The sequence below is a fragment of the Bifidobacterium callitrichos DSM 23973 genome, from assembly GCF_000741175.1.
Taxonomy (GTDB): Bacteria; Actinomycetota; Actinomycetes; order Actinomycetales; family Bifidobacteriaceae; genus Bifidobacterium; species Bifidobacterium callitrichos.
This window is the reverse complement of sequence record NZ_JGYS01000005.1, coordinates 57,672-115,342: the sequence shown is the minus strand read 5'-3', so window position 1 is coordinate 115,342 and position 57,671 is coordinate 57,672. Positions and strand designations below refer to the sequence as shown.

General features: G+C 65.2%; 41 protein-coding genes, 1 other RNA gene and 1 pseudogene (2 of these 43 cut by a window edge). 29 read left to right on the top strand and 14 right to left on the bottom strand.

Going from position 1 to position 57,671, the window contains the following annotated elements; genetic code table 11:
- The 5 genes from murC to BCAL_RS03685 all read left to right on the top strand — a co-directional run.
- On the top strand, positions 1–191 hold the final stretch of the coding sequence (murC, locus tag BCAL_RS03700; protein WP_043165286.1) for a UDP-N-acetylmuramate--L-alanine ligase. Its footprint begins 1,348 nt before the window's first position; 191 of the gene's 1,539 nt are visible here — the last part of the coding sequence; its start codon lies beyond the left edge, outside the window; the stop codon is at positions 189–191.
- Entirely contained in the window at positions 191–1,165 is a 975-nt protein-coding gene (locus tag BCAL_RS03695) for a cell division protein FtsQ/DivIB (RefSeq protein ID WP_043165284.1), read from the top strand. Before murC ends, BCAL_RS03695 begins: the two co-directional genes overlap by 1 nt.
- Before the next feature lie 122 nt (positions 1,166–1,287).
- Positions 1,288–1,684: a transfer-messenger RNA gene (gene ssrA / locus BCAL_RS12620) on the top strand.
- A 143-nt stretch (positions 1,685–1,827) separates the two neighbouring features.
- Positions 1,828–2,181: an ImmA/IrrE family metallo-endopeptidase gene (locus BCAL_RS12150; protein WP_052119080.1), complete on the top strand. Its 354-nt coding sequence runs from the start codon at positions 1,828–1,830 to the stop codon at positions 2,179–2,181.
- A gap of 6 nt (positions 2,182–2,187) precedes the next feature.
- Positions 2,188–2,424 (top strand): hypothetical protein, encoded by a 237-nt coding sequence (locus BCAL_RS03685; RefSeq protein ID WP_043165283.1) that lies wholly within the window; start codon positions 2,188–2,190, stop codon positions 2,422–2,424.
- Positions 2,425–2,656: 232 nt separating this feature from the next.
- On the opposite strand, the gene BCAL_RS03680 is transcribed toward BCAL_RS03685, so the two are convergent.
- A complete protein-coding gene (locus BCAL_RS03680; protein ID WP_193786785.1) occupies positions 2,657–3,064 on the bottom strand; it encodes an ImmA/IrrE family metallo-endopeptidase in 408 nt (135 codons plus the stop codon).
- 140 nt (positions 3,065–3,204) lie between these two features.
- Positions 3,205–4,056 carry an Abi family protein gene (locus tag BCAL_RS03675; protein ID WP_152600453.1) on the bottom strand — a complete coding sequence of 284 codons (852 nt, stop codon included), beginning with the start codon at positions 4,054–4,056 and terminating at the stop codon, positions 3,205–3,207.
- Between the two features lie 305 nt (positions 4,057–4,361).
- Here BCAL_RS03675 and BCAL_RS13695 point away from each other — a divergent pair, with 305 nt between their 5' ends.
- The 14 genes from BCAL_RS13695 to BCAL_RS03605 all read left to right on the top strand — a co-directional run bounded on the left by BCAL_RS13695 (position 4,362) and on the right by BCAL_RS03605 (position 28,163).
- Positions 4,362–4,787, top strand: a complete 426-nt coding sequence (locus BCAL_RS13695; protein WP_420796803.1) for a transposase family protein — start codon at positions 4,362–4,364, stop codon at positions 4,785–4,787.
- Between the two features lie 110 nt (positions 4,788–4,897).
- Positions 4,898–5,071 carry a hypothetical protein gene (locus BCAL_RS13080; protein ID WP_156101955.1) on the top strand — a complete coding sequence of 58 codons (174 nt, stop codon included), beginning with the start codon at positions 4,898–4,900 and terminating at the stop codon, positions 5,069–5,071.
- A gap of 117 nt (positions 5,072–5,188) precedes the next feature.
- Complete coding sequence (locus BCAL_RS12145; protein ID WP_338010553.1) at positions 5,189–5,716, top strand: GNAT family N-acetyltransferase; 528 nt, start codon at positions 5,189–5,191, stop codon at positions 5,714–5,716.
- A gap of 125 nt (positions 5,717–5,841) precedes the next feature.
- Positions 5,842–6,450 (top strand): GNAT family N-acetyltransferase, encoded by a 609-nt coding sequence (locus BCAL_RS03655; protein WP_043260003.1) that lies wholly within the window; start codon positions 5,842–5,844, stop codon positions 6,448–6,450.
- A 533-nt stretch (positions 6,451–6,983) separates the two neighbouring features.
- Positions 6,984–10,118 (top strand): alpha-mannosidase, encoded by a 3,135-nt coding sequence (locus BCAL_RS03650; RefSeq protein ID WP_043167044.1) that lies wholly within the window; start codon positions 6,984–6,986, stop codon positions 10,116–10,118.
- An 86-nt stretch (positions 10,119–10,204) separates the two neighbouring features.
- Positions 10,205–13,366 (top strand): alpha-mannosidase, encoded by a 3,162-nt coding sequence (locus BCAL_RS03645; RefSeq protein WP_043167043.1) that lies wholly within the window; start codon positions 10,205–10,207, stop codon positions 13,364–13,366.
- 288 nt (positions 13,367–13,654) lie between these two features.
- Complete coding sequence (locus tag BCAL_RS03640; RefSeq protein ID WP_043167042.1) at positions 13,655–16,759, top strand: alpha-mannosidase; 3,105 nt, start codon at positions 13,655–13,657, stop codon at positions 16,757–16,759.
- Positions 16,760–16,925: 166 nt separating this feature from the next.
- Entirely contained in the window at positions 16,926–18,200 is a 1,275-nt protein-coding gene (locus BCAL_RS03635; RefSeq protein WP_043167041.1) for an ABC transporter substrate-binding protein, read from the top strand.
- A gap of 36 nt (positions 18,201–18,236) precedes the next feature.
- Positions 18,237–19,166, top strand: coding sequence for a carbohydrate ABC transporter permease (locus tag BCAL_RS03630; RefSeq protein WP_043167040.1), 930 nt, complete (start codon positions 18,237–18,239; stop codon positions 19,164–19,166).
- 17 nt (positions 19,167–19,183) lie between these two features.
- A complete protein-coding gene (locus tag BCAL_RS03625; protein ID WP_043167039.1) occupies positions 19,184–20,020 on the top strand; it encodes a carbohydrate ABC transporter permease in 837 nt (278 codons plus the stop codon).
- Between the two features lie 4 nt (positions 20,021–20,024).
- Entirely contained in the window at positions 20,025–21,320 is a 1,296-nt protein-coding gene (locus tag BCAL_RS03620; protein ID WP_043167037.1) for a glycoside hydrolase 5 family protein, read from the top strand.
- A 100-nt stretch (positions 21,321–21,420) separates the two neighbouring features.
- The gene (locus BCAL_RS03615; protein WP_043167035.1) at positions 21,421–23,991 is read left to right on the top strand and encodes a glycoside hydrolase family 31 protein; all 2,571 of its coding nucleotides are present in this window, start codon (positions 21,421–21,423) and stop codon (positions 23,989–23,991) included.
- 121 nt (positions 23,992–24,112) lie between these two features.
- Positions 24,113–26,923, top strand: coding sequence for an endo-beta-N-acetylglucosaminidase (locus BCAL_RS03610; RefSeq protein WP_043167033.1), 2,811 nt, complete (start codon positions 24,113–24,115; stop codon positions 26,921–26,923).
- Between the two features lie 124 nt (positions 26,924–27,047).
- The gene (locus tag BCAL_RS03605; protein WP_052119264.1) at positions 27,048–28,163 is read left to right on the top strand and encodes a LacI family DNA-binding transcriptional regulator; all 1,116 of its coding nucleotides are present in this window, start codon (positions 27,048–27,050) and stop codon (positions 28,161–28,163) included.
- 148 nt (positions 28,164–28,311) lie between these two features.
- On the opposite strand, the gene BCAL_RS03600 is transcribed toward BCAL_RS03605, so the two are convergent.
- From BCAL_RS03600 to BCAL_RS03585, 4 genes are all read right to left on the bottom strand, one after another.
- Entirely contained in the window at positions 28,312–29,547 is a 1,236-nt protein-coding gene (locus BCAL_RS03600) for an AGE family epimerase/isomerase (protein ID WP_043167031.1), read from the bottom strand.
- Between the two features lie 44 nt (positions 29,548–29,591).
- Positions 29,592–30,914 (bottom strand): glycoside hydrolase family 125 protein, encoded by a 1,323-nt coding sequence (locus tag BCAL_RS03595; protein WP_043167029.1) that lies wholly within the window; start codon positions 30,912–30,914, stop codon positions 29,592–29,594.
- Between the two features lie 160 nt (positions 30,915–31,074).
- Positions 31,075–31,986 (bottom strand): carbohydrate kinase family protein, encoded by a 912-nt coding sequence (locus BCAL_RS03590; protein ID WP_043167027.1) that lies wholly within the window; start codon positions 31,984–31,986, stop codon positions 31,075–31,077.
- 77 nt (positions 31,987–32,063) lie between these two features.
- On the bottom strand, positions 32,064–33,281 hold the full coding sequence (locus BCAL_RS03585; protein ID WP_043167025.1) for an ROK family transcriptional regulator: 1,218 nt from the start codon (positions 33,279–33,281) through the stop codon (positions 32,064–32,066).
- 266 nt (positions 33,282–33,547) lie between these two features.
- Here BCAL_RS03585 and BCAL_RS03580 point away from each other — a divergent pair, with 266 nt between their 5' ends.
- Positions 33,548–34,294, top strand: a complete 747-nt coding sequence (locus tag BCAL_RS03580) for a copper homeostasis protein CutC (protein WP_043167023.1) — start codon at positions 33,548–33,550, stop codon at positions 34,292–34,294.
- 24 nt (positions 34,295–34,318) lie between these two features.
- Here BCAL_RS03580 and BCAL_RS03575 read toward each other — a convergent pair whose 3' ends face one another.
- Positions 34,319–35,494 (bottom strand): ROK family protein, encoded by a 1,176-nt coding sequence (locus BCAL_RS03575; protein WP_420796802.1) that lies wholly within the window; start codon positions 35,492–35,494, stop codon positions 34,319–34,321.
- Between the two features lie 455 nt (positions 35,495–35,949).
- Here BCAL_RS03575 and BCAL_RS03570 point away from each other — a divergent pair, with 455 nt between their 5' ends.
- The 4 genes from BCAL_RS03570 to BCAL_RS03555 all read left to right on the top strand — a co-directional run bounded on the left by BCAL_RS03570 (position 35,950) and on the right by BCAL_RS03555 (position 41,740).
- Positions 35,950–37,587, top strand: a complete 1,638-nt coding sequence (locus BCAL_RS03570; protein ID WP_043167021.1) for an ABC transporter substrate-binding protein — start codon at positions 35,950–35,952, stop codon at positions 37,585–37,587.
- A 147-nt stretch (positions 37,588–37,734) separates the two neighbouring features.
- On the top strand, positions 37,735–38,823 hold the full coding sequence (locus tag BCAL_RS03565; RefSeq protein ID WP_043167019.1) for an ABC transporter permease: 1,089 nt from the start codon (positions 37,735–37,737) through the stop codon (positions 38,821–38,823).
- A 1-nt stretch (position 38,824) separates the two neighbouring features.
- The gene (locus tag BCAL_RS03560; RefSeq protein WP_043167017.1) at positions 38,825–40,024 is read left to right on the top strand and encodes an ABC transporter permease; all 1,200 of its coding nucleotides are present in this window, start codon (positions 38,825–38,827) and stop codon (positions 40,022–40,024) included.
- A gap of 3 nt (positions 40,025–40,027) precedes the next feature.
- On the top strand, positions 40,028–41,740 hold the full coding sequence (locus BCAL_RS03555) for a dipeptide ABC transporter ATP-binding protein (RefSeq protein WP_043167015.1): 1,713 nt from the start codon (positions 40,028–40,030) through the stop codon (positions 41,738–41,740).
- A 92-nt stretch (positions 41,741–41,832) separates the two neighbouring features.
- Here the strand turns inward: BCAL_RS03555 and BCAL_RS03550 are convergent, their stop codons facing one another.
- Complete coding sequence (locus tag BCAL_RS03550) at positions 41,833–42,354, bottom strand: NUDIX hydrolase (RefSeq protein ID WP_043167013.1); 522 nt, start codon at positions 42,352–42,354, stop codon at positions 41,833–41,835.
- 3 nt (positions 42,355–42,357) lie between these two features.
- Positions 42,358–43,959 carry an aminopeptidase P family protein gene (locus BCAL_RS03545; RefSeq protein ID WP_043167011.1) on the bottom strand — a complete coding sequence of 534 codons (1,602 nt, stop codon included), beginning with the start codon at positions 43,957–43,959 and terminating at the stop codon, positions 42,358–42,360.
- Positions 43,960–44,082: 123 nt separating this feature from the next.
- On the opposite strand from BCAL_RS03545, the gene tenA reads away from it, so the two are divergent.
- Positions 44,083–44,832 (top strand): thiaminase II, encoded by a 750-nt coding sequence (gene tenA, locus BCAL_RS03540; RefSeq protein WP_043167009.1) that lies wholly within the window; start codon positions 44,083–44,085, stop codon positions 44,830–44,832.
- A gap of 7 nt (positions 44,833–44,839) precedes the next feature.
- Here tenA and BCAL_RS03535 read toward each other — a convergent pair whose 3' ends face one another.
- Positions 44,840–45,688 (bottom strand): aldo/keto reductase, encoded by an 849-nt coding sequence (locus tag BCAL_RS03535; protein WP_152600410.1) that lies wholly within the window; start codon positions 45,686–45,688, stop codon positions 44,840–44,842.
- 193 nt (positions 45,689–45,881) lie between these two features.
- Between BCAL_RS03535 and BCAL_RS03530 the strand changes: the two are divergent.
- Positions 45,882–47,387: pseudogene (locus tag BCAL_RS03530) on the top strand (bifunctional folylpolyglutamate synthase/dihydrofolate synthase); the annotation flags it as partial.
- 7 nt (positions 47,388–47,394) lie between these two features.
- A complete protein-coding gene (smc, locus tag BCAL_RS03525) occupies positions 47,395–51,057 on the top strand; it encodes a chromosome segregation protein SMC (RefSeq protein ID WP_043167006.1) in 3,663 nt (1,220 codons plus the stop codon).
- Here the strand turns inward: smc and BCAL_RS03520 are convergent, their stop codons facing one another.
- From BCAL_RS03520 to BCAL_RS03505, 4 genes are all read right to left on the bottom strand, one after another.
- Entirely contained in the window at positions 51,058–51,786 is a 729-nt protein-coding gene (locus BCAL_RS03520) for an aspartate/glutamate racemase family protein (protein ID WP_043167005.1), read from the bottom strand.
- Entirely contained in the window at positions 51,783–53,027 is a 1,245-nt protein-coding gene (locus tag BCAL_RS03515; protein WP_043167004.1) for a carboxylate--amine ligase, read from the bottom strand. The genes BCAL_RS03520 and BCAL_RS03515 overlap by 4 nt, the downstream gene beginning before the upstream one ends.
- Positions 53,028–53,093: 66 nt before the next feature.
- Positions 53,094–54,677 (bottom strand): Mur ligase family protein, encoded by a 1,584-nt coding sequence (locus tag BCAL_RS03510; protein WP_043167003.1) that lies wholly within the window; start codon positions 54,675–54,677, stop codon positions 53,094–53,096.
- Between the two features lie 144 nt (positions 54,678–54,821).
- Positions 54,822–56,402, bottom strand: coding sequence for a UDP-N-acetylmuramoyl-L-alanyl-D-glutamate--2,6-diaminopimelate ligase (locus BCAL_RS03505; protein WP_043167001.1), 1,581 nt, complete (start codon positions 56,400–56,402; stop codon positions 54,822–54,824).
- 245 nt (positions 56,403–56,647) lie between these two features.
- Between BCAL_RS03505 and BCAL_RS03500 the strand changes: the two genes are divergently transcribed.
- Positions 56,648–57,388, top strand: coding sequence for a sigma-70 family RNA polymerase sigma factor (locus BCAL_RS03500; protein ID WP_081887240.1), 741 nt, complete (start codon positions 56,648–56,650; stop codon positions 57,386–57,388).
- Positions 57,385–57,671 carry the 5' portion of a hypothetical protein gene (locus tag BCAL_RS03495; protein ID WP_043167000.1) on the top strand. It continues 16 nt past the right edge of the window, so only the first 287 of its 303 coding nucleotides appear in the window; it begins with the start codon at positions 57,385–57,387; the stop codon falls past the right edge of the window. The genes BCAL_RS03500 and BCAL_RS03495 overlap by 4 nt, the downstream gene beginning before the upstream one ends.

Here is a 57,671-nt window from a genome sequence, read left to right as displayed (position 1 = left end):
TCGTGCGCGAGGCTCAGGGCATGTCCGGCGTGGAGTTCCGGGCCGTCGACGACATGGAGCTCGCCGCCCGGATGATGGCGATGCGCGCCCATCACGGCGACGTCATCTTCACCGTCGGCGCCGGTGACATCACCGATATGAGCGAGGTGATCCTCCACGCGCTCGAGGCGCATCGCGAAAGCTGCGACTGATGGCGGGACGCGTCGTCAGCTCCGGCGCGGATCCCGGCGGTGATCGACGCCGCAAACCGCGCAAGGCGATCTCCGGATCCACCCCCGACCCCTCCCGTTCCAAGCCGGGGGACTTCGTCGACGCCCGGCGTCTGAGCAGCGAGGATCTCGTCGCCAAGACGCTTGAGGAGAACTCCGGCACTCTGGGGCTCGCCATCAGACCCAAGGTCGTCGACTTCACGGCACGCGCCAAGGAGCGCAAGCGCGCCGGCATGAGGGTCACCGTCCTGCGCATCGGCGTCGCGGTGCTGTCCATCGTGCTCGTCGCCGCACTGGGATGGCTGCTGTTCCTCTCCCCGGTGCTGCGGCTCGACCCGGCACAGGTCACGGTCTCCGGCGCCAACGAATGGGTGAGTGAAAGCGACATCCGCAATATCGTCAACGAACAGGCCGGGCGCTCCCTCGTACTGGTCAACACCGGCGACATGACCGAACGTATGTCGGCGATCCCGGGCGTCACCAGTGCGACGGCGTCGAAGCGATGGCCGCACGGTCTCGCCGTGAACGTCGAATCGCAGCGTCCGGCCGCGATGCTCAAGGCCTCGGGCGGCGACTCGATGACCGCCGTCGATTCGAAGGCCCGAGTGCTTAATTCCGTCGCCGGCGCGTCGGCCGACGGCATCCCCGTGATCGAGGTGAAGAGCGTGTCCTCCGGCCTCAACAACCGGGCCGTCAAGGAGGCGCTCAAGGTGCTCGACTCGCTGCCCGAGTCGATGCGCAACGCGATCACCAAGGTGACCGCGAGCACGCAGGACTCCGTCACCGTCGAGCTCGACATGGGCAAGGACAAGGGCAAGTACAAGATCGTGTGGGGTGACTCCTCGCAGATGAAGCTCAAGAAGGCGGTCGTCGACAAGATCCTGTCCGATCCCAAGGTGATCGGCGACAAGACCGAGGTGGACGTCTCCGCCCCGCTGCGGCCGGTGCTGCGCTAGTGGGTTTGTTCGCCGACGGCATGATCCATGCCGTCGCGGCATACGCCGACTTGCGCCGAAGCGCATATCGGTTGTATGCTGAATTGTCCGCCTGAATGGGCGGGGCTTGATAATTCAAGATTGGGGATGATCGGTTTCGACGGTGACCTGTTCGTCGCAGGGAAGCGTGCCGAGAACGCCGGGTCCACTCGTGGATGCCCCCGGCAAAAGAATAAGTGCTAAATCTAACCGCACTGAGTTCGCTCTCGCTGCCTGAGCTTCGCGCCAGGATTAACCAGTGAGCAGCCGCTCCGTTCACTCCTTCTCGTCTTCGGAGGGAAGCTGAGCGTCGTTTAGGAGACTTGCTGATGTAGCCGAGCCACAGGGCTGCATCGGGACTTGTACTGCGGATATGCTCGCCAACAGTCGTCTGCGACATCGTTGGGGGCAGAAAAACCGCCGCACGGCCAGCAGACTACGCACGTAGAAGACTGAGGGTACGGTCACCGGACCGGGGTTCAATTCCCCGCATCTCCACTGACGGAAAGCGCCACTCCAAACGGGGGGCGCTTTTTCGTTGGAATACCAACGATTTCGAACCGTTTCCGATACTTCTGCAGCGCTCGCCGACATGCCGTTTCGAACGGTTTTCGATGGGTTTCGGGGGTAGGATGTGGTAAACGATGTGGCAGAAAAGACCGAACGAACCGGCACGGTCCTATGTCGAGACGTCCGAATCCGAGACCAGACGCAGGTTCACCCTGGCCCATGAGCTGGGTCATTACGTCGAACGGGTGGACGTGTCTGACGACAATGACTTCTCTTTCGTGGAAAGGCGCGAGCCTAGCCGATATGACCTATATGAGTTCTACGCCGACGAATTCGCCGGAGCACTGCTCATGCCTGAGTGGCAGTTTCTCGGCATGCTCGACGAGGGGCGTAGCTTCATAGACATCGCCGCCCGGTTCGGGGTGTCCCTCGATGCGGCGCGCAAGCGTCGCGAGCGGCTCAAAAAGAACCCTCCGACAAGGGAATGACGATCCGTGGCAGATGAAGACGAACCCAATGACCGTTATCTCGACATGGGGATCGACGCCTTGGGCGGCAGGGCCGGTGACGAGACCGCTGCGGGATCGCTCCCGGACGATGAATCGGACCGTTACGAGCAGGACGCACCGGATCGTTCGGAGATAAAGGACGACGCCGAGGACATGCGCCCCGACAGCAGTCTCCCGACCGTCAAAGGCGACGCGAAGATGTTCGCGTTCGTCACCGGGTGACACCCGTTCATGCGGTTCTTCTACCACGTCTCCCAGATGCTGTACAGCCAGTATTCTCCTGAAGACCGGGCCATACGAGCTTGCGAGACGCCACCGTATGATGTTCTGGTTCTGCTGGTGTGCCGACAACACGGTCATAGCGCTCGGCGTCATTACCATTTTCCTCGTGCTGGGAGTCGCGGCATATAAGGCGTTCTTCTGACGTCCCATCGCGTTCGTGTCCCCGGCCCCGTCACCGCCCCCGTTCGTTCAGCCATTCGCGGTAGTCGAGGACGATCTGCACGGTGACGTTGAGCTCGTCGGCCATCAGCCACGGATCCCCCTCGTACATGGTCTCGGCGCTCGCGTACTCCTGTTCGTCGATGAGGAGGCGGGCGGTGACGATGCGGCACCGGTGTTCGCGCTGGTGTCCTCTGTCCCCGTAGGCGTGGTGGACGAGCTCGTGGACGAGGGTGCACCGTTTGCGCGTGTAGGTCATGGTCCGGTCGATGACGATGGTGTCGTGCAGCAGGTCGTACACGCCGTGGAGATCACCGGCAAGGATGGCGCTGCCGACGGTCAGGCCGGGAGCGACCTCATAGAGGAGCATGCGCATCGGCCCGTAGTTCAGATGCGCCGACACCGGCAGAACAGCCACCATGTCGAATCACCCAATTCCCTTCCTAGCAGGAGCTGAATTTGGATTTGACTTCTGGAGTGTCATACGGAGAATACGAAGCAGCTCATCTACAGGTTGTAGAAGGAGTCTCTAAGGTCGTCCTCGCGGGGCGGCCTTAGTTGTCACTCCCAGTGCAAAGGATGTCTCAACCCTGCCGAATAATCCGCATGCCCATTCAGGAAAGAGATCACTCCGGATGAGTATGCGTCGCCGCCGCTGATCTCGTCTACGAGATACATCAACGCGATCAGCGACTGGGCCACCGATTTCCCCTCATACGCGAAGTCCGGGAACCGACGTCGCATATCCTTGGTCACAGGAGACACGATCACCATCTCCCGATGCCAGAGACGACTGTGATGGGAGCAGAGGTTACGCAGGTAAACCATTGCATGGATGATCTCTGACGCGGAACGAAGATTCGTACGCACACCCAACGACCTGTACACCCCCCTGAGCGCCTTCGTGTCCGAATGAAGGCCAAGCATGCGGGACACGGTGTCAAACGGCATGGTCTCCACCGCCGCCCATATCGGCACCGGCTCTCCTGCCGCCCTGTAATGCCTGATGCACACCTCGCTTGACAGATCCAACCATTTGCGGATGTTCGACACCAGCGACGAACGCAACTCCACTCCCTTGCGGTTCGTCGCCGGCTCGTATGATTCGGCATCCATATACGAATAGGCTCCGCCGTCAACCGAGATGAGATAGGCGAAACGGGATCGCACCGTCAGTTCCAACAGTCCCGTGCCCCGCAGGATCAGCGAACGCAATTCGACATCCAACTGATAGGGTTCAAGGAAATCAGCGGCTGTGGTCCCCGACCGGAAATCATTGTCCCCATGAGCCGGATCGTTCTGGAACGCGCGGAAATAACCGGACAGCCGATAATAGTTCGAGTCGAACAGGATCTGACGCATGCGCTCGCGATCGTCTATGACGAGACCACGCGACTCCATGAGTTCGATCATCTCATCCACGGTTTTGGGCGGCTTCACTGTTCGCCTCCGAAATGAAAAGAACCTCCCGGGTTGCGCACTGCTAGTAGGCGTGGGAGGCTTCTGTTGCTCTTCATGCTAACACCTGTAACCTTCCTTGTCATGCCGCGTGTCTTCCGAGTCCTATCGCGACTGTCTTTATGGGGCGCTATTGCTGTTTTCGTGGGTGGTGGTTCGTCGTTGGGCCGTTGAGTGTGTAAGTGTGAGGGGCGTTTCCGGCTATTCTGTTTTCCGACCAAAGAAATGAATACCGAGAAACGCCTACCGAAGAGCTTATTTTGCTGAACGTCAAAGGCATGGTCGTCGAGGACGCGCGGATCATGGATTCGCCCCTGCGTCCCGAGCCCGTGCTCGAGGTGCGCGTGCGCCCGCGCGCGGGCATGCTCAGATGCTCGAGATGCGGGCGGAAGCGCCCGGGCTATGACCGTGGCGGCGGGGTGCGCCGGTGGCGTCATCAGGACTTCGGCTGCTGGCGGGTGGGAGCTGGTCGCCGCCATGCCGCGCGTGGAGTGCCCCCGGGTGCGGGGGTGGTCGTCGCCGCCGTGCCGTGGGCCGAGCCCGGGAGCCGGTTCACGCGTGATTTCGAGGCGGAGTGCGCGTGGCTGATGACGGTCGCCAACCAGAAGACGGTCAGCGGGTTCCTGCACGTCGCGTGGAGGACCGCCGGAGACATCGCCCATAGGTATGAACATACCTCCCGTTGATCATGCGGCGCTCGCCGTCTGATCTGGCAGTGAAAATCAGCTTTTTGACCTGCTATGTATTTCGTATAAACTATCCAGTTTACGCTGAAAACGACTGAGAGGAGGCGGCCATGACCATGACCGATACCGGCGTGAAGCCCATCCTGGTGTACACGCCGCCCGAGGACGGCAAGCCGCGCAACGCTGTGGACGCGAAATGGATGCGTCTGCACCGCGCAATGCTGAACCGTCGTACGCGACTTGCGAAGAAGGCCGGTGAGATTGAGGATAGAGATCGTCACTAGTCGCCCCTGCACTCCGGACGACCAGTTGTCGCTTCGTCTGCTGTCCGCCTGACGGGCCGGAGCGATGGACGTGCAGCGGTATATTCGTGACCTTCGCATCAAGGACGAGCCGGGTCTGTGCCGTCTCGTCCTCCAGTACGGGGACAGGGCCTCCGGAGACGTCGTCGGCTTCTGCGAGTTCGGATACGATCCCGCGTCCCCCGAATCCAACGCTACGCCATATCGTTCATCGCCACGGCATTGTCCGAACGGGGCCGGCATCTGGGCCGGTACCTGCTGGACGGCGCGCTGCGCTGGATGGCCAACGATGCCGCCCGACACAATCGGGAACCGTACGTGCTGACGCAGATCGATCCCGCCAATCACGCCAGTATGCATCTGTTCTCCGATCTCGGATTCATCGATGAGGGCGTGGATGAGGACGATCTGCACGGTGACGTTGAGCTCGTCGGCCATGAGCCACGGATCCCCCTCGTACATGGTCTCGGCGCTCGCGTACACCTGCTCGTCGATGAGGAGGCGGACGGTGACGATGGCGCTGAAGACGGAGAGCACCCCGGACACGCAGGTGACCCGCGCGGCCGAAGTGAACCGAATGGCCGTCCGGAAATCTCGCACCTCAGTCACGCGTCCTGCAGAGCGTGACAACGGCTTTCCGGACCTTCGCGCAACACCTGCGAGTAGTTGGTTGAAAGAGGGAACCTGTCATATCCGGGTGCTGCGTGTTAGCATGCCGAAAGTCATTGATTCCGCCAGCTCGGGAGGTCCATATGAGCGAGATGATTGAAACCGCGCGTTTGCTGCTGCGTCCTTGGAAGACCGACGACAGGGCCGAGGCTGCGTCTCTGTTCAGATACGCCTCCGATCCGGATATCGGCCTGCTGTGTGGATGGCCTCCGCATACCAGTGTCGAGGGCAGTCTGAACGACATCAGGAACATTCTCGCCGTGGAAAACAACTGGGCCATCACCGTCAAGGAGCATGGCGGCGAGCCGGTCGGCAGCATCGCACTCAAGTCGGTCGGCCACCGCACCATCGATCCGGTCAAGGCTGATGGCGCCCTCATGGAACGCTACGGCAAGTATCTCGGCGACGATACGCTGGAATTGGGGTATTGGATCGGGCGCCATTCTGGGGGGAACGGCTACATGCCCGAGGCGTTGAACGCCGTGCTCGCTTATGCGTTCGATACGTTGCATAAAGCCGCCGTGTGGGGCGGGCACTACACGGAAAACGCCCAGTCCGGCCGCGTGATGGCCAAGTGCGGCATGAAACCGGTCTTTGAATCGACACACGATTACTTCAGCCTCATCGATGAATACCATGACACCGTCTTCCACATCGTCACCGCCGGGGAAAATACGCGAGATAGCCTCTAAGGAATACCTGAGATCAGTGGCGATATACCATCCGGCCTGAACGACCGCAATACTAAGCGAATGGCTCCGCGAGAACTACCGGTACCAGATCAACCGCAAGGTGGTCTCGGATTGACTGCGCCGGGGCAGGTCGGCATCAACGAAAGAAGGATCAAATGAAGCTCGTCTACCCGATCATCCTCTACCCGTCCGGAGTGCCCGGCGGATACACCGTGCTCTGCCCGGACATGCCCGGACTCGTCATCGAATATATGGGATGACGCGCGTGTATGCGTCGGATTTCGGCGGCGAGCAACGCCGTCGGACTTGACAGGGTGGTCGTTGTTGACGAGAATACATACTAAAGCGCTTTAGTTCCCGTGTTCGTCGGGATCGACGGGATAGTCGGGATCGAACGGCGCGAACAGACAGGGCATGGTCCGTGAGCGCGGGCGTCAAGGACACACGATGACGTGACCGCGATGCCGACGGCGACATCGACGGACGACGGCCGACAACACGACAAGACACGACAAGGAAGTGGCAGAGCACCGATGTTCCTCAAACCCGAAGCGCAGCTGGAACGCTGCAAACGCATCCTCCGACAGCGCGTCGACCCGCACGTCCACCCGGTCGTGGCGCATCTGGACGTCGAATCCTTCGACATCCCCGGCGAGCCGATGCCTTCGGCCGAGTTCTTCGCCAGAGTCGCCGCGGGGGACATCGAGTTCACGCCGTTCACGCTCGGACGCGAATGGGGCACCACATGGGGCACGGTCTGGTTCCGCCTGACCGGTCAGGTTCCCGCGGGATATCCGAAGGACGGACGTGCGCTGGAGGTCGTCATCGATCTGGGTTGGTATCCCCACTCCTGCGGCGGCCACATCGAAGGACTGGTCTACCGTCCTGACGGCACCGCCATCAAGGCCGTGCACCCGCTCAACCACTGGGTGCCGTTCATGTCCGCCGACGGCGAGACGCAGGTGCCGATCGACGCCGACGGGCGATTCACGCTTTATCTCGAGGCCGCCAGCAACCCGCTGCTGCTCGGCGTGCCGCCGTTCATCGAAACCGAACTGGGGGAGCGCGCCACCGGCAGGCCGGACGAACCGTACGTCTTCAAATCCGCCGACCTGACCGAATTCGACCGTGACTGTGACGCCTACCGTGTCGACCTCGACGTCGTCAGCTCCCTGATGGAGCTTGCGGACAAGCGCTCGCCCCGCTACTGGCAGCTCGCCAAGGCCCTGCAGCGCTCCCTCAACCTCTTCGACGAGCGCGACCATGACTCCGTATCCGCCGCACGCGAAGCCCTTGCCGACGTTCTCGCCAGACCCGCGAACGCCTCGGCGATGAACGTCAGCGCCGTCGGCCACGCGCACATCGACTCCGCGTGGCTGTGGCCGGTGCGTGAGACCCGCCGCAAGGTGGCCCGCACCGTCTCCAACGCCCTGGCGCTGATGGACGCCGACCCCGACTTCAGATACGCGATGAGCTCCGCCCAGCAGTATGCATGGCTCGAGGAGGACCATCCCGATCTGTTCGCGCGCATGAAGCGGCGCATCGAGGAGGGGCGGTTCATCCCCGTGGGCGGCATGTGGGTCGAGGCGGACGGCATGCTGCCCGCCGGCGAGTCCCTGATCCGCCAGATCACGTTCGGTCGCCGCTACTTCAGGGAGCATCTCGGCGTCGAACCGAAGGGCATCTGGCTGCCTGACAGCTTCGGCTACACCGGCGCATGGCCGCAGATCGCCCGCAGGGCCGGCTACGAGTGGTTCCTCACGCAGAAGATCTCGTGGAACGACACCACGAAGTTCCCACACCACTCGTTCCTGTGGGAGGGCATCGACGGCTCGCGCATCTTCACCCACTTCCCGCCGTCGGACACGTACGCCGCATGGTGCAAGGCACAGGAGCTCGACTACGCCGAGAAGAACTTCCAGGACAAGGACCTCGCCGACCGCTCCCTGCTGCTCTTCGGCTTCGGCGATGGCGGCGGCGGTCCCACGCGCGACATGATGGACCACCTGCACCGCTTCGAGAACCTCGAAGGCGTCTCCCGCGTCACGATCGAGGGGCCGGACGACTTCTTCGACAAGGCGCGCACGCAGATCGAGGAGAACGCCGGCGACGAGATGCCGACGTACAAGGGCGAGCTGTACCTGGAGCTGCACCGCGGCACCCTCACCTCCCAGCAGGACATGAAGCGAGGATGCCGCAGGGAGGAATCGCTTCTGCGCACGGTCGAATACCTCGGTGCCGCAGCGGCACTCGCCGACCCGGACTACGTCTACCCGAGCGAGGAGATGGACCGCATCTGGAAGACGCTGCTGCTCAACCAGTTCCACGACATCCTGCCCGGCTCGTCGATCTCCTGGGTGCACCGCGAGGCACGCGAGGACTATGCGCGCGACCTCGCGCGCCTTGGAAAGATCGCCGCGGACATGTGCGCGGTATTGCGCCGGGCGAACCCGGACGCCGACCTGCTGCCCGAGGCTCGCATCGCCCAGTACCGTGCCGACGGCGCGTCATGGCGCGCCCGTCCGACCGTCGCCACGTACGACGGGACGACGACGCCGGTCACGATCGAACGGACCGACGACGGCGCCGTGCGCATCGGCAACGGACTCATCGACGCGACCATCGACCACGATGGCGCCGTCTCATCGCTCATCGACGTCGCCGCCGGACGCGAACTCGTCCCCGAAGGCTCCCGCCTCGGCCGCTACGAGCTGATGAAGGACGAGCCGGCCGTATGGGATGCGTGGGAGATCGAACGCGAATCCCTGCTCATGGGCCGCGGCCTTGTCGGCCGGATCGTCGCCGCCGGCGTCGAGAACGGCAGAGCCGTCGTCCGCACGCGCATCGAACACGGCGACACGACGATCGACACGACGATCACGCTCGCGCCCGAGTCCACCACGCTCGACTTCCACGCCGACGTCGACTGGCATGAGCATGAACGCTTCCTCAAGGTCGATCTGCCGCTCGGCATCATCGCCGACCGCGCCACCTACGACTGCCAGTACGGTCTGGTCGAACGCCCGATCGTCAAGAACAGCGCATCCGACGAGGCGAAGTTCGAAAGCTCCACCGGCAGATTCGCGATCCTCGCCGAACCCGGATACGCGGCCGCCGTCATCAACGGCTCCCTCTACGGGTCGGACGCCGCGCCGATCGCCGGCGACGCCGTCCGCGGGCATGGCGCGGGCACGATGTTCCGCCTGTCACTGCTCTCCGCGCCGACGTTCCCCGACCCGCGCACCGACATCGGACGCCACTCGTTCGACTGGTCCGTGCTCGCCGACGCGACCGTCGAACGCGTCAACGAGGCAGCCTGCGCGCTCAACGCGCCCATACTCGCCGACGTGCCCGACATCGACCCCTGCATCACCTTGGAATCCGAATCCGGTACCGTGGTGATGGACTGGATCAAACCCGCCGACGACGGTTCCGGCGACATCATCGCACGCGTCTACGAGGCGACCGGCGGCCGCGCATCCGTGCGACTGCACGTCGCCGAGGCGCTCGCGGGCGCCACGGTGCGCGAGACGGACGTGCTGGAGGGCGACGCGCTCGCCGACGACCTGCCGCGAGCGCTGCAAGGCGAGGGTCGTCAGGCGGCCGAGGGGGCGCGGCTCGCTTTCGATCCGTTCCAGCTGGCCACCCTGCGTCTGAGCCGCGTCTGAGTCGCGACCGACATCCGACATCATCAACACCCCCCATCAACATCACCAACCACACCAACCACACCACAAAGGAGTCGAAACACATCATGTTCCTCTTGCCCAAGCAGCAGCTGGACCGCTGCGACCGCGTGCTATGGCAGCGCGTCGAGCCGCATATTCACACGACGCTGTCGTCATGCGCCATCCGCTCGTTCGACAACCCCGGTGAGCCCGTGCCCTCCGACGAGTTCCTCGCCAAGGTGCGCGCCGGCGAGATCGGGTTCACGCCGTTCGCCGTACCCGGTCAGTGGGGCGAGACCTGGGGTACCACCTGGTTCGAGGTGACGGGGCGCATCGACCGCGATGCGACGCGGGGGCGCAAGGTCGAACTCGAGGTGGATCTGGGCTGGCTCGGCCACCGCGGCCCCGGATTCCAGTCCGAGGGCCTCGTCTACCGCGCCGACGGCACCGCCGTCAAGTCGGCGAACCCGCGCAACCACTGGATCCCGCTCGTCGCCGCCGACGGCACCCCCAACGTCGACCTCGACGATGAGGGGAACTTCACCGTGTACATCGAAGCCGCCGCCAACCCGTTCGTCGAGGGCCCGACGCCGTTCTCGCCCACCGAGCTGGGGGAGGGGACGACCGGCAGGCGCGACTTCCCCTACACCCTTACGCGCATGGACGTCACCGTGTTCAACGAGGACGTGTTCGCCTATTCGATGGATCTGGAGACCGTCTCGTCGCTGATGCGCGAACTCAATGAGGACGATCCGCGCTACTGGCAGCTCGCCAAGGCGCTGCAGCGCTCCCTCAACGCCTACGATGAGCGTGACATCGACGCGACGCTCGCCACGGCGCGCGGCGAACTGGCCGGCGTGCTCGCCGAACCCGCGGCCTCCAGCGCCATCAATCACATCGCCATCGGCCACGCGCACATCGACTCCGCATGGCTGTGGCCCGTGCGTGAGACCCGCCGCAAGGTGGCGCGCACCGTCTCCAACGTGCTCGCGCTGATGGACGAGGATCCGGACTTCACGTACGCGATGAGCTCCGCCCAGCAGTACGAGTGGCTCGAGGCCGAGCACCCCGATCTGTTCGCGCGCATGAAGCGGCGCATCGAGGAAGGGCGGTTCATCCCCGTGGGCGGCATGTGGGTCGAATCCGACAACATGATCCCCGCCGGCGAATCCCTGATCCGCCAGATCACGTTCGGCCGCCGCTACTTCAAGGAGCATCTCGGCGTCGAACCCCGCGGCGTATGGCTGCCGGACAGCTTCGGCTACACCGGTTCATGGCCGCAGATCGCCCGCCGCGCCGGATTCGACTGGTTCCTCACACAGAAGATCTCGTGGAACGACACCACGAAGTTCCCGCACCACTCGTTCATGTGGGAGGGCGTCGACGGCACGCGCATCCTCACGCACTTCCCGCCGTCCGACACGTACTGCTCGTCCATGAGCATGCACGAGCTCGCATACTCGCAGCGGAACTTCCTCGACAAGGACCTGTCGCGCAACGCGATCCTGCTGTACGGCTTCGGCGATGGCGGCGGCGGCCCCACCCGCGAGATGACCGCGCGCATCCGCCGCGATCGTGACCTCGCCGGCGCCCCGAAGATCGACTTCGGCACGCCCGACGAGCTGTTCGACCGCGTGCGTCGGGACATCGTCGACAATGCGCGCGGCGAGACCCCGGTCTTCAGGGGCGAGCTGTATCTGGAGCTGCACCGCGGCACGCTGACCGCCCAGCAGGACATGAAGCGAGGCTGCCGCAAGGAGGAGGCCATGCTGCGCGTGGCCGAATACCTGTGCGCCGCGGCACGGGTCAAGAACCCCGACTACGTCTACCCGCGCGAGCAAATGGACCGCATCTGGAAGACGCTGCTGCTCAACCAGTTCCACGACATCCTGCCCGGCTCGGCGATCGCGTGGGTGCATCGTCAGGCCCGCGAGGAGTACGCGCGCGACATCGCGCTGCTGCGCGACATCGTCGCCGAAGCCGCCGCCGCCATCAGGGCCGTCGAGCCGGATGACGCCACCGTGTCCGACGCGGTCATCACCCCGTACTCCCGCAAGGCCTGCGAGGCGTGGACGGTCCGCTGTGCGCGCGATGTCGCCGCCGTCAGCCCCGAGAACCGCGACGGCGCCGTACGCGTCGCACGCGACGAAAACGGAGAGACGATCACGCTCGACAACGGCAGACTCGTCGTGACCGTTCAGGCCGACGGCACCGTCTCCTCGATGCTCGACAGGGCGGCCGGCCGCGAACTCGTGCCCGCCGGCACCAGACTCGGCCGCTACGAGCTGCTCAAGGACGAACCGTTCCACTGGGACGCCTGGGACATCCAGCGCGACGCCTTCCTCGCCGCCACCTCGCTGGATGATTCCGCCGTCCGCGACGTGCACGTCGAGGCTGACGGCAGCGCGATCGTCGAGGTCGTCACCACGGCCGAAGGCGTCGACATCGTCACGCGGATCGTCCTGCGCCCGGGCGCCGGAACCCTCGACTTCGAGGCCGATGTGGACTGGCGTGCGGCCGAGAAGTTCCTCAAGGTCGACGTCCCGGTCGCCGTGCAGGCCGTCAACGCCCAGTACGAATGCCAGTACGGCATCGTCGAGCGTCCGATCAACAAGAACACCCGCTCGGACGACGCCAAGTTCGAAAGCTGCACGCACCGCTTCGTGCGCATCGCCGACAGCGGCTATGCTGCGGCGGTCGTGAACGCCTCCACCTACGGCTCCGACGTGAGCCCCATCCACGGATCCGAGGCCGGCGGTCTCGGCCGCGGCACGATGGTGCGCCTGTCGCTGCTCTCCGCGCCGCTCTACCCGGATCCGCGCACCGATCAGGGGCGGCACACCTTCTCTTGGTCCATCGTGGCCGATGCGGACATGACCACAGTGCTCGCCGAGGCATCCAGACTCAACAGCCCGACGGTGGGGGAGCTGCCCGCCGTCAGGCCGCTCGCCGCGCTCGCAAACGTCGAGGGTACGCCAGTGCTTGACTGGGTCAAGCTGGCCGACGACGGTTCGGACGATCTCATCGTGCGCCTCTATGAGGCCGCGGGCGGCAGGGCGCGGGCCACGCTGCATCTCGATGACGCGTTCGCCGGTGCCACCGTGCGTGAGGTGAACCTCATGGAGGAGAGCGGCCTGCCCGCCGAACTGCCGTGCGCACTGGCCTCGGGCGACGAGTCGGCCGCGGCGGAGGGCGCGGCCATCACGCTCGCGCCGTTCCAGCTTGCCACGCTGCGCATCCACAGGTGATGGACGCGTCTGTGAGCTAGCCTCCCAAAGGATATGAGGGCTCCTTCTCCCTGATTGTTCGGGCAGGAGGAGCCCCTTTGTTTTCTCGTGGGTTTTCTTGAGCCCCAGTGCCCCGGCCATGGTCGTGCGACACGCCGAGGAAAGAATGTGTGCCGCGCCGTGTTGCGTTTCGCTGAGGGAGATGCTATCCTCTAACTAAATCGCTTTAGTAACCGGCGACTGACCATGACGGTCAACTAAATCGCTTTAGTCTCAGCGAAGAGCACTACAAACATCAAGAGGAGAATCATGCTGCTGAAAGTCAATCGCGAGATCGACCGCTGCAAGCGTGTGATGCGCGAGCGTGTCTGGCCGCACATCCACCAGACGCTCGGCACCTGCGCCGTAGGTGCGGTGAAGAACCCGGGCGAGCCGGAGGCCTCGGCCTCGTTCATCGCCCGCGCCGTGTCCGGACAGGTCGAGTTCCAGCCGCTCGCCTCCGGCGAGCCGTGGGGCACCTCCTGGGGCACGACCTGGATGCGCGTCGAGGGCCAGCTGCCCGCCGATCTGCCCGAAGGCCGCGCCATCGAACTGGTCTTCAACCTGGGCTGGCTGGAGTGGCCGGTCGGCGGCCACATCGAGGCGCTGGCCTACCGCGCCGACGGCACCGTCATCAAGGCCCTGCACCCGCGCAACCACTGGATGCCGCTGATCAAGGCCGACGGCACGCGCGACCGTGTCGTCAACCCCGACGGCTCCTTCGTCATCTACGTCGAAGGCGCCTACAATCCGAACGTCCCGTCGTTCACCGTCACCGAACTCGGCACCAGGCCCACCGGCAAGGCCGACGAGCGCTACGAGTTCGGCTCCATCGACATCGCCGCCCTTGATCAGGACATGTTCGACTACTGGGCCGATCTCGACGTGATCACCGGATCGCTCGAGAACATGAACGACGCCGATCCTCGCTACTGGAAGCTCGCCAAGGCCATGCAGCGCTCCATCAACCTGTGGGACGAGAGGGACTACGCCACGCTCGCCCCGGCCCGCAAGGCCCTTGACAAGGTCATGGCCAGCCCGGCCAACGCCTCCGCGATGACCCTGACCGCGATGGGCCACTCGCACATCGACTCCGCATGGCTGTGGCCGGTCAGGGAGACCCAGCGCAAGGTCGGCCGCACCGTCTCCAACGTGCTCGCCCTCATGGATCTGGACCCGAACTTCACGTACGTGATGAGCGCCGCCCAGCACTTCGCGTGGCTCGAGGAGCGTCACCCCGATCTGTTCGAGCGCGTCAAGGAGCGCATCGCCGAAGGCCGCTTCATCCCGGTCGGCGGCATGTGGGTCGAATCCGACGGCACCATGCCGTGCGGCGAGTCCCTCATCCGCCAGATCAGCTACGGCAAGCGCTACTTCAAGGAGAAGCTCGGCGTCGTTCCGAACGGCATCTGGCTGCCCGACAGCTTCGGCTACACCGGCGCATGGCCGCAGATCGCCAAACGCTCCGGCTACTCGTGGTTCCTCACCCAGAAGCTGTGCTGGAACGACACCACCCGTCTGCCGCACCACTCCTTCATGTGGGAGGGCGTCGACGGCTCGCAGATCTTCACCCACTTCCCGCCCGCAGACAAGTACGACTCCGACATGTCCGCGCACGACATGGCGTACGTGCAGCGCAACTACAAGGACAAGGACCTCTCCGACCGCGGCATCCTGCTGTTCGGCTTCGGCGATGGCGGCGGCGGCCCGATCCGCGAGATGACGATGCGCGAGCATCGCTTCGAAAGCTTCGAGGGCATGCCGAAGGTCGAATACGGCACTCCGGACGACTTCTTCGCCAAGGCCGAATCCGAGATGAGGGCCGAGGCCGGCGCCGAGATGCCACGTTGGAAGGGCGAGTTCTACTTCGAGCTGCACCGCAAGACCCTCACCTCCCAGCAGGAGATGAAGCGCGGTTGCCGCAAGACCGAATCCGCGCTGCGCGCCGTCGAGTACCTGGGCGCGCTCGCCTCGCTCGAATCGGCGGACTACGTCTTCCCGCAGGCCGAGATCGACCGCATCTGGAAGACGCTGCTGCTCAACCAGTTCCACGACATCCTGCCCGGATCCGCCATCGAATGGGCGCATCGCGTGGCCCGCGAGGACTACGAACGCGACCTGAAGCGTCTGCACGAGATCGCGCAGGAGGCAGTCGCCGCCCTGCGCGAGGCCAACCCGGACGCCGAGCGCATCGCCAGGGCCCGCATCAGCCAGCTTTCCGACGTCGCCTCGTGGACGCCCGTCTCCCTTGAGTCCACGGGCGAGCCCGTTTCGATCGAACGGGGCGACGACGGCTCGGTCACCGTCTCCAACGGTCTGATCCGCGCCCACATCGCGGCCAACGGCACCATCGACTCGATGACCGACCTCGTCGCCGGCCGCGAGATGGTCGCCAAGGACGCGGCGCTCGGCCGCTACGAGATCCTCAAGGACGAGCCCGGCGTCTTCGACGCGTGGGATGTCGAGCGCGACGCCTTCCTGTGCGCCACGCCTCTGGAGGACGGCGTGATCGCCTCGGTCGAGACCGCCGCCGACGGATCGGCGCTCATCCGCACGACCAACCGCTACCGTGACGACGTGATCGACACCGTCATCACGCTGCGTCCCGGCAGGCGCCAGATCGACTTCCACGCGGACGTCGACTGGAAGGTCCCCGAGAAGCTGCTCAAGGTCGACGTGCCGATGGCCCTGAGCGCTACCCGCGCCCAGTACGAATGCCAGTACGGTCTCATCGAGCGTCCGGTGGTCAAGAACACCGAGGGCGAGGAGGCGATGTTCGAAAGCTGCTCGCACCGCTTCGTGCGCATCCACGACTCCTCCTACGGCATCGGCGTGGCCAACGGCTCGACCTACGGCTCCGACGTGAGCTCGCTGCGTGACGACGACGGCGCCATCGCCGGCACCATGGTCCGCCTGTCCCTCGTGGCCGCGCCGACCGCGCCCGATCCGCGCACCGACATCGGCCGCCACGAGTTCGACTGGACCGTGCTGCCGTGCGCCGAGGTCGCGCCGCTGGTCGCCGCCGCGGGCGAGATCAACGCGATGACGCTCGAGGACATGCCCGCCCTTGAGCCTCCGGTCTCGCTCGAGGCCGGAGAGGGCACCCCGGTCATCGACTGGATCAAGCTCGCCGACGACGGTTCGGGAGACGTGATCGTCCGCCTCTACGAGGCCGCCGGCGCCAGAGCCCACGCCACGCTGCACGTGCACGGCCCGCTCGACGGATGGCAGGTGCGCGAGACCAACACGCTCGAACAGGACGAATCCTACGCGGACGAACCCGCCGGACTCGTCGGCGGCAGGCAGGCGGCCGAAGGCGCCGTACTCGCCTTGAAGCCGTTCCAGCTGACCACGCTGCGCCTGTCGCGCGTCTGACATCCCCCGATTTCCATTCTCCCCGTCCCACGTCCATCCCGGCCCCGCATACGGGGCCCGTGCGGCGGGAACTCCACAACAGCGGGCGCGGCCGTCTGCGGTAGGCCGCGCCCCATCACCACACGTTTCGACGAAGAAACATCACAAAAAACAAAGGAGAAAAACCATGAAGGGCACCTTCACCAAGAAGGCCGTGGCACTCGTCGCGTCCGTCGCCATGCTCGCCGGACTCGGCGCCTGCGGGTCGAGCACCTCCAGCGGCTCGACCGAACTGAAGTTCCAGACCTGGAACCTGAAGAACGACAAGTTCACCTCCTACTTCGAGGATCTCATCGCCCAGTTCGAGAAGGAGAACCCGGGCGTTACCATCAAGTGGGTCGACCAGCCCGCCGACAACTACGAGGACAAGCTGTCCACCGACGCGGCGGCCGGCGAGCTGCCCGACGTCGTGGACATGGGCCCCGAGCCGGCGTACACGCTGGCCAAGGCGGGCATCCTGCTCGACGTCTCCCAGGCCGCCCCGGACGCCGAAAAGGACTATCTTCCGGCCGCATGGGACGCCGCCACGTTCAAGGGCAACGACCTGCCCGAGGGCACCTACGGCTTCCCGTGGTACCTGAACTCCGGCCCGACCTTCTACAACAAGGCGGTGCTCTCCGAATGCGGCGTCGAGGTCGACCCGGCCGACCCGCCCACCAAGCAGGACGACATCTTCGACATGGCCGACACCTTCGGCAAGAACTGCGGCGGCAAGTACGCGCTGACCTCGGGCATCCCGTCCATCCAGGACTTCGGCATGTACGGCGTCCAGCTGATGAACGAGGACCGCACCGAGTTCACGTTCAACAACGAGAAGGGCGTCGAGTTCGTCCAGCACTACATCGACATGTACAACGCGGGCGCCTTCACCGACGACATGCTCAACAGCTCCACCTCCGGCGAGTCCAAGAGCTTCAACGGCGGCTCCCAGGCCTTCATGAACGGCAACGCCTACAGTGTCGACGACATCCGCAAGAACGCTCCGAAGGTGTTCGAGAACCTCGCCATCACGAACTTCATCGCCAACACCAAGCCGAACATGTTCATGGAGATGCTCACCGTGAACGCCACCAGCAAGAACCAGGAGCTCGCGATCAAGTTCGCCCGCTTCGTGACCAACTCGAAGAACCAGCTGGCCTTCGACAAGAAGGCGAACGTGTTCCCGTCCTCCGTGGGCACCATCGACGACGACTTCTTCAACCCGTCCGAGGACACGATGGACGCCGAGGCCATGCGCATGTCCGCCGACCAGATCCGCAAGGGCGAGATCTGGGGCCCGCCGCAGTTCACCTCCGCCTGCACCACGATGCTGCGCGAGGAGATCGCCCAGGCGCTGCAGGGCAAGATCACGGCCAAGGAGGCGCTCGACGCCACCGTCAAGTACTGCAACGAGCGTCTCTAATCGGACGATCCACAACAGATAGGCGGTTCAACCATCATGGCCACATCAACCAAACGCAGGAAGGGCGCGACGGCCGCCCGGGGGCGTGACCCCCGCTCCAGCGGCCGCATCGTCCCCTGGCTGTTCGTCCTTCCCCCGATCCTGTGGATCTGCACCTTCTCCCTGGTGCCGTTCTTCAACACGATCCGACTGTCCTTCACCGACTCCACGCTCCTGAGGCCCGGCAAGTTCATCGGCATCGAGAACTACATCGACATGTTCTCGGACCGCCGCTTCCAGACGGCGTTCTTCAACTCGTCCCTGTACGTGGTGTGCATCGTCCCGTTCATGGTGATCCTGCCGCTCATGCTCGCAGCCCTCGTGGCCGAGAAGACGCGCATCATGAACTTCTTCCGCACCGCCTTCTACACCCCGGTCATCATGTCCAGCGTCGTCGTCGGCCTGCTGTGGACCAACATCCTCGACAAGGACGGCCTGCTCAACGGCACGTTCAAGGCGCTCAAGTGGATCAGCACACCGATCCCGTTCCTCACCGACCGCTGGCTGCTGCTCTTCAGCGCCATGGCCGTGACCATCTGGAGCGGCCTCGGCTACTACATGCTCATCTACTTGGCCAACATCGCCAACATCGACGGCACGCTGTACGAGGCGGCCTCGATCGACGGCTGCGGCGGCATCCGCCAGTTCTTCCACGTGACGCTGCCCGGCTGCCGCGTGACGATGATCCTCGTCATGCTCCTGAGCTCCATGTCCGCCTTCCGAGTCTTCGGCGAGATCTACATGCTCTCCGGCGGCTCCGGCGGCGTGGGCGGCGCCGACCTGACGATGACCATGCTCATCAAGCAGGAAGGCACCGGCATCAACGCCCGCACCGGCTACTCCGGCGCCCTCGGCATGGTCATGTTCGTGGTGCTCGGCTGCATCATCGGCATCGAATGGTTCATCCAGCGCAGGAGTGAGGACTGATGGCACGCGCAACGGTAATGGAGAACAAGTACAACCACCTGACCCCGGGCAAGATCATCCGCGTGGTCGTGCTCATCGCCCTTCTGCTCTTCCTGGCGGCCCCGCTGCTGTGGCAGATCTCGCTGGCCTTCAAGGGCCCGAAGGACGACATGTACGCGGCACCGTACCTGATCCCCGTCGACCCGACGATGGACAACTTCGTGCAGGTCTTCAAGCGACTGCCGATCCTGTTCTACGTGGGCAACACGCTGATCGTGGCGGCGCTCAACATCGGCGGCAACATCATCTCCGGCTGCTTCGCCGGCTACTCGCTCGCCCTGCTGCGATTCAAGGGCAAGGGACTGGTCGTCGGCCTGCTGTTCCTGTCGATGCTGGTGCCCGGTGAGACGATCCTCATCTCGCAGTTCCTCATCATCCGCGGGCTCGACCTGCAGAACAACCTGATCGGCGTCGCCCTGCCGGGCCTCGTGAGCTCGATGAACATCCTGCTGTTCATGAACGCGTTCAACGCCATCCCCAAGGAGATGATCGAGGCGGCCGAGGTGGACGGCGCCAACATCTGGCAGCGGTTCTGGCGCATCTGCGTGCCGCAGGTCAAGGGCACCATGGCCCTGGTCGGCATCTTCTCCTTCATGGGATCGTGGAACGACTTCCTGTGGCCGCTGATCGTGCTCACCGACGACTCGCACTACACGCTCACGCTCGGCATGAGCCGTCTGCAGGGCACCTTCGTGTCCGACCCGCGCATCGTCGCCGCAGGCACCATCGTCGCCCTCATCCCGATCATGATCTTCTTCCTGGTCTTCCAGCGCTACATCTTCAACGGCCTGGAGTCCGGATCGGTCAAGGAGTAGTCATATGAGATTCGGAGTCAACTACACCCCCTCGGGCGAATGGTTCTACGCCTGGCTCGACCCCAAGTGGGACGCCGTCGAACGCGACATGCGGCAGATCGCCGGCATCGGCGCCGACCACGTGCGCATCTTCCCGCTGTGGACCCTGCTGCAGCCGAACCGCACATGGATCAACCCCAAGGCGCTCGACGACCTGCATCGCATGGTCGAGATCGGCGGCGACGCCGGACTGGACGTCTACGTGGACGTGGTGCAGGGGCACCTGTCGAGCTTCGACTTCGTGCCCTCCTGGCTGGTCTCCTGGCACGAGACCAGCATGTTCGCCGACGACAAGGCGATCGAGGCGCAGTGCCGACTGGTCGAGGCCATCTACGAGAGGCTGTCCGACGTCAAGGCGTTCGCCGGACTGACCCTCGGCAACGAGTGCAACCAGTTCACCGACGCGACGCACCCGCGCCGCATGCACGCCACCGCCGACGAGACCGGAGCCTGGCTCGACCGTCTCATCGGCTCGGTGGGGGAGCGCGCCCACCGCGACGGACGCGTGATCCTGCACAGCGAGAACGACGCCGTCTGGTACGCCGACGGCCACGCCTTCCGCCCCGCCTACGCCTCGTGCAAGGGCGACATGACCACCGTGCACTCGTGGGTGTTCAACGGCACCGCACAGCACTACGGCCCGATGTCGTTCGCCAGCACCCACCACGCCGCCTACCTGACCGAGCTGTCGAAGGCGTTCGCGACGGATGCGCACAGGCCCGTATGGGTGCAGGAGATCGGCGCCCCCGGCAACGTGGTGGCACCCGAGGACGCACCCGCGTTCGCACGCGAGTCGATCACGGCCATCGAGGAATGCCCCGACGTGTTCGGCATCACCTGGTGGTGCTCGCACCGCATCCCGAAGACCTTCCAGGACTTCCCGTTCTTCGAGCACGAGCTCGGCCTGTTCGACGTGGACGGGTCCCTGACCGACGTCGGCGTCGCATTCCGCGATGCGATCGCCGACAGCCGTGGCAGGATGGCGGCCTCGCCGCGCACGAACGCCATCGCCGTGCCCGTGGACGCCGTCGGCGATCCGCTGGTGCGTGCTGCGTTCGCGCCGGGCGGCTCCGTGTTCGACGCGTGGATGTCCATGGAGGAACAGGGCGAACGCCCCTGCATCATCACCTCCGCGACGGCCGATGACGCCCAAGCGCTCGCGGCGCGCGGCATCACGCACGTCACGCGCGTCGAAGCCGTGGCGGGCGACGCCTACAGCGCCGTCTCCGACCCGGCGTTCGCCGGCAAGGGCGGCGACTGATCCGATCGGATCCGACGCCCGGCTCGCATCCGGTGGTCCGTCCCCTTCTCCTTGATCTCAGGAGACGGGCCACCGGTTTATCCGTGAAAAGGAGCAGCGCATGATCGACACGACGCGATTCACCGCCGAATCGGCCCACGGCAACCCCCTGATGAACCCCAAGGCCGTCGTCCGGGGCGACCATTGGCGCATCGGCATCCTTACCGACTCCCTGATCCGCCTCGAATGGTCGGACGACGGCGACTTCGTCGACGACCGCACGCAGATCGTCGTCAACCGCGACTTCGGCGGCATCCCGGACTTCACCGTCCGCCGCGACGCCGACGGATGGCTCGACATCGAAACCACGCATCTTCGCATCCGCTACGACGGCGGCCCCTTCAGCGCCGAAGGGCTGAACGTCACCGTCAAGGACTGCCCCTCACAGCACAACACCTGGCACTACGGCGCCGCGCAATCGGCGAACCGCGGTGGTACCACGCGCACGCTCGACCAGATCGACGGCGCCGCACCGCTCGACCCCGGACTGATCTCCGGCGACGGGTGGATGATCCTCGACGACTCGCACGACAACGTCATCCGCCCCGCATCCACGGTGCGCGGACGCATCAACCCGTTCGGCGAATGGGTGTTCCCCAAACCCCACGCCTCCACGGACCTGTACCTGTTCGGCCACTCGGGGCGCATCCACGACGCGCTGCGCGACTACCACCGGCTCACCGGGCCGGTGCCGCTGCTGCCGCGTTGGGCGTTCGGCAACTGGTGGAGCCGCTATCACCGTTACACGGCCGACGAATACCGCACGCTCGTCGAACGCTTCGAACGCGAGGGGCTGCCGTTCACCGTGGCCGTCATCGACATGGACTGGCACACGACCGACGTCGACCCGGCATACGGGTCCGGCTGGACCGGATTCACCTGGAACCGCGAGCTGTTCCCCGATCCTGACGCATTCCTCGAATGGCTGCACGCCAAGGGCATGCGGACCACGCTCAACCTGCATCCGCGCGATGGCGTACGCGCCTTCGAGGACTGCTACGAGCGCGTCGCCACGGCGGTCGGCGTCGACCCGGCGACGGGCAGCGCCATCGAGTTCGACGCCGCCGACCCCACGTTCATGGCCGCCTATTTCGACGAGATCCTGCATCCGATGGAGCGTCAGGGCGTCGACTTCTGGTGGATCGACTGGCAGCAGGGCGGCATCACCCGCCAGAAGGGCCTCGACCCGCTGTGGATGCTCAACCATCTGCACTACCTCGACTCGGCGCGCGAGGGCCGACGCCCGATCACGTTCTCCCGCTACTCGGGATACGGTTCGCACCGGTACCCGATCGGCTTCTCCGGAGACACGGTCGTCAGCTGGGAGTCATTGAAGTTCCAGCCGTACTTCACCGCCATGGCCTCGAACATCGGCTACGGATGGTGGAGTCATGACATCGGCGGACACATGTTCGGCTACCGCGACGAGGAACTCGAGGCCCGCTGGTACCAGCTCGGCACATTCAGCCCGATCAACCGCCTGCACTCCACCGACTCGCCGTTCAACGGCAAGGAGCCATGGAACTTCCACGAGCCGGTCCGCACGGCCATGGTCGACGCGCTGCGGCTGCGTCACCGGCTCATTCCGTACCTGTACACGATGAACCGGCGAGCCGCATTCGACGGACTGCCGCTGGTCGAACCCATGTACTGGAACCATTCGGGCGGCAACGTGCCCACCGAATTCCAGTTCGGCACCGAACTCATCGTCTCGCCGATCCTCGAACCCGCCGATCCGGCCGTTCGACGCGCCAAGGCGAACGTATGGTTCCCGCACGGCGAGTGGTACGACCTCTTCGACGGCCGCCGCTACACGGCCGAACCCGATCAGGGCCGCACGATGGAGGTCTGGCGCGGCATCGAGCGCATGCCGGCGTTCGCCAAGGCCGGAGGCATCATCCCGATGCAGCGGCTCGACGAGTGCGCTTCCATAGGTGCGGACGTCGGAACGGCGACGGCGACCGTGCCGGTCAACGACGTCTCCAACCCGAGCGCACTCGACGTCCTCGTGTTCCCGGGGCAGGACGGCTCGTTCACCCTCTGGGAGGACGACGGTGCGGTCGGCGAGGCCGACCGGTGGACCCGCACCGATCTCGCGCTCGACTGGACGCACGGCGCGTTCACCGTCGACGCGGCCGCGGGAGAGTGCACAGCCGTCCCCGCACGGCGCGCATGGCGGATCATCCTGCGCGGTGTCGCCGATCCTGCGACAGGTCTGAACGACGGTCCGTCGACGGCCGCGACGCCGGCCGACGCCGTCACCGTGCTCCGGAGCGGCGACCCGTTGAGTGATACCGACTACACGGTGAGCTACGAGGAACCCACGCTCAGTCTCGTCATCGACCTGCCGCCGACCTCGATCCACGAGCGGCTGCGCATCGAGATCGACGGCCTCGCCATCGCCCCGCAGCCGATCGAACGGGACGCGTTCGCCGTGCTTGACGACGCACAAATGCTCTACTTCACCAAGGAACGGGCGTGGGAACTCGTCAGATGCGAGGGCGTGAAGGCGCTCGCATCCCTCCACACGCTCGAAATGCCCCCGGGCGATTACGGGGAGCCCCAATGGTTTTCCTCGCACATGCCGCAAGGCGTGATCGAGGCGCTGTCCGAGGTGCTGCTGCGCGGATGAACGCAGGAACGGCACCGCGTCGCCCATCACCCACCAAAAACGGGCGACCGGACGGCAAGGGGCGCGACGACTCGAAGCGGAGTCGACGCGCCACCACCTCAAAGGTTAAGGAAAGGAAACAATGAACAGGAAGACAACCATGCCGCGACGCATTGTGGCGACGACATTGGCTGCCGCGATGATGATGACGATGGCGGCATGCTCCGCCGGAGGCGCCAGCGCAACCGCATACACCGTGACGCCGGAGAATGAGAACGAGGAGCTGATCCTCAAGAACCAGCCGGAATCCTCCTACTGGTTCCCCGAGGATCTGCTTTCGTGGAGCGCCGACAAGGACCCGGACCTCGCCTACAACGTGAGCACCGTGCCGCTCGCCAAGCGCGTCGACCAGAAGGACCTCAAAACCGTCAACGACACGCAGAACGCCGACACCAAGGTGATGGCCATCTCCATCATGAACTCCTCGACCAGCGGCAACGCGCCCCGAGGACTCAACAACGCCAACGCGAACACCTTCTCCTACTGGCAGTACGTCGACCAGCTCGTCTACTGGGGAGGCTCGTCCGGCGAGGGCATCATCGTGCCGCCGAGCCCCGACGTGACCGACATGGCGCACACCAACGGCGTGCCCGTGCTCGGCACCGTGTTCTTCCCGCAGAACGTGTCCGGCGGCAAGGTCGAATGGCTCGACCAGACGCTCCAGCAGAACGCCGACGGCTCGTTCCCCGTGGCCGACAAGCTCATCGAGGTCGCCAAGGCCTACGGCTTCGACGGCTGGTTCATCAACCAGGAGACCGAAGGCGACAACGAGACCGCGCTCGGCCCCGAATACGCCGAGAAGATGCAGGCGTTCATCGCGTACATGAAGCAGCAGGCGTCCGACCTGCGCGTCGTCTACTACGATTCGATGACCAAGGACGGCGCGATCGACTGGCAGAACGCGCTGACCGACGAGAACAGCATGTTCATGAGCAAGGACGGCAAGTCCGTCGCCGACGACATGTTCCTCAACTTCTGGTGGACCGAGGACGAACTGGCCGGCGACGACCTGCTCGCAGCCTCCGCGAAGAAGGCCGAATCCCTCGGCATCGACCCGTACTCGCTGTACGCCGGCGTCGACGTGCAGGCCGACGGCACCGACACCCCGATCAAATGGGATCTCTTCGCCGACAAGGACGGCACGACCCACACCTCCCTCGGCATCTACTGCCCGAGCTGGACCTACTGGTCCGCCGGCAACCCGACCACCTTCCGCGCCAACGAGAACCGGCTGTGGGTCAACGCCGAAGGCGATCCGAGCGTCTCCGAGACCTACGAGGGCGACGAATCCTGGCAGGGAGTCTCCAACTACGTGGTCGAACGCTCCGCCATCACCTCCCTGCCGTTCGTCACCAACTTCAACAACGGATCCGGATACAGCTTCTCGCGCGAAGGCAGGCAGATCTCCAAGATGGACTGGAACAACCGCTCCATCTCCGACATCCAGCCCACCTACCGCTGGATCGTCGCCGACAAGGGCGGCAACGCCACCAAGGCCGACTACAGCGACGCCGAAGCCTGGTACGGCGGCTCCTCGCTGAAGTTCTCCGGCACCGTCAAGCAGGGCGGCTCCACCTCGGTCAAGCTGTACTCCGCCGACGTGAAGCTCACCGACGGGGTCGACTTCTCCGTGAAGGCCAAGGCGAACGCGTCCACCAAGCTCGACGCCGTCCTGACCTTCGCCGACGGCAGCAGCCAGACCATCTCGGCCAAGTCGAAGACCAAGGTCGGCGAGGACTGGACCACGCTCGACTACGACCTCTCCAAGCTCGCCGGCAAGACCCTCACCGGCATCGGCTTCACCTACTCCGCCGGCGAGGACAAGACCGGATACCAGTTGCTGCTCGGCAACATCACCATCAAGGACGACTCCGACGCCTCCAAGGCGTCCGCCGGCAAGGTGACACAGGTCAAGGTCGACGACAAGCAGTTCGACGACGACGCCCTCTACGCCGGCGTGCGCCTGTCCTGGAAGGCCGACGGCGACGCCGCCGGCTACGAGGTGTACCGCATCAACGAGGACGGCTCCCGCTCCCTGCTGGGCGCGACCAACGTCGAGAACTTCTATGCGGCCTCGCTCACCCGAACCGGCCAGACGAACAACACCACGTTCGAGGTCGTGCCGGTCGACCGCTACGGCACCCAGGGCGAGTCGGCCAAGACCGACATGGAGTGGCCCGACAACAGCAAGCCCAAGGCCGCGGCCACCGCATCCCGCACGCTCATCGGCGTCGGTGACGAGGTGACGTTCACCTCAGCCAGTTCCAAGAACACCAAGAGCGTGTCCTGGTCGCTGCCCGGTGCCAGCAAGGAGAAGGCCGAGGGCAACAAGGTCACGGTCACCTACGACAAGGAGGGCGTCTACGACGTCACCGTCACCGCGAAGAACGACAAGGGCGAGGCCACGCAGAAGCTGGCCGGTCAGATCGTCGTCTCCTCGAAGATCGCCTCCGGCGGCAAGCTGACGCTGCTGTCGCAGGGCAAGGCGGTCACGGCCGACGGCTTCACCAACGGCAACGAGAAGCCCGAGTTCGCCGTCGACGGCGAGACGAACACCAAGTGGTGCGTCACCGGTCCCGCCCCGCACGAGATCACGGTGGATCTGGGCGACGTGAAGACCGTCAGCCAGGTCGACATCGCCCACGCGCAGGCCGGCGGCGAGGACGCGAGCATGAACACGCAGTCCTACTCGATCGCGGTCAGCAAGGACGGCAAGGAGTTCACGACCGTGGCGACGGTGAAGAAGAACACCGCCAGCACCACGTCCGACGCCTTCGCCCCGGTCGACGCCCGCTACGTCAAGCTCGTCGTCGACAAGCCGACGCAGGGCAGCGACACCGCGGCCCGTATCTACGAGATGCAGGTGCTTGGAGCCGACGGCTCGATCCTATGATCGGATGATCGACCGATGATCGTCCGATGACCGACCGATGCCCGATGAGAGAAGCATGTGAGCGCTCTCATCGGGCTTTCGGCCGTATAATTCACACTACGAGACAACGAATGGAAGTGAAGCAATGGTGACTCGATCCGACGGTCCCCGGGACAATGCCCGAGATGGTGCGGTCCAAGACGGCGCGGTCCGCGCATCCGCGCGAGGCAGGCGCGTCGGGCTCAAGGACATCGCCGACGAACTGGGCATCTCGCAGACGGCGGTGTCCTTCGCCATCAACGACAGGCCCGGAGTCTCCGAGGAGACCAAGCGCAAGGTCAAGATGGCCGCGGCGAAACTCGGCTGGACTCCCGTCTACGCCGCACAGGCGCTGGGATCGTCGAAGACCATGACCGTCGGGTTCGCCCCCTCACGCTCCGCCGACGAACTGCAGGACGAAAGCTTCATGCTGCACTTCATGACCGGCCTGCACGCCTCGTTCAGCCGCAAGGGCTACGGTCTGCTCTACCGTCCCTGCGCGTCGCTGCGCGAGGAGCTCGCGGTCTACAGGGACTGGTCGGCGCGCAAACGGGTCGACGGCGTCGTACTCGTCGATCTGCGTGCGGACGACCCGCGACCCGCACTGCTCAACAGTCTCGGCGTTCCGGCCGTGCTTGCCGGCGGACCGGATCCATCCTCGCTGATGCCGTCCCTGTCGATCGATGATGGCGGCACGATGGAGACGGTACTCAGACACCTGCTGGAGCGGGGGCATCGTCGCATCGCCTATATCTCGGGAGACCCGACCCTCGACTACAGCAAGGACCGCGAGGCCGCGTTCCGCGCGTTCGCCAAGCGCAGGCGACTCGAATCCATCCACGTGGAGTTCACCGATTTCAAGACGGAACGGGCGTCCGAGCTGACGCTCAGGCTCATGGCCCTGCCGGTGCCTCCCACCGCCTTCATCTACGAGAGCGAGACGCTGGCGGCGGCGAGCCTGCGATCCATCGCCGCCCATCTGATCGCGCAGGGGAGAGGTCTTGAAGGGGTCCCCGCGATCGTGAGCTTCGAGGACAGCTTCATCTGCGAGGCGGCGTATCCGTCGATCACCTCGGTGCATCGCGACGCCAGCGAATACGGCGCGAAGGTGGCCAAGCTGCTGCTCAAGGTGCTTGCCGGCGATCCGGTCAGCGGCAACCGCCGGATCCTCAAGCCCGAGCTGGTCATCCGCGAAAGCACCTCGCGCTCCATCGACGTGTGAGGTGCGACGTGTGAGCATCAACGCGGGCATAGGTGAGGCCCCGCAATCCCAAACGGATTGCGGGGCCTCACCTATGCCCCCTGGCCCCCTTTAAGACGAGGGGGCTTGTCGGCTTTGCTGACGGGGAGCCTGGAGCTTGGAAGGGCGGTCAGTCCGCGTTCTTCACGGCGGTGGCGATGGACACCGACGGCTCGAGGAACGGGATCAGCGTCGACTGGAACGCGTGGTACAGGTCGGACTTGCCCGGCCAGACCGTGTCGAGCACGTGGTTGTCCTTGTCGAGCTGGTGGAACCAGGAGCCGCCCTCGTGATCGATGACGTGCTCGTCGACGTACTGGGCGAACGTGGCGTACCAGTCGAGGTACTCGTCCCTGCCGGTGGCGGCGTGGAGCGTGGCGGAGGTGTTCATCGCCTCGGCGAGCGTCCAGTGCATGCGGTCGGTGACCACCGGCGTGCCGTTCCAGTCGGTCGTGTAGGCGAGGCCCACCGTGCCGTCGGCGTTCCATGCGTCGGCCACGGCGCGGGCGAACAGCTGCTCGGCGGCCTCGATGTACGGGGCTGCGCCCTCGAGGTTCGCGAAGGAGCTCAGCGCCCACTGGGTGATCAGACGAGACCATTCGATGCCGTGGCCCGGGGTGGCGCCGTACGGCTTGAACTGGTCGTCCTTCTTGTCCGCGTTGCATTCGAGATCGAGGGACCAATCGGCGTTGAAGTGCTCCGGGATGCGCCATTCGTTGTCTTTGGCCCAGCCGATCACATGGTCGATGATGCGGCCGGCGCGCACGCGGTAGGAGTTGTCGCCGGTGGCATCGGCCACGGCGAGGAAGGCCTCGGTGGTGTGCATGTTGGCGTTGAGACCACGGTACGGGTCGAGCTCGGTGAACTCGGTGTTCCACGTATCCACCGCCAGTCCGATCTCCTCGTCCCAGAAGTGCTCGTCATAGGTCCTCAGGGCCTCGTCGAGCAGTTCCCCGGCACCCGGTCGTCCGGCGAGCAGCGCCGAGGACGCGGCGAGGATCACGAAGGCGTGGGCGTAGCACACCTTGCCCGGAGCGTGGGTGCCGTCGGCGAAGACCTGCGGGTACCATCCGCCGTGCTCGTCGTCGTGCAGGATGCCGGTCAGGCCCTTGAGGGCCTTGTCCGCAAGCTCGTCGGCGCCCGGGTAGCCGAGCATCTCGCCGATCGAGTAGACGTGCGCCATGCGCGAGGTGATCCAGGTCTCCACACCGTGGGAGGGGTCGAGCGTGCCGTCGTCGTTGAGCCAGCCGGAGCCTCCGTTCGGCGCCGGGAAGCCCTTGCCGAAGTCGAGCAGTTCGTAGGTCTCGGATGCCATGAAGATGCGGTTGGCCTCGGTGCCGAGCGCATAACGCGGATTGGTGGACATGGGTTGTTTCCTTTCGTTGGAAATGGTTGTTGTTGGTGGGTAAGTCAGCGCCTGACGCGGATGTCGAAGTAGTCCATGACGAGTTCGCAGAACATCATGTTGGACCAGCTGAACCATTCACGCGTGTAGTGCGTGGGATCGTCGACGTCGATGCCCTCGTGCATGAGGTGCGTGCCCGCGTCGGTGGCGACGAGCGCGTCGAGGATGCGGGCCTTGGTCTGCCGGTCGTCGCTGGTCATCGCCTCGATGGACAGGGCGATCGGCCAGACGTAGCGCGGCGGCGTGTGCGGGGAGCCGATGCCCTTGAGGCACCTGCCCTCGTAGTAGTACGGATTCTCGTCGCTCAGCAGCGTGCGGCGCGTGGCGAGATAGACGGGGTCGTCCGCCGCGCAGTATCCGAGGTAGGGAGCGGCCATGAGGCTCGGCACGTTGCTGTCGTCCATGATGAGGTGGTGGCCGAGGCCGTCGGTCTCGAAGGCGTAGATGGTCTCGCCGTCGCGGTTCGTGGTCTTCGCATGGGTCTCGATGCCGGCGATGATCCCCTCGCGCAGACGTGCGGCGCGTGAGGCGATCGACGCCTCGTCGAGCAGGTCGGGGGAGAAGATCCGTTCGACGTAGCCCATGACGACCGAGGCGAACATGTTCGACGGCACCAGATAGTGATACGTGCAGGCGTCGTCGCTGGGGCGGAAGCCCGACCAGGTCATGCCGGTGTATGCGACGGGTGTGCCCCGGCCGTCGTTGTCGAGCGTCTCGGTCGCAAGATCGGTGTCGCGCATGAAGAAGTACGGCGAGTCCTCGTGATGCTGTTCGGTCTCGAACACGTCGAGGATGCGCTTGACGCCTGCGACGAACACGTCGTCGAAGTGGTCCCTGCGTCCGGTGTTCGCGTAGAGCATCCACGCGAGCTGGATCGGATAGCACAGCGAGTCCACCTCATACTTGCGTTCCCATAGCCACGGGCTGGAGAAGTCGGATCGGTCGTCCTTGTCCCAGCTGGCGCCGCTGGGGGTCTCGTTGAACGCGTTCGCGTACGGGTCGATGCCGATGAACCGGAACTGCTGGCGCACGAGGCCGGCGATGAGATCGGACAGTTCCTCGTCCTGCGGGGCGATGGCCAGATAGGGGCGCATCTGCGCGGTGGAGTCGCGCAGCCACATCGCCGGGATGTCTCCCGTGACCAGGAACGTCGTACCGTCGTCATGACGTCGCACGGTGGTCGCAAGGGTGTTCGCGAAGCAGGCGTTGAAGTTCTCGGCCCAGTCGGCGTGCTCCGCGCCGCACAGATCGGTGATGCGGTGCATGAAATCGGCTACGGATCGCGGAATCGCGGCGTCGTGTGCGACCTTCGGTGTCGGTGATGTCATTGGTGTCAACTTCTTCGTTGGTGGGGTGGACAATGGCTTTCATCCGGTATTCTAAACCGGTTTAGTTGGCGACACGCGAAAGGCCGGCGGTCATCCTTGGCGGACGGCCGCCGGCCCTGCGCGTTCGGATCAGACGATCATCCGACGATGATCGAGAGGATCACTTGCCGGCCTCGGCCAGGTAGTCCGGCATCTGGGCCGGGTACTGCGGCCAGGCGCCGTTCTGGGTGCACACGAAGGCGGCGGTGTTGACGGCCTTGCGGTGGGCTTCGGCCAGGGAGTCGCCCAGCAGGGTGCGGGCGGTGAACGTGCCGGAGAAGGAGTCGCCGGCGCCGACGGTGTCGACGACCTCGACGCGCGGGGTGTCCACGGTGGAGATCTCGCCGTTCTTGGAGATGATGGTGGAGTAGGCGGAGCCGGCGGTCAGGATCACGTAGTCGAGATCGTACTGCTCGAGGAACCAGCGGGAGGCGTCGTCGCCGGAGGTGCCGCGGATGTCGAACATGTCACGCAGGAGCAGCAGCTCCTCGTCGTTGATCTTGAAGACGGTGGCCTGGCCCAGCAGCTCCTCGATGAGCTCCTTGGAGTAGTGGTCGCCGCGCAGGTTGATGTCGAAGAACTTCATCGCGCCCGGCTTGGTGTGCTTGAGCAGCTCGGTGATGGTGGCGTGGGACTCGGGGGAGCGCAGCGCCAGGGTGCCGTAGCAGACGGCGTCGGCCTGCTTGACGACGTCGATGAGCTGGCGGGTGTACAGGATGTGGTCCCAGGCCACGCCCTTGACGATGGTGTACTCCGGGATGCCGTTCCTGAGCTCGACCTCGACGGTGGAGGTCGGCCAGGCGTTGCGCTGGATCACGGCGTGGATGCCGGCCTTGGCGGTCTCGGCCAGCAGCTCGTCGCCGAGCTCGTCCTCGCCGACGGCGGAGATGGAGTAGCCGTCCGCGCCGTTCATCATCGCGTGGTAGGCGAAGTTGACGGGGGCGCCGCCGGCGCGCTTGCCGGTGGGGAGCATATCCCACAACAGCTCGCCGAGGGACAGGACGATCGGCTTGGACTTGGTGGTTTCGGACATGGTGGTTTCCTTTCCTTGTTTGTTGTGTTGGGTTTTTCCGTTTGGGAAATCTTGTGGTTCGCTCCTCGCGTCCGGGCCTAGCCCAGATCGAAGAAGGTCGATGGCCGTTCGAGGAACTGGGTGACGGCCACGGCCGCCGCGCCGCACACGGCGGCGTCCGTCGGCATGGTCGACAGGGTGATTCTGGTGGAGTCGTAGAGCTCGGGGATGGAACGGCCGTGCACCGTGGCGAGCACTTCGTCGAGGAACAGATCGCCGCCTTCGGCGACGATGTCCCCGATGATGATGTGGGCCGGGTTGAAGGCGTTGAAGATGATCATGCAGCCGTAGCCGACGTATCGGGCGGTGCGCAGGACGAGCTCGCGCGCCTTGGCGTCGCCCTTGCGCGCCAAGGCGAACAGCGCCCGCGTCGCCTCCGCGTTGGACATGGACTGCGCGCCGGGCACGATCTCGCCGTTGGCGACGATCTCCTGGCGGATCGCGGGGGTGGAGCAATAGCGTTCGAGACATCCGACGTTGCCGCAGTCGCAGGGCTTGCCGTGCACATCGACGGAAACGTGGCCGATCTCGGTGGCGGCACCGAGCGCGCCGTTGACGATGTGGCCGTTGTCGATGACCCCGAGGCCCACGCCCTCGCCGACCAGATAGTAGGCGAGATCGTTCTCGCCGTGCGATTCGGGGTCGAACAGGTAATGGGCGAGCGCGCCGGCCCGGGCGTCCTGCTCGATGAACACGGGGACCCGGAACGCATGCGTGAACTCGTCGATGAAGTTCACGTTGCGCCAGCCGGTCATCGACGAGACGACGGCGGTGTAGCCCTTGTCGCGCATGTAGGGGCCGGGGATCGCCATGCCGATGGCGACGATCAGATCGTCCTCGTCCAGCAGCTCCTCGATGCGCCGGTGCAGCAGGGTCACCGTTTCGCCGATGGTCTCGTTGGTGATGGGTGGCATGTCCTCGGTGCCTAGGGTGCTGCCGGCCAGGTCGAAGACGCCGATGCGCACGAGGGAGCGGGCGAATTTGACGCCGATCACGTGGAAGTGCGCGGTGTCAAGCTTCAGACCGATGGAGCGGCGGTTCTTCGCGCCCTCCATGTCGCCGGTCTCCTGGATGGCGCCGACGTCGATGAGCTGCGCGGTGATCTTGGTGATGGCGGCGGGGGTGAGGTCGAGCGCCTTGGCGATCTGTGCGCGGGAGCTGACGCCGTTGTGATAGAGATGCTGGAGGATGCGGGAGCGGTTGGACTCGGCGATGGATGCCCGGGATGTGCCGGTGGCGTTGCTGCCGTTGCTCATGCCTGACACCTCCTTGCGTCATCCGTGCCGTCCGCACCGTTGTGTGGTCCACCGTTGGGTGGTCTGCGATCGTCCTTGAATCTGAACTTCATTAAGATATTAACGCAGTTAATACATGAACGCAATTAAGGAACGTCCGGCGTGTCGTCGACGGGGCGTCTCCGTTTACGGCGGCTAGGATGGACGCCAAGCCGCGGAAGACTGCGGGCGAAGAGGCCCTTGCGGAGTTTTCGTGGAAACGATCACAGGTCACGAAGGAGCTGCGTATGACGATGATCGAAATAGCCGTGCAGGATGTCGCCGGCGCGAGGATCGCGAAGGAGGAGGGTGCCGACCGCATCGAACTATGCGTGGCGCTGGGTGCCACCGGAGGACTCACGCCAAGCGCGGGCCTCATCGCCGCGTGCACCGCGATCGGCGTGGGCGGCGACGACGGGGGAGTGCAGGCCCTGATCCGCCCGCGCGCCGGATCGTTCGTGTTCGATGACGACGAGAAGGCCGTGCAGCTCGCCGACGTGCGCATGGCCGTGCATGCCGGCGCCAGTGGGGTCGTGGTCGGAGGTCTGACGCGTGACGGCGTGATCGACGAGCCGTTCGCGGCGGCGTTGGCCGACGCCGCACGCCGTGCCGGGCGGGAGGCGGGACGGGACGTCCAGCTCGTCTTCCACCGTGCCTTCGACATGGTTCCCGATCGCGACGCCGCACTGGAGACGCTCATCGCCCTGGGGTACACGCGCGTGCTCACCTCGGGCGGTGCGCCACGCGTGCCCGAGGGCATCGATGCGCTGCACGATCTGGCGGTCCGGGCCTCCGGACGCATCCAGATCGAGGCCGGAGGAGGTCTCACCGTCGAGTCGATAGCCGCGACGCGGGCCGCCGGCGTGGATGCGCTGCATATGTCCGCCAAGCGGCTCGTGCCCTCCGAGGGCGGTCCGGGAGGCGGTGGTGGCGCGCCGATCGAGGTCACCGACCGGGAGACGGTGCGTGCGGCGGTGGAGGCGGCGCACCGCTGAACGGTGCTGATCGGCGGTGCGCCGCTATTCCTCCTCGAGATGGTGCAGCACGACGACCACCGCCGCGCCTCGCAGGGTGGCCTCCGCTCCGCACTGGCAGCGGCGGATGACCGCCCGATCATGGAACTTCGACAGCGTCATCGCGTCGAGACGCCGCTGCGCCGCCTCGAGGAAGGTGTCGTTGACCACGTCCGCGGGCCCGTACACGCACACGTCACTGATGTCGAGCAGGCCGACCGGCATGGCCATCGCCGAGGCGAAGTACTCGCCGGCCTCACGGATGATGGCGGTGCGTTTCGTCTCGTCGGCGCCGATCATGCGCTCTCGCAGCACACCGGCCGAGATCACGCGCTCCATGCACCCGCGCTTGCCGCAGGGGCAGAGCGGTCCGTGCTCGGGGTCGGGGGAGATGTGGCCGATCTCGCCGCCGGCGTGCTGTTCGCCGATGACCGGCACGTCGTTGATGAGCGTCGCCGAGCCGATGCCGTGGCCGATCTTGACGAACACGAGATTCGGGCCGGCCTGTCCGAAGAAGCGCTCGGTGAGCATCGTGCACATCACGTTGTTCGCGATCGTGACGGGAACGGTGAACCGGGTCTCCAGCACGGTCTTGAGATCCACGTCTCGCCACCCGAGCGCCGTGGACTCGCTCACCACGCCGCCGCGGACCACGCCCGGCACGGCGACCCCGATGCCGACGAGCGAGCCCATGTCGAGGTCGGCGGTGAGCTGGTCGACGAGCTGGACGATGGTGTCCGCATCGACGCGGACGTCCGGCCCCAGCGCGCTCTCCATATGCTGCAGGGGGTTTCCGAGCAGATCGGTCAGGGCGCCCTGCACGAGATGCGGCTGGGCCAGATCGATGCTGATGATGCGCAGGCGCGTCGTGTCCACGCTCAGCAGCATGGCCCTCTTGCCCTTGCCGGTGACGGGGGAGACATGGCCGTTCTCGCGGATCAGTCCCTCATCGAGCATGCCCGCCACGACGTCCGAGACGGCCACGCGTGACAGTCCGGTCATCCGTCCCAGCTGGGCGCGCGAATAGCGGCTCGCCGGGAACAGCAGATTGAAGATGAGCGAGCGGTTGAGCCGCCGCACGTCGGAGGGGCTGGCCTTGGTCGTCCGGCCGGGGGACCTCAGCGGGAGCGAACCTGTGTACGCCTGATCGGCCATGATGCCGCCTTCCTTGAATACCGTCATATCACTGTCGTAATCGTCCGTCATGTCTCGTACCGCCCACGGGCGTCAGGGAATGATAGTATGCGCCGCGACACTGCCCGCACCTACTATTTAAGCAATGTGTCTTTTCATTATAGTCTCGCTGCCGGCTCCCGCAACCTCCCGGGAGCGGCTTGGCGTCGGGGATCGGCGGATTTGTAAGTGTTCTTAACTTCCCTGTTTTCAGTGAACATGCGGTCTGTGATCTCAATGGAGGGGTCCACGATTCGGACATCGCCTCATTGTCGGATTCGATATGTGGACGAAATAATGAAACGTTGGAATTCCAAGGAAAACGACATATCGCAATGCATGCGCGTCACATAAGGAAACGTCCGGTTAACACAAAGAGTTCCTATAGTCGGCTCTAATCCACACCGGCGCATACGCGATGTGGCCTAGGAACACACCCTAGGAACCTTAGAGAGAGGATTCCCATGAAATCCAGGAAAGTCATGGCGCTGATCGCATCCGTCGCGGCCATCGCCTCGCTCGCCGCATGCGGCGGCGTGAAGGACGACGGCGCAGGCGCCACCGCGAACGCGGGTTCGGCCATCACCATCGGCACCACCGACAAGATCACCAGCGTCGACCCGGCCGGCTCCTACGACAACGGCTCCTACGCCGTGCAGATCCAGATCTTCCCGTTCCTGTACGCGCAGAACTACAACACCTCAGAACTGAGCCCGGACATCGCCGCCGACGACGGCACGTGGAACTCCGACGGCACCGAGTTCACCGTCAAGCTCAAGGACGGTCTCAAGTTCGCCAACGGCAACGACCTGACCGCCTCCGACGTCAAGTTCTCCTTCGACCGCATCAAGAAGATCGACGACCCGAACGGCCCGAGCTCGCTGCTCGCCAACATCGACTCCGTCACCGCCAAGGACGACACCACCGTCGTGTTCAAGGACACCGTGCCCTACGACGTGACCCTCAAGCAGGTGCTCTCCAGCCCGGCCGGCCCGATCGTCGACGAGGACTCCTTCGACGCCGACAAGCTCACCCCCGCCGACACCATCGTCTCCAAGAAGGCGTTCGCCGGCCCGTACACGCTCACCTCGTTCAAGAACAACGAGTCCGCCGCCTACGCCAAGAACGACTCCTACCAGGGCCTGACCCCGGCCAAGAACTCCGCCGTGCAGGTCAAGTACTTCGCCGACGCCTCCAACCTGAAGCTCGCCGTCCAGCAGGGTCAGGTCGACGTCGCCTACCGCTCCCTGAGCCCGACCGACATCGAGGATCTCTCCAAGGACTCCAAGGTCAAGGTCGTCAAGGGACCGGGCGGTGAGGAGCGCTTCCTCGCCTTCAACTTCAAGATCCAGCCGTACGGCGAGAAGTCCAGCGAGCCGGACGCCAACAAGGCCAAGGCCGTTCGTCAGGCCGTCGCGAACCTCATCGACCGCGACGAGCTGTCCACCAAGGTCTACAAGGACACCTACACCCCGTTGTACTCCTTCATCCCCGACGGCCTCGCCGGTCACGACGACACCCTGAAGGCCGCCTACGGCGACGGCAACGGCAAGCCGAGCGCCGAGAAGGCCAAGCAGGTCCTCGAGGCCGCCGGCGTCAAGACCCCGGTCGACCTGAAGCTGCAGTACAACAACGACCACTACGGCTCCTCCTCCGCCGACGAGTACGCCGCCATCAAGAACCAACTCGAGGCCGACGGCCTGTTCAAGGTCGACCTGCAGTCCACCGAATGGACCCAGTACAACAAGGAGCGCAACGTCACCGACAGCTCCGATGGCGCCTACCCGGTCTACCAGCTCGGCTGGTTCCCGGACTACTCCGACCCGGACAACTACCTGTCTCCGTTCTTCCGTGACGGCAACTTCGTCAACAACGGCTACTCCAACAAGGAGGTCAACGACCTCATCGTCAAGCAGGCCGGCGAGAAGGATGCCTCCGCTCGTGAGGAGATCTTGAAGCAGATCCAGAAGCTCGAGACCGAGGACCTGTCCACCATCCCGCTGCTGCAGGGCGCGCAGGTGGCCGTGACCGGTGCGGACGTCAAGGGCGTCACCCTCGATGCGTCGTTCCGCTTCCGCTACGCCTCCGTCACCAAGGGCTGACCGATAGGCTGACGTAGGTCCGCCCATCCACCCCATCCGCTCCCGCCGGCGCCGGCCGTCAGCCATGAATCGCTGACGGCCGGTATCGACGGGAGCATTATCGCATCATCACCCATTCGTACATCACTCATTCCAAAGGAGCAACGCGTGTCAGACAGCACCGCAACGGACTCCACCGGAACAAAGGCGGCCAAGCCAAAGCGGAACCGTCTGTCCGGCGGGTTCTTCCGATTCATCCTGACCAGATTCCTGCTGATCATCCCCACGGTCTTCATCCTCGTCACCATCGTCTTCTTCGTGATGCGCGCCACCGGAGACCCGATCTCCGCCGCGCTCGGCGGCCGACTCACGCCCGAGGAGCTGAACAAGCGCATCCATGCCGCCGGCTACGACCGTCCGCTCATCGTGCAGTACCTCGACTACCTCGGCGGTCTGCTGCACGGCGACCTCGGCACGACGCTCACCGACAACCAGCCGGTCATCACCATCCTCACCCGGTACGGCGCCGCCACGTTCGAGCTGGCGTTCCTCTCGCTCATTGTCGCGCTCATCGTCGGCATCGGGCTCGGCCGCATCGCCGCCCGCCACCGCGACCACGCGGCCGACGCCGGCATCCGCGTGTTCGCCATCCTGTGCTACGCGACCCCCGTGTTCTTCCTCGGCCTGGTCCTCAAGCTCATCTTCGCCGTGTGGCTCAACGTGCTGCCCTCCTCGGGTCGCTCCGACCTGACCAGCGAGATGCAGTTCCAGCGTCTCGTCTCGCCGACCGGCTTCTACATCATCGACTCGCTCCAGCTGGGCGACATGACCGTCCTTACCGACGTGCTGCGTCACGCCGTCCTGCCGGCCCTCGCGCTGGGCCTGCTGACCGCCGGCGTGTTCATCCGTCTGGTGCGCACCAACGTGATCGCCACCTACAACTCCGGCTACGTCGAGGCAGCACGCTCCCGCGGCGTGTCCGAATCGCGCCTGCTCAAGAAGCATGCGTGGCGTCCGGCCCTGATCCCGATCATCACCGTCATGGGCATGCAGATCGCGATGATGCTCGCCGGAGCGGTTCTGACGGAGACGACCTTCGAATGGAAGGGACTGGGCTTCATGCTCTCCACCTATCTCAAGGCCCGCGACTTCGTGGCCGTGCAGGGCATCGTGATCCTCATCGCCATCATCGTGGCCGTCGTCAACTTCATCGTCGACGTGGTCGCCGCGCTCATCGACCCGAGAGTGAGGTACTGACATGACCGAAAGCACCGTCAACAAGGTCGGCGTGCCCGGCGACAGCCGCCTGAACGACCTCAAGGTCAACAAGTCCGGCCCATGGTGGACCAAGGCCCCGATCATCAAGGATCTGCGCATCGCCGTCGGCTGGCAGAAGGGCATGCTCGTCACCGGACTGGTGATCACGTTCTTCTTCATCCTGCTGGCCATCCTCGCGCCGCTCATCGCACCGTACGGCTACTCGCAGATGAAGGACTCGTCCGGTCAGGCGTTCCCGACGCAGGCCGCGCCCAGCGCCGAACACATCTGGGGCACGACCGTGGGCGGCTACGACGTGTTCAGCCGCACCATCTGGGGCGCGCGCACCGCCATCATCGCCATCGTCATCGCCGTGCTGCTTTCCATCTTCGCCGGCGTGCTGCTCGGACTCGTCTCCGGCTACTTCGGCGGATGGGTCGACCGCGTGCTCGTCGTGATCGCCGACGCGATCTACTCGTTCCCGTCCCTGCTGCTCGCCATCCTCATGGCCATCATGATCTCCGGCGGCCAGTCCGGCCTGTGGAGCGGCATCCTCGCTTCCGGCATCTCGATCACCGTGGTGTACATCCCACAGTACTTCCGCACGATCCGCGCCGAGGTGGTGCGCATCAAGTCCTCCGCGTACGTCGAATCCGCGAAGGTCGTCGGCGCCTCCACCTGGCGCATCATGACCAAGCACCTGCTCAAGAACTCCACCCGTACCCTGCCGGTGATTCTCACGCTCAACTCCTCCGAGGCGATCCTCACCCTCGCCGGACTGGGCTTCCTCGGCTTCGGCATCGAGCCGACCGCCGCCTCCGAATGGGGCTACGATCTGAACCGCTCCGTCGCCGACGTGACCGCCGGCATCTGGTGGACGGCCATCTTCCCGGGTCTGGCGATCGTGCTCATCGTGCTCGGCATCACGCTCGTCGGCGAATCGCTCAACGATCTGGCCGATCCGCGTCTGCGCGCCCGCAAGTCCGCCGGCGAGGTCGTCGGCTCGATCGAGGACACCTCCGTCGACCCGAGCGAGAAGCCCGGCGTGCGCAACGAGGTCGTCGCCGAGCTCGACGCGGCCAGGAACCCGCTCGCCCCCGGCGAGACGCCCGTCACCGTCATCGACCACGATCCGGCGATCCCGGGCAGCGAATGGACCGGCGAGGGCAAGGCCCCCGCTTCGGATGAAGGAAAGGAGTGAGCCATGACCGAGTCCCAGAACGCCAATCTCGCCGAGATCAAGGACCTGTCCGTCTCCTTCATGACCGACGCAGGATCCATCAAGGCGATCGACAGGATCAACTTCACCATCCCGCGCAAGACCGTCGTCGGCGTGGTCGGCGAATCCGGCTCCGGCAAGTCCGTGACCGCACGATCGATCATCAAGCTCCTGCCCGAGACCGCCACCACCTCCGGCGCCGTCTACCTGTCCAAGCGAGACGGCTCCGACTCGCTCGACGTGCTCTCCCTGAGCGGTGAACAGCTGCGCGAGGTGCGCGGCTCCGAGGCCGCGATGGTCTTCCAGGAGCCCAACTCGGTGTTGAACCCGGTCTACACCATCGGCTGGCAGATCGAGGAGGGCCTGCGCGCGCACGGCATGAAGGACAAGAAGGAGCTGCGCGCCAAGGCCATCGACATCCTGAAGAAGGTCGGCATCCCGGACGCCGAGACGCGCGTGGACTACTATCCGCACCAGTTCTCCGGCGGCCAGAAGCAGCGCATCGTCATCGCGATGGCGTTGGTGCTCAACCCCGGCCTCATCCTCGCCGACGAGCCCACCACCGCGCTCGACGTCACCGTTCAGGCCGAGATCCTCGACCTGCTGCGCCTCGCCCGCGACGAGTTCGACGCCTCCGTACTCATCATCACGCACAACATGGGCGTCATCGCCGACATCGCCGATCAGGTCGTCGTCATGTACCGCGGCCACGTCGTCGAACAGGGCACGGTCGATCAGATCTTCTACCATCCTCAGGCCGACTACACCAAGCGTCTGCTCGGCGCCGTGCCGCGCATCGGGCAGAAGCTCACCGTGTACGACCGCGACGGCAGGGTGTTGGAGCGTGAGTCCGACTGGCGCGAACAGCCGGTGGCCGTCGAGGCGAAGGGACTGACGATCACCTACCCGGGCCACCTCATGCAGCCCGACTTCAAGGCGGTCGACGGCATCGACTTCACCATCCACCGTTCCGAGGTGCTTGGCCTCGTGGGCGAATCCGGTTCCGGCAAATCCACGACGGGCCGTGCGATCGCCGGCCTGCAGAAGGTCTCCGGCGGCTCGCTCAACGTGCTCGGCATCGAGATGAACGGCGTCAAGGAACGCGACTTCAAGCCCAAGCGTGCCGACATCGGCTTCGTGTTCCAGGATCCGGGAAGCTCGTTCAACCCGCTGATGACCATCGCCGAGAACGTCGCCGAGCCGCTCATCGTGCACGGCAAGTACGGTTCCGTCGCCGAGGCGAGGGACTACGTGGGAGACCTGCTCGAAATGGTGCAGCTGCCGCGCGCGTACATGAACCGATTCCCGCATGAGCTCTCCGGCGGCCAGCGGCAGAGGGCGTCGCTCGCGCGCGGACTCGCGTTGAAGCCGTCGCTGCTCATCGCCGACGAGCCGACCTCCGCACTGGACGTGTCCGTGCAGGCGAAGGTGCTCCAGCTGTTCAAGAAGCTGCAGGTCGAGATCGGCTTCGCATGTCTGTTCATCACCCACGATCTGGCGGTCGTCGACATGCTCGCCGACCGCATCATGGTGATGCACAAGGGCCGCATCGTCGAGCACGGCGACGCGGACGACATCATGCAGCGTCCGCAGAACCCGTACACGAAGAAGCTGCTGGCCTCGCTGCCGGTGCCCGACCCGCGCGAGCAGCGCATCCACCGCGATCAGCTCCACGAGCTGCTCGCCTCCGAGGTGTGATGGGTCCGGCACTGCTGATATGAGAGAGGCCGTCGCTGAGTGATTCTCAGCGACGGCCTCTCTCTGTTGCCGTTTGTCGGCGTTGCGATCCGCTAGTGCTGTTCTCCGTCGAACACGAACAGCGCGTGGGAGTCGCCCTTGGCCTTGTTCTCGATGTACGTGCGGAACAGCGCGAGGCGTTCCACCGTGCTGGCCGCGAGAGGCTCGGGCAGCCGGTCCAGATCGAACCAGCCGACGGAAAGGCTCTCCTCGTCGCCGACGAACGGGTCGGCGTTGCCGCCGGGCTTCAGCGCGCACAGGAACGAATGGTCCATGTACATCGTGTTGTCGCCGTTCGCGTAGGTGATGACCTTGTCGGAGGAGGTGACGGCCACCAGATCGGTGACGATCGCGTCGACGCCGGTCTCCTCCTTGATCTCGCGCACCACGGTGTCGGCGGGCTGCTCACCCGGCTCGTTGATGCCGTAGACCATCGCCCATTCGCCGGTGTCCGAACGGCGGCCGAGCAGCAGCTGCCCGCGATCGTTGAGCACGCAGCCGGTCACGCCGTTGAGCCACAGGAGATCATGGCCGATCTTCTTACGCAGTTCGAGCACGAATTCGGGAGTCGGCATGGTTCAGCGCTCCTGACCGGCCGCGGCGCGTTCGCGCATCCACTCCTCGACGTCCTCGATCTGCTTCGGGATGCCGGCGGAGATCCATTCGGGGCCGTTCTCGGTCATGAGCACGTCGTCCTCGATGCGGATGCCGATGCCACGGTACTCCGGCGGGATCAGCAGATCGTCCTCACGGAAGTACAGGCCCGGCTCGATCGTGAAGATCATGCCCGGACGGATCGGTGCGCCCTGATACGACTCGAAACGGGCCTGCGCGCAGTCGTGCACGTCGAGACCAAGGTGATGCGCCACGCCGCAGGCGAGCCAACGGCGATGCTGCTGGCCCTCGGGGGAGAGGGACGTCTCCACGTCCACCGGCAGCAGACCCCAGTCGTGCAGACGCTCGGCGATCACACGCATGCACGCGTGGTGGATGTCCGAATACGTGGCACCCGGTTTGGCGGCCTCGAAGCCGGCCTGCTGGGAGTCGAGCACCGCCTGGTACAGACGCTTCTGCAGATCGGTGAACCTGCCGTTGGTGGGGAAGGTGCGGGTGATGTCCGCCGTGTACAGGGAGTCGACCTCGACGCCCGCGTCGACGAGCAGCATGTCGCCGGTTTTCACGACGCCGGTGTTGCGCATCCAGTGCAGGATCGGGGCGTGCGGGCCGGAGGCGACGATCGAATCGTAGCCGACCGCGTTGCCGAGCTCGCGGGAGACCGCGTTGAACGCGCCTTCGAGGATGCGTTCGGAACGCGGCTTGTCAAGCGCGGACGGCAGCGAGGAGAGCAGACGGTCGAAGCCGTGCTTGGTGGCGTCGACGGCCTTGCGCATCTCGCCGATCTCATAGGCGTCCTTGACCATGCGGGCCTCGGACGTGAACTCGTGCAGCTTGTCGTCGTCGGCGGCGTTCCTATCCGGATCGGCCGCACCGTTCGCCTCGCGCACCGACTCGACGAGCGCGGTGATCTTCGGGTCGGTCTCGCGCATCACGCGCACGCGCACGGCGCCGGCCTCCGCACCCACGTCCTTGGACAGGGCGTCGGCCAGCTGCGCGATGTCATGCGTCTCGATGCCCGTCATCGCGGTCATCTCCTTGAGGCCTGCGCGCGGGCCGACCCAGTACTCGCCGTAGTGCGGGTTCATGAAGAAGTCGGTGGTGGAGTTGTCGGCGCGGGGGGCGACGAACAGCTCCGGCACATGGGTCTGGCCGGCCTTGGCCTCGGGGGAGTCCGGGTCCACCGGGTTGAGGACCAGCACGGCGCCCGCCTCGTAGTCGACGCCGAGACCGGTGTAGTACGCGAAGGCGGTGTCCGGACGGAACATGTAGTCGCAGTCGTTGTTGCGCACCTTGGGGCTTCCGGCGGGGATCACCAGACGCTCGCCCGGAAAGGCGGCGCCGAGGGCCTTGAGCCTTGCCGGCGTGAACTTCGAGGATTCCAGCGGCTCGATGTCCGGCTCGTCATCCGCCCATCCGGAGCGCATGAACTCCTTGAACGCCTCGGAGCGCGGACGCAGCGAACGGTTGTTCACTCGGTCGCTCATCGCCTGATCCGGGCCCGGCGCGTTCCGGCGCTCCTCGGCCTCGTACTGCTTGTCCTTGTCGGTGACGACATCACCCATGGATTACTCCTCCCTGGTGAATACTTTCTCATAGAAGGGTCTCGTGTTACCGTTCCCATCCTAGTACGCTGTCGTGCTGTACCACCACACCTCATCGAGACCGCTTATCGAAGGGAGCACCCCATGACCACGACGTTCGACGCGAAGGCGTTCGGAGCGATCACCCTGGACCACCTGCCGCCGTTCGCGACCCGACTGCGCGAGGCCGCCGACGTCATCTGGGAGGAGGGCTACCGCCAGCCATTCCTGCGCGAGCTCGGCGAGGGCACCCTGCCGCGCGAGAAGTTCGCCTTCTACCTGCTGCAGGACTACCGCTACCTCGCCGACTACGCGAAGGTCCACGCGCTGGGCCTGACCAAGACGCGCGACCCCGAGGTGATGCAGTTCATGGCCAACGTGCAGAACGCCATCTTCAACGTCGAATCCTCGATGCACCGGAAGTACATGGCGAGCTACGGCATCACCGAGGAGGAGATGAACTCAGTGCGCCAGTCCGCGTTCGCCCGCGCCTACACGTCCAACATCCTGTCGATCGCCTACGGCGGCGACCTGCTCGACATACTCGTCGCCGTGCTGCCATGCGCGTGGATGTACGCCGACTACGGCCAGCGCCTCGCCCGCGAGTTCGTCGGCACACTCGAGGACAACCCGTACGGCAGCTGGGTCGACATGTACAAGACCGACGAGTTCTGGTCCGGATCCGCATGGCTGATCGAACAGATCGAGCGGCGCGTGGCGGGCCTCGACGAGACCCGCCTTGAGGAGCTCGCCGACATCTTCGTCACCGGAGTCGAGAACGAGTACATGTTCTGGGCGAGCGCCTACGACATGCAGTACTCGTGGAGGAGCGAGTGGGACGCCGCTCGAGCCTGAAAGGGCCTCAGGCCTCCTCGTGCCAGTGCGGGTTCTGACCGAACGTGTACCCTTCCGGGTTGTCCATCGCCGCGATGTCGCGCATATCCTGCTCGTCGAGCGCGAAACCGGTCAGGTCGAGGTTCGCGCGCTGGCGCTCGCGGTGCAGCGACTTCGGGATCGCCACGTCGCCCAGCTGCAGGTGCCAGCGCAGGATCGCCGCCACGGGGGAGACGCCGTGCCTGTCGGCGATGCGCGTGATGGTCGGATCCTTGAGCATCTGGTTGGCGCGTCCCAGCGGGCTCCACGCCTCGGTGATGATGCCGTGCGCCTCGTCGTAGGCGCGCTGCTCGCTCTGCTGGAAGAACGGGTGCAGTTCGACCTGGTTGACGGCGGGCGTCACGCCGGTGGCGCGGATGAGCAGGTCGATGTGGCCGGGCAGGAAGTTGCTCACGCCGATGTGCCTGACGATGCCCTGCCTCTGTGCGTCGACGAGCGCCTGCCACGCCTCGACGAACTGTCCCTGCGACGGGTTCGGCCAGTGGATCAGATACAGGTCGATGTAGTCGAGGCCCATGCGAGCCACCGACTCCTCGATCGTCTCGCGCGCCTGATCGTACTGGTGATGACGACCGGGCAGCTTCGAGGTGACGATGATGTCCTCGCGCGGCACCTCGGACTCGCGGATCGCCTTGCCGACCACGCCCTCGTTCTCGTAGTTGAACGCGGAGTCGATGAGCCGGTAGCCGACCTCCAACGCCGATTTGATCGCCTCGACGCCGGCGAATCCGTTGACCTTGTACGTGCCGAAGCCGATGGCCGGCAGCTCCAGTCCGTCATGCGCCCTGCGCACGGGGATCGCCGGCGGTTCAAGCAGTGTTGCCATGATGTGTCCCTTCGTTGGTGTCATATATCGATGTCATGGGCGTTCATCGTGAGCTTCGCCCATGACCACTGTACGCCGGATTGACGGACGTTCGGGTTTCTCCGTTGGGGATGTCGGTCGGACTGCCGATCGGCTATCATTGTGTGGTTTGAGCACAGTGAAGCACAGCAGGGAGCGTAGAGGAATGTCATTCGAACATCCGAACAGGAACGGGGAGTCGATCGAGGACGTCGAGCTGGACATCATGAGCCGGCCACCGGAGCACAACACCACCAATCTCGATCTGGACCGCATGAATCTGATGCTGGACCTGCTGGGCCACCCGGAGGACTCGTTCCGCGTGATCCACGTGACCGGCACCAACGGCAAGGGCTCGACCGCGCGCATGGCCGAGGCCATCTGCCGCGCCTACGGCATGCGCACCGGCCTCTACACCTCGCCGCATCTGGAGAAGATCAACGAACGCATCGCCATCGACGGACAGGAGCTGTCCGACGACGACTTCATCGACGCGTGGGATCAGATCAAGGATCTCGTCGCCATGGTCGACAAGCAGATGAGCGAGCAGGGCAAGCCGCGCATGAGCTTCTTCGAGGTGCTCACCTCGATGGCCATCTGGAAGTTCGCCGACGCCCCGGTCGACGTGGCCGTCGTCGAGGTCGGCATGGGCGGCGCATGGGACGCCACCAACGTGCTCGACGCCGATGCGGCGATCATCGGACCAGTCGACATGGACCACATGCAGTGGCTCGGCGACACCGTCGAGCAGATCGCCGCCGAGAAGGCCGGCATCATCAAGCCCGACTGCACCGCCGTCATCGGCCCGCAGCCCCACGCCGAAGCCGTCATGCCGATCCTCGAAGCTGCCGCCGAACGCAACCACGCCAAGCTGGTGCGCGACGGCTACGAGATGGAGGTCGTCTCCCGCACCCCGGCCGTCGGCGGTCAGGTCGTCACCCTCAACACCCCGCTCGGCACGTACGAGGAGGTTCCGATCGCCAAGTTCGGCGAGCATCAGGCACACAACGCGCTCGCCGCGCTCGCCGCCTGCGAGGCGGTGATCCCCGTCTCCGGCGCGCTCGACGGCGACATCGTCGCCGAGGCGCTCTCCGGCGTGAAGATCCCCGGACGCATCGAGCAGATCCGCACCTCGCCGACCATCATCGTCGACGGCGGACACAACGTGAACGCCGCCGAATCGCTGCGCGCCGCCATCGAGGAGAACTACCACTTCGAACAGCTCGTCGGCGTCATCGCCATGATGGAGGACAAGCAGGTCGAGGAGTATCTGGGCGTGCTCGAGCCGATCCTGAGCCAGGTGGTCGTCACCGAGAACTCGTGGCGCGACCGCGTCATGCCGGCCGACGAACTGGAGAAGATCGCCGTGGAGGTGTTCGGCCGCGACCGCGTCATCAAGGAGCCGGAACTGCCCGACGCGATCCAGACCGCCGTGAACCTCGTCGACGAAGCCGACGATCTCGGCGTTGGCTACGGCCACGGCGTGCTCATCTGCGGCAGCTTCGTTACCGCGGGCGACGCGCGCACCATGCTCAAGGAGCACATGAGCCCCGTCATGAAAAAGGCGATGAGCATCCACCAGCCCGTCGTCGACCCCGACGACACGGACATCACCGACGAGACGGACTTCGACGCCGAGCAGTCCGACGAGGAAGCGACGAACAAGGACGAGTAACTAGGTGTATCTCAAGGAACTCACCCTCAAAGGCTTCAAATCCTTCGCATCCGCAACCACCCTGCGCTTCGAGCCCGGCATCACCGCCGTGGTCGGCCCCAACGGTTCAGGCAAGTCGAACATCGTCGACGCCCTGACCTGGGTCATGGGCGAACAGGGCGCGAAGAACCTGCGCGGCGCCTCGATGGAGGACGTGATCTTCGCAGGCACGTCCTCCCGACCCGCATTGGGACGCGCACAGGTCAGCCTCACCATCGACAACACCGACCACACGCTGGACATCGACTACGACGAGGTCACGATCTCGCGCACGATCTTCCGCAACGGCGGCTCCGAATACGCGATCAACGGCTCGCCATGCCGCCTGCTCGACATCCAGGAGCTTCTGAGCGACACCGGTCTGGGCCAGCAGATGCACGTCATCGTCGGTCAGGGGCGCCTCGATTCGATCCTCAAGGCCGACCCAGCAGGACACCGCGCCTTCATCGAGGAGGCCGCCGGCATCCTCAAGCATCGCAAACGCAAGGAACGCGCGTTGCGCAAGCTCGCCAACACCGAGACCAACCTCAGTCGTCTCGACGACCTTCTGGGCGAGATCCGACGCCAGATGGGCCCGCTCGGACGGCAGGCGCGAGTCTCCCGCCGCGCCGACGCCATCCAGATCACGCTGCGCGACGCCAAATCCCGCCTGTACGCCGACGACGCCGTCACCTCGACGGCGAAACGCGACGACGTGCGCGCCGAGCTCACCCGCGTGCGCGGCGAACTCACCGCGTCACGCCGCAGCCTCGCCCGGATCAAGGTGAGCATCGAGCAGGCCGAGGCCTCCATCAGCTCGTCCAGTCCGGCCCTCGACCGGCTGAATCGCACATGGCGCTCCCTGATGCAGATCCAGGAGCGGTTGCGCTCGCTGTCGGCGCTCGCCGATGAGCGCGGCGACTCCCTGCTTCGTCAGGTGATCGACAATCCGGGGGAGGATCCGACGATCCTCGAGCATCGCGCCGTCGAACTCGACGAGCAGGCGGCCGCGCAGTCCGCCGTGGCCGACAACGCGCGGATCGCACTCGACAAGGCCACCGAAGGGCGTGCGGCCGACGAGCAGCGGCTCGCAGCCGTCCGGCAGACCCTGATCGAACTGCGTCGTACCCAGCAGGAGCGGGGCGAGCGCATCGCCGGCCTGCGCGAGATGATCGCTCGCGAGGAGGGCGCCGTGCAGCTGGGCGCCGGTCGGGTCAGGGACCTCGAAACCCAATTGGCCGCGCTGGTGGAGGAGCATGGCGAGGCGGTAGGGCTGCGTGCCCGTCTCAAGGGCGAGTCGGATCCGGACGGCGACGACGGCTCCGAGGCGCTGGACGCGGCGCACACGCGCCTCGCCGACAGCCGCGACGCATTGGGCGAACTGCTCGACCGGCGCCGGGAGCTCGGCGCACGGGTGATCTCACTGGAGGCCAAGGCCGACGCGCTGAAGGACACGTTGGAGAACCGCAACGCCGCAGGCGCGCTCGAATCCGATGTTCAGGCCGGCGTGCTGGGCAGGCTCACCGATTTCATCCATGTGGCCGACGGCTGGGAGGAGGCCGTGGCGCATGCGCTCGGACGGTACGCCAGTGCGCTGGTCGTACCCGATGGAACGCACATGCTGCACGCACTCGAACGGGCACGCGTCGACCGTCTCGGCAGGGCCGTGGTCGTCAACGCGTCCGGCGAAGCCGCGTCTGCTTCGTCTGCGCCTGCTTCGTCCGTGCCGGCGTCCGCATCCGATAAGACCGCTGCGACAAGCCTTGCCTCCCTGATCGAGGCCGATCCGGACGCGTCCGATCCCGCGCTCGCCGCACGCGTCGTCGACGCGGTGCGTGCGCTGATCGGTGACTATGTGATCGCCGAAGATGCCGAGACCGCACAGCGAATGGTGTCAGATACGGCCTCCTCACGGCCCGGCATGCACGCCGTCACCCGCGAGGGTGAGGTGTTCGCCGATGGCGTGGCCGCGTCCGGAGGCTCCTCGCTGTCACAGAGCGATCTGACGTTGAACGCCAAGCGGAATCGCGCATTGAAGCAGGTCAGGGAGCTCAACGTCGAACTGGCGAAGCTCGATGCGGAGGTGAAGAGCGCGCAGGCGGTACGTGACGAGGCCGCGCGTATGGTCGATCAGGCGGTGCAGCGGCGCACGGAACGCCGTCTCAGGGCCCGCCAGGCCGAGGCATCGCTCAAGGAGGCGAACGATCGCGTCGCCGCTCTGGAACGACGCATCGCCGACCTGAAGGATCGCATCGAACGCATCGACGTCGAATGCGCATCGCATCGCGAGCGTCTCGACGATCTGAACGGGATGCTCGAGGCCGCCGGTCACGCCGATGACGGCGATGCCGATGTCGACGGTCTCACCGAGCGTGAGCGCGCGTTGGAGTCGGCGCTTTCATTGGCGCGCGATCAGGAGACGGCGGCGCGTATCGCGTGGACCGAATCGAGCCGCAAGGCCGAATCGCTGGCCCGTCAGGCGGGATTGCTGCACGCCAATGCGAAGGAGGCGGCCGAACGCCGCGCCCGTGTCGAGACGGTGAACGCGGCACGCCGGCAGCAGGCCGAACAGGCCCGGAACGTGGCCCGTGACGCCCGAGGGGCGGAGACGCTGGTGGCCGAGGCCATCGCCGATGTCGTGGATCGCCGCGACAGACTGCAGGCCGCCGCCTCCGGCCGCAACGAGGAGCTCAGGGCCCTTCGCGAACAACGCAACGCCATCGAGCCAACGGTGGGCGAGCTGGCCGCGCGCGAACACGAGCTCGACGTGGTGCGTGAGCGGCTCGCCTCCGAGCATGACCAGCTGGAGGCGAGGATCCGTGACGAGCTCGCGATGGGCGTCGAGGATCTCATCGCAGAATACGGCCCCGACAGGCCGGTGCCGGTGCTTGACGAGACCGGCGCGCCGATTCCGTTGGAGACGCCCGACGATGATGCGTATGATACGGACGCGGACGATGCGGCAGATATCCGTTACCGGACCACGCCCTATGTGCGTGCCGAGCAGGAGCGTCGCCTCGAGAAGGCGAAGCGCGATCTGACGGCCCTGGGCAAGGTGAACCCGCTGGCGGTCGAGGAGTACGCCGCGCTCGAGGAACGCAACCGGTACCTCAACGAGCAGCGTGACGACGTGGCAAGGTCCCGCGACGATCTGATGGGACTCATCGATGAACTCGACAGGACGATGGTCGGCGTGTTCCGCACCGCCTTCGACGACACCGCCAAGGCGTTCGAGTCGATGTTCGCCACCCTGTTCCCCGGCGGCACGGGCAGACTGCGTCTCGAGAACCCCGACGACATGCTGACGACCGGTGTGATCGTCGAGGCGAGTCCCGCCGGCAAGCGTGTGAAGCGACTGAGCCTGCTGTCCGGAGGCGAACGGTCCCTGACCGCGCTGGCGCTGCTGTTCGCGATCTTCACCGCGCGCCCCAGCCCGTTCTACGTGATGGACGAGGTCGAGGCCGCGCTGGATGACGTGAATCTGACGCGTCTGCTCAACGCGCTGAACAGGCTGCGCGAGCACGCCCAGCTCATCGTCATCACGCACCAGCAGCGCACGATGTCCATCGCCGACGCCCTCTACGGCGTCACGATGCGTTCCGACGGCGTCACCGCCGTCATCAGCCAGCGCATCACCAACCCCGCCTGATCAGGATAGCCGCAGTCTCTTCGCGCGCGTGATGGTATCGTCCACCAGCACCGCCTGCGCGTCGACAAGCGGCAGCTGCGGCATCGGGAACGCCTCGTTGAGCACGCTCAGCTCGGTGCATCCGAGCACGAGCGCGTCGGCGCGGCACGAGCCGGCCGGGTCGAGCATGGCGGAGAGCACCGCCTCGTATCGGCCCCGGTCGAGCCCGCGATCGCCCTTGACGTCGTCGTAGATCAGCGACGTGATGCGATCCTGCAGCTCGTCGTCCGGTTCGATGAACTCGTATCCGGCCTCCTCGGCGGCCTGACGGTACACGCCTGAGGCGCGCGATCCCATCGTGCCGAGGAATCCCAGGCGCGGGAAGCGGTCGGCCGGGTAGCGCGAGGCGAGACGAGCCACCGCGCCTCGCGGCATGTGCAGGATCGGCACGGGGGTGAGGGCCTGGAACTGATCGTAGAAGTAGTGGGCCGTGTTGCAGGTGAGCACGATGAAGCTCGCGCCGATGGCCGTGGCCTTGTCGATGTCGTCGGCGATCACGGGGAATGGGTCGTCGTCCGACTGTCCGGTGATGAACGCGGTGCGATCGGGCACGCCCGCATCGTTGAACACGACGTAGTCGAGGTAGTCCTGATCACAGGTCGCGTGGATGCCAGCGTTGACGAGACGCACGTAGCTTTCCGTGGCCAGCGATCCCATGCCGCCGAGGACGGCGAAGAACGGTCTTCTCACTTCAAATCGCCCTTCTGCTTGAAGTACTTCGCATAGCTCTTCTTATAGATCGAGAACATGTGCCGGATCATCAGCCAGCGCAGCGGGTTCATGTCCTTCGAGTACTCGAGCGTGGTGCCCCAGTCGCCGGATTTCATCATCGCGATCCCGCGGTCCTTGTCCTCGCCGTCGGCAACGTAGTCGGTGAAGATCGAACGGGGGATCTCCAGCCACAGCTTCGAGCCGCGGCCGAACACCGTGTTCCCGTCGAACGGCGTGTCCTCGACGAGATCGTCGACGAAGTATTTGGCGAGGTTGAACCCGTTGAGCGTGACGAAGTAGCTGGAGCGGCCCTGACGCAGGTTGATCTCGAACAGCTTGTACTCGCCGTCGCGCTCGTCGTACTTCATGTCGAAGTTCGCGACGCCCTCATAGCCGATGGTCTCGAGGAACGACTTGATGCGGTCGAACACCTGCTGATTGAAGTCGGGGATGATCGCCGCGTAGTTGCCGGCCGCCACGGGGGAGGGGTCCTCGAGCAGCGGGTGGCCGAGAAACATCATGCGCACGCGGTGGTGATGGTCCACATAGGCGTTGAGCACGCGCATGCGTGAGTCGTCTCCGGGGATGAAGTCCTGGATGACCATCTCGGACTTGTATCCGGCGTCGTAGGCGCGGCGGATCATCACGTCCAGATCGTCCGGATTGTCGAAGATGTACGCCTTGCGGCGGCCTTCGAAGTCGATGCTGAGCCATTCCACGGAGTTCGCCGGCTTCATGGCCACCGGGTAGTCGAAGGGCAGGTCCTTGTACGCGCCGAGCCTGACGTCCTCGGCGGTGACGGTCTTCGTCTTGGGATGCGGCAGCCCGTACTGCTCGCACAGCTGGTAGAAGGTGGCCTTGTAGGCCAGCTTGCGCGACAGCCTGATGTCGAGGGTGTTGTAGACGAAGTACCTGCGCAGATCGTCGCCGCACTGGCTTAGGAGGTTCGCGTACACGTCGCCGCAGGGGATGAGCAGCAGCGCGCGATCGGGGTCCTCCGCCTTCATCCGCTTGCCGAGACTCAGCATGAAGTCGCGGAAGGTGACGAAGTTGTCGAAATCGGGCACGATGTGGACGTTGACGATCCTGCTGAACTTCGTGGGGCTCAGCTGGAAGTAGGCGTAGGCGTCCGAGACGATGCCGTACTCCTCATGGAATGCACGGGCCATGCCGTACACGTTGATGTCGCTACCGAGCAGAATCGGTTGAAATCGGGTCATGGTTGCTCACCTTACTCCATGTGTGACGATGGAAAACTGTGATGATGGAAAACGCATCGGAAGGCGTCACGCGGCCGCAAGGCCGAGCTCGCGGCGCACGATGGTCGCGTCCCCGGGCCAGTAGACCGCCTTGCCGTTGATGATGTTGCGGGTCTCGTGCCCCTTGCCGATGACCAGCACGATGTTGAAGCGGCCGTCGCGGTCGGTGGATTCGCGCGCCTCGCGGATCGCGGTGACGATGGCCTGCTCGCGGTCGACGATGATGTTCACGCGCTGCCTGCCGTCGTCGGGGACGAACGAGGCCATCTCCTCGCAGATCTTGCGCGGATCCTCGAAGTTCGGATCGTCAAGGGTGAAGATGAACGACTCGGCGCGGCCCAGCGCGCCCTTGACGATGCCCTCGCGCCGATCGATGGCCTTGCCTCCGGTGGTGCCGGACACCAGCGTGATGCGCGGATCGCGCTCGCCATACACGCGGATCATCTCGTCGACGAGCGCCTTGGTGGACAGGTAGTTGTGTGCGAAGTCGACGTACACGTGCATGCCGTCGGAGGCGATGAAACGCTCCATGCGGCCCGGCACGTGCACGGTCTCGACGGCGGCCATGGCCTCGTCGCCGAACGGCACGCCGGCCTTCATCGCGATGGTGATCGCGGCGGCGGCGTTGAGGAAGTTGAACTCGCCGAGCATGTCCAGCTCATACGGGAGGGCCTTGCCGTCGCAGGCGACGACGAATCCGGTCTTGAGGCTCGGATCGGCGGCGACGACGACGTCGACGGGCGTGTGATGGCCGTCGGACGGATCATGCAGCGCGAACGTCGTCACCGGCACGTCGTGCGCGGCCGCGTCCTCGAAGAGCAGGCCGACATGCGCCGAGTCGGCGCCGATCACCATCGCGCGAGAGTTGGCGATGATCTGGCGCTTGCAGTGGAAGTAGTCCTCGAACGTGGGGTGCTCGATCGGGGAGATGTGGTCGGGGGAGATGTTGAGGAAGGCTCCCACGTCGAAGGTGAGACCGTATACGCGCTGGATCTTGTACGCCTGGGAGCTGACCTCCATGACGAGGTAGCGCATGCCGTTGTCGACCGCCTGACGCATCATGCGGAACGCGTCGAGCGGTTCGGGGGTGGTGAGCTGGGACGGGGAGAACGTGCGGCCGTCGAGGCATACGGCGATCGAGCTCATCATCGCGGCGTGCCCGTCCGAATAGGCGTTGAGGATCGCGTGCGTGAGGTAGTCGGTGGTGGTCTTGCCCTTGGTGCCGGTGATGCCGACCAGCGTGAGCTCGTCCTGCGGGCGTCCGTAGAACTCGGCGGAGAGCAGGCTCATCGCCTTGTGCACGTTCTCGACGATCAGGCCGACGGCCTTCGTGCGGTCCGAATGATCCTCCTCGGCCACGTAGACGGCAAGTCCGCGTTCGTCGATGCCGTTGAGGAACTCCGGCTTGAACCGGCCCTTGACGAACAGCAGCGATCCCTCGCGCACCTGGCGGGTGTCGTAGGTGATCGCGGGGATCGGCCTGTCGGCGTCCGGCAGATGCGTGGCGTCGAGCGTCCAGCGTTCGGGCGTGATGATCTCGCGCAGCAGGTGGTGATCTTCCAACAGCTTGGCCGCGGAGGCGAGGCTCAGCGGCGAAGTCGTGGTGGGCATGGCGTGTACTCCTAGTGTCGTGCGGCGCGCGGGTCTCGCGTGCGTCACCGCACGATACTACTCCACGGATGTGTTCATCCGATGTTCATCAACGGTTGCCTGCATCCCCTCCCGGGGCAGGCGGTTCAGATGGATCATGCGGAATCAGGCGCCGAGCAGACGCGCGACCACCCGGTCGTCGCCCTCGTACGGCACGTGCTTGTTGAGATCCTTGATCCAGCGTTCGTGACCCTTGCCGATGACGAGGACCACGTCATGCCTGCGCGGGTGGGCGCGAGCCTCGTCCAGGGCGTCGGTGATGGCGGCGACACGGTCGATGATCGTGGTCGTCGCGACCCGGTCGTTCGTCACGAAGGAGCGCATGTCGCGGCAGATGTCCTCATACGGCTCGGTGTCGGTGTCCTCGGCCGTGAACACGAACCGTGCGATGCGGTCCTGCGCCGCCTCGACGATCTCGCGGCGGCGGTCGTACGCCTTGTTGCCGGCCGATCCGGCGACGAGTGTGATGTACGGGTGTTCGCCGTTGCCGCCCCAGCGCTCGTATACGAAGTCGAGCAGCGCCCTGACGGAGGTGTAGTTGTGCGCGTAGTCGACGATCACATCGGTGTCGGAGTCCTCGTCCCGGGTGAGCTCCATGCGTCCCGAGACGCGCGTGGGCTCCATCGCGTGCAGCGTTTCGATCGCATCCGCGGGCACGCCGGCGGCGTGGGCGATGCTTACCGCGGCGAGGGCGTTCTCGTAGTTGAAGTCGCCGACCAGATGCAGACGGTATCGGCCCAGATCATGTCCGTCAAGACGCATGAGATAGGAGTCGTGCGAGGCGTCGGCGGGCCAGGAGGTCGCATCGACGCCGGAAGCGTCAGGATTGGCGGCCGACTCGGTGGCCGGCTCGTCCAGCAGAGCGAAGTCGCGCACCGGCACGCCGGCGGCGGCCGCATCCTGACGGATCAGATCGGCGTGGTCCGCGCGGGCGTTGAGAATCAGCGTACGGGAGTTGGCAGTGATCTGGCGCTTGCAGTACAGGTAGTCCTCGAACGTCGGATGCTCGATCGGGGAGATGTGGTCGGGGGAGATGTTGAGGAACGCGCCCACGTCGAACGTGAACCCGTAGACGCGATGCACCTTGTACGCCTGGGAGCTGACCTCCATGACGAGGTAGCGCATGCCGCCGTCGACCGCCTCGCGCATCATGCGCACCGCGTCGAGCGATTCGGGGGTGGTCAGATCCGATTCGACGTAGGTGTGGCCGTCGAGGCAGTTGTCGACCGAGGAGAAGAGCGCGCAGCGGCCGCCCGAATACGCGTTGAGGATCGCCTGCGTGAAGTACGCGGTGGTGGTCTTGCCCTTGGTGCCGGTGATGCCGATCAGCGTGAGCTCGTCCTGCGGGCGTCCGTAGAACTCGGTGGCGAGCAGGGCCAGGGCCTTGCGTGCGTCGTCGACGATCAGGCCGGGCGCCTTCGTGCGTTCGGACAGGTCGGTTTCGGCCACGTACGCGGCGAGTTCCCTCTCATCGCAGCCGTCGAGGAACTCCGGCCTGAAGCGTCCCTTGCATACCAGCAGCGATCCCTCGCCGACCTGACGGGTGTCGTAGGTGATGGAGGCGAACGGTGCGTCCGCGCCGTCGATGCCGTCGGTGTCGAGCGTCCACGAGTCGCTGTGGATCACCTCCCGCAGCAGATGATGCCGGTTGAGCAGTTCGGCGGCGGAAGCGAGGGTCAGAGCCATGGGGAGGTCCTTTCGGCGTGATGGGCGATTGGTGCAGGTGCTGTCCGGAAGGCACCCGACGATGTCGCTCCCACTGTGCGCGACGATTCTGGGAGACCTCTGGACGGTTTCTCAAACATCCATAAACCGTTCCCAGTATACGAGCGACGAGCCGATTACAATGGGCGGACGTGACCACACAGACGAACGGGACCGCGACGAACGAGACTCTCGCCGAACGGCGCGAGCGGTTCGAACGACTCGCCATGCCGGCGCTCAACGCGCTCTATCGGCAGGCGATGAGACTCACCAACAACCCGGAGGACGCGCAGGATCTCGTGCAGGATACGTTCGAGAAGGGATTCAAGGCGTTCGACTCGTTCCAGGAGGGCACGAACTTCGAGGCGTGGATGACCACGATCGAACGCAACACCTACTTCAACCAGTACGCGAAGGCCAAGCGCAGGCCGCAGCGCGCCAACGACGCGGACGGCGAATACGACGACTGGGACATCTACGAGGCCTCCGAGCACACCTCAGACGGGCTCAAGTCCGCCGAGGACGAGTACCTCGACGCGTTCGCCCCCGAGGAGATCATGCAGGCCCTGTCCAAACTGTCGCCGGAACGCCGGCAGGTGTTCATCGACGCGGCGATCGACGGCAAGTCGTACCAGCAGGTCGCCGACGAGCAGGGTGTGAAGATCGGTACGGTGATGAGCCGACTCAACCGTGCGCGCACGCAGTTGAAGCGCGAGCTCGCCTCCTACGCGCGCGAGCATGGCTACGGCACGCAGCTGCCGTCGGGTTCATCGAAGGCAAGGTCCGGTAAGTCCGGTAATGCGTCCGCAGTCTCGACGCCATCCGGTTCGCCGAAGGCAAAGTCCGGTGAAAAACCGCTTCGGGGACTTGATTCCGGCGATAATGAAGATGATGCCTCCCTGAGGGGCCGTGGAATCGACGGAATCGACGAAGCCCCGCATTCGAAGCGAAGGAAGGAGATGCGATGAACGGACGACATGTGGAGCATGTGCGTCATATCTCCATCACCCGCACATCGGCCGACGGCGTGGTCAGTCATATCAGTCATACGGAGGTGCGCATCAGCGATGCGGACGACGCCGACATCTACGACGCCGATGCGTGTGATGGCGTGGCGGACGGCGACTGTTTCGACCCGTCGACCTGCTGTTCCGAACGCGAGCAGGCGATGATCGCCGCGCTGCGCGCCTACCTGCGCCCCGACGAGGCGCCGGAGTGCCTCAAGACCCGTATCAAGGAGTGCCTCGACCA

Excerpts from the sequence above, each read along its gene's own strand:
- BCAL_RS03695 (WP_043165284.1), top strand. The coding sequence starts at position 191 with ATGGCGGGACGCGTCGTCAGCTCCGGCGCGGATCCCGGCGGTGATCGA.
- BCAL_RS12150 (WP_052119080.1), top strand. The coding sequence starts at position 1,828 with ATGTGGCAGAAAAGACCGAACGAACCGGCACGGTCCTATGTCGAGACG.
- BCAL_RS03680 (WP_193786785.1), bottom strand. The coding sequence starts at position 3,064 with ATGGTGGCTGTTCTGCCGGTGTCGGCGCATCTGAACTACGGGCCGATG.
- BCAL_RS03675 (WP_152600453.1), bottom strand. The coding sequence starts at position 4,056 with ATGATCGAACTCATGGAGTCGCGTGGTCTCGTCATAGACGATCGCGAG.
- BCAL_RS13080 (WP_156101955.1), top strand. The coding sequence starts at position 4,898 with ATGACCATGACCGATACCGGCGTGAAGCCCATCCTGGTGTACACGCCG.
- BCAL_RS03655 (WP_043260003.1), top strand. The coding sequence starts at position 5,842 with ATGAGCGAGATGATTGAAACCGCGCGTTTGCTGCTGCGTCCTTGGAAG.
- BCAL_RS03650 (WP_043167044.1), top strand. The coding sequence starts at position 6,984 with ATGTTCCTCAAACCCGAAGCGCAGCTGGAACGCTGCAAACGCATCCTC.
- BCAL_RS03645 (WP_043167043.1), top strand. The coding sequence starts at position 10,205 with ATGTTCCTCTTGCCCAAGCAGCAGCTGGACCGCTGCGACCGCGTGCTA.
- BCAL_RS03640 (WP_043167042.1), top strand. The coding sequence starts at position 13,655 with ATGCTGCTGAAAGTCAATCGCGAGATCGACCGCTGCAAGCGTGTGATG.
- BCAL_RS03635 (WP_043167041.1), top strand. The coding sequence starts at position 16,926 with ATGAAGGGCACCTTCACCAAGAAGGCCGTGGCACTCGTCGCGTCCGTC.
- BCAL_RS03630 (WP_043167040.1), top strand. The coding sequence starts at position 18,237 with ATGGCCACATCAACCAAACGCAGGAAGGGCGCGACGGCCGCCCGGGGG.
- BCAL_RS03625 (WP_043167039.1), top strand. The coding sequence starts at position 19,184 with ATGGAGAACAAGTACAACCACCTGACCCCGGGCAAGATCATCCGCGTG.
- BCAL_RS03620 (WP_043167037.1), top strand. The coding sequence starts at position 20,025 with ATGAGATTCGGAGTCAACTACACCCCCTCGGGCGAATGGTTCTACGCC.
- BCAL_RS03615 (WP_043167035.1), top strand. The coding sequence starts at position 21,421 with ATGATCGACACGACGCGATTCACCGCCGAATCGGCCCACGGCAACCCC.
- BCAL_RS03610 (WP_043167033.1), top strand. The coding sequence starts at position 24,113 with ATGAACAGGAAGACAACCATGCCGCGACGCATTGTGGCGACGACATTG.
- BCAL_RS03605 (WP_052119264.1), top strand. The coding sequence starts at position 27,048 with ATGGTGACTCGATCCGACGGTCCCCGGGACAATGCCCGAGATGGTGCG.
- BCAL_RS03600 (WP_043167031.1), bottom strand. The coding sequence starts at position 29,547 with ATGTCCACCAATCCGCGTTATGCGCTCGGCACCGAGGCCAACCGCATC.
- BCAL_RS03595 (WP_043167029.1), bottom strand. The coding sequence starts at position 30,914 with ATGACATCACCGACACCGAAGGTCGCACACGACGCCGCGATTCCGCGA.
- BCAL_RS03590 (WP_043167027.1), bottom strand. The coding sequence starts at position 31,986 with ATGTCCGAAACCACCAAGTCCAAGCCGATCGTCCTGTCCCTCGGCGAG.
- BCAL_RS03585 (WP_043167025.1), bottom strand. The coding sequence starts at position 33,281 with ATGAGCAACGGCAGCAACGCCACCGGCACATCCCGGGCATCCATCGCC.
- BCAL_RS03580 (WP_043167023.1), top strand. The coding sequence starts at position 33,548 with ATGACGATGATCGAAATAGCCGTGCAGGATGTCGCCGGCGCGAGGATC.
- BCAL_RS03575 (WP_420796802.1), bottom strand. The coding sequence starts at position 35,494 with ATGACGGTATTCAAGGAAGGCGGCATCATGGCCGATCAGGCGTACACA.
- BCAL_RS03570 (WP_043167021.1), top strand. The coding sequence starts at position 35,950 with ATGAAATCCAGGAAAGTCATGGCGCTGATCGCATCCGTCGCGGCCATC.
- BCAL_RS03560 (WP_043167017.1), top strand. The coding sequence starts at position 38,825 with ATGACCGAAAGCACCGTCAACAAGGTCGGCGTGCCCGGCGACAGCCGC.
- BCAL_RS03555 (WP_043167015.1), top strand. The coding sequence starts at position 40,028 with ATGACCGAGTCCCAGAACGCCAATCTCGCCGAGATCAAGGACCTGTCC.
- BCAL_RS03550 (WP_043167013.1), bottom strand. The coding sequence starts at position 42,354 with ATGCCGACTCCCGAATTCGTGCTCGAACTGCGTAAGAAGATCGGCCAT.
- BCAL_RS03545 (WP_043167011.1), bottom strand. The coding sequence starts at position 43,959 with ATGGGTGATGTCGTCACCGACAAGGACAAGCAGTACGAGGCCGAGGAG.
- tenA (WP_043167009.1), top strand. The coding sequence starts at position 44,083 with ATGACCACGACGTTCGACGCGAAGGCGTTCGGAGCGATCACCCTGGAC.
- BCAL_RS03515 (WP_043167004.1), bottom strand. The coding sequence starts at position 53,027 with ATGACCCGATTTCAACCGATTCTGCTCGGTAGCGACATCAACGTGTAC.
- BCAL_RS03510 (WP_043167003.1), bottom strand. The coding sequence starts at position 54,677 with ATGCCCACCACGACTTCGCCGCTGAGCCTCGCCTCCGCGGCCAAGCTG.
- BCAL_RS03505 (WP_043167001.1), bottom strand. The coding sequence starts at position 56,402 with ATGGCTCTGACCCTCGCTTCCGCCGCCGAACTGCTCAACCGGCATCAT.
- BCAL_RS03500 (WP_081887240.1), top strand. The coding sequence starts at position 56,648 with ATGCCGGCGCTCAACGCGCTCTATCGGCAGGCGATGAGACTCACCAAC.